General features: G+C 33.7%; 62 protein-coding genes, 1 tRNA gene and 8 pseudogenes (2 of these 71 running past the window's edge). 47 read left to right on the top strand and 24 right to left on the bottom strand.

Annotation, left to right across the window (positions count from 1 at the left end):
- The 3 genes from MHB61_RS08450 to MHB61_RS08440 form a co-directional block, all read left to right on the top strand.
- A protein-coding gene (locus MHB61_RS08450; RefSeq protein WP_003131820.1) for an IreB family regulatory phosphoprotein crosses the window boundary here: on the top strand, positions 1 to 255 show its 3' portion. Its footprint begins 12 nt before the window's first position; the window shows 255 of its 267 coding nt (coding positions 13–267); its start codon lies beyond the left edge, outside the window; its stop codon occupies positions 253 to 255.
- Positions 255 to 686 carry a Holliday junction resolvase RuvX gene (gene ruvX / locus MHB61_RS08445; RefSeq protein ID WP_003131821.1) on the top strand — a complete coding sequence of 144 codons (432 nt, stop codon included), beginning with the start codon at positions 255 to 257 and terminating at the stop codon, positions 684 to 686. Before MHB61_RS08450 ends, ruvX begins: the two co-directional genes overlap by 1 nt.
- Before the next feature lie 152 nt (positions 687 to 838).
- Positions 839 to 1,162: a DUF1292 domain-containing protein gene (locus tag MHB61_RS08440; RefSeq protein WP_003131822.1), complete on the top strand. Its 324-nt coding sequence runs from the start codon at positions 839 to 841 to the stop codon at positions 1,160 to 1,162.
- A gap of 30 nt (positions 1,163 to 1,192) precedes the next feature.
- On the opposite strand, the gene MHB61_RS08435 is transcribed toward MHB61_RS08440, so the two are convergent.
- From MHB61_RS08435 to MHB61_RS08420, 4 genes are all read right to left on the bottom strand, one after another.
- Entirely contained in the window at positions 1,193 to 1,744 is a 552-nt protein-coding gene (locus MHB61_RS08435; RefSeq protein WP_003131824.1) for a TMEM175 family protein, read from the bottom strand.
- A 93-nt stretch (positions 1,745 to 1,837) separates the two neighbouring features.
- On the bottom strand, positions 1,838 to 2,623 hold the full coding sequence (locus MHB61_RS08430) for an SDR family NAD(P)-dependent oxidoreductase (protein ID WP_003131826.1): 786 nt from the start codon (positions 2,621 to 2,623) through the stop codon (positions 1,838 to 1,840).
- A 19-nt stretch (positions 2,624 to 2,642) separates the two neighbouring features.
- Complete coding sequence (locus tag MHB61_RS08425; RefSeq protein WP_014570343.1) at positions 2,643 to 2,954, bottom strand: DUF2316 family protein; 312 nt, start codon at positions 2,952 to 2,954, stop codon at positions 2,643 to 2,645.
- A 102-nt stretch (positions 2,955 to 3,056) separates the two neighbouring features.
- The gene (locus MHB61_RS08420) at positions 3,057 to 3,749 is read right to left on the bottom strand and encodes an SDR family oxidoreductase (protein WP_003131830.1); all 693 of its coding nucleotides are present in this window, start codon (positions 3,747 to 3,749) and stop codon (positions 3,057 to 3,059) included.
- Between the two features lie 111 nt (positions 3,750 to 3,860).
- Here MHB61_RS08420 and MHB61_RS08415 point away from each other — a divergent pair, with 111 nt between their 5' ends.
- Entirely contained in the window at positions 3,861 to 4,406 is a 546-nt protein-coding gene (locus MHB61_RS08415; RefSeq protein ID WP_010905153.1) for a TetR/AcrR family transcriptional regulator, read from the top strand.
- 81 nt (positions 4,407 to 4,487) lie between these two features.
- Here the strand turns inward: MHB61_RS08415 and MHB61_RS08410 are convergent, their stop codons facing one another.
- Together MHB61_RS08410 and MHB61_RS08405 are read right to left on the bottom strand one after the other, a co-directional pair.
- The gene (locus MHB61_RS08410) at positions 4,488 to 6,434 is read right to left on the bottom strand and encodes an alpha-amylase family glycosyl hydrolase (RefSeq protein WP_137016267.1); all 1,947 of its coding nucleotides are present in this window, start codon (positions 6,432 to 6,434) and stop codon (positions 4,488 to 4,490) included.
- Between the two features lie 126 nt (positions 6,435 to 6,560).
- Complete coding sequence (locus MHB61_RS08405; protein ID WP_003131836.1) at positions 6,561 to 6,881, bottom strand: hypothetical protein; 321 nt, start codon at positions 6,879 to 6,881, stop codon at positions 6,561 to 6,563.
- A 471-nt stretch (positions 6,882 to 7,352) separates the two neighbouring features.
- Between MHB61_RS08405 and MHB61_RS08400 the strand changes: the two genes are divergently transcribed.
- The 3 genes from MHB61_RS08400 to MHB61_RS08390 all read left to right on the top strand — a co-directional run bounded on the left by MHB61_RS08400 (position 7,353) and on the right by MHB61_RS08390 (position 11,582).
- Complete coding sequence (locus tag MHB61_RS08400) at positions 7,353 to 10,301, top strand: collagen binding domain-containing protein (RefSeq protein ID WP_262652067.1); 2,949 nt, start codon at positions 7,353 to 7,355, stop codon at positions 10,299 to 10,301.
- A gap of 31 nt (positions 10,302 to 10,332) precedes the next feature.
- Complete coding sequence (locus MHB61_RS08395) at positions 10,333 to 11,013, top strand: IS6-like element ISS1S family transposase (protein ID WP_010890648.1); 681 nt, start codon at positions 10,333 to 10,335, stop codon at positions 11,011 to 11,013.
- A gap of 146 nt (positions 11,014 to 11,159) precedes the next feature.
- Entirely contained in the window at positions 11,160 to 11,582 is a 423-nt protein-coding gene (locus MHB61_RS08390) for a cupin domain-containing protein (RefSeq protein ID WP_003108064.1), read from the top strand.
- A 162-nt stretch (positions 11,583 to 11,744) separates the two neighbouring features.
- On the opposite strand, the pseudogene MHB61_RS08385 reads toward MHB61_RS08390, so the two are convergent.
- Positions 11,745 to 11,903, bottom strand: a pseudogene (locus MHB61_RS08385) (IS5/IS1182 family transposase); the annotation flags it as partial.
- A gap of 47 nt (positions 11,904 to 11,950) precedes the next feature.
- Positions 11,951 to 12,631, bottom strand: a complete 681-nt coding sequence (locus tag MHB61_RS08380; RefSeq protein WP_010890648.1) for an IS6-like element ISS1S family transposase — start codon at positions 12,629 to 12,631, stop codon at positions 11,951 to 11,953.
- A gap of 72 nt (positions 12,632 to 12,703) precedes the next feature.
- Here MHB61_RS08380 and MHB61_RS08375 point away from each other — a divergent pair.
- Together MHB61_RS08375 and MHB61_RS08370 are read left to right on the top strand one after the other, a co-directional pair.
- A pseudogene (locus MHB61_RS08375) lies at positions 12,704 to 12,886 on the top strand (IS6 family transposase); the annotation flags it as partial.
- Positions 12,887 to 12,939: 53 nt separating this feature from the next.
- Positions 12,940 to 13,113 (top strand): annotated as a pseudogene (locus MHB61_RS08370) (MerR family DNA-binding protein); the annotation flags it as partial.
- Positions 13,114 to 13,485: 372 nt separating this feature from the next.
- Here the strand turns inward: MHB61_RS08370 and MHB61_RS08365 are convergent.
- The gene (locus MHB61_RS08365; RefSeq protein ID WP_039670419.1) at positions 13,486 to 13,833 is read right to left on the bottom strand and encodes a hypothetical protein; all 348 of its coding nucleotides are present in this window, start codon (positions 13,831 to 13,833) and stop codon (positions 13,486 to 13,488) included.
- Positions 13,834 to 15,738: a heavy metal translocating P-type ATPase gene (locus MHB61_RS08360; protein ID WP_003134160.1), complete on the bottom strand. Its 1,905-nt coding sequence runs from the start codon at positions 15,736 to 15,738 to the stop codon at positions 13,834 to 13,836. It lies immediately after the preceding gene.
- 115 nt (positions 15,739 to 15,853) lie between these two features.
- Between MHB61_RS08360 and MHB61_RS08355 the strand changes: the two genes are divergently transcribed.
- Both MHB61_RS08355 and MHB61_RS08350 read left to right on the top strand, forming a co-directional pair.
- Entirely contained in the window at positions 15,854 to 16,702 is an 849-nt protein-coding gene (locus MHB61_RS08355) for an IS982 family transposase (RefSeq protein ID WP_283657082.1), read from the top strand.
- 133 nt (positions 16,703 to 16,835) lie between these two features.
- Positions 16,836 to 17,615 carry a MerR family DNA-binding transcriptional regulator gene (locus tag MHB61_RS08350; RefSeq protein WP_017369569.1) on the top strand — a complete coding sequence of 260 codons (780 nt, stop codon included), beginning with the start codon at positions 16,836 to 16,838 and terminating at the stop codon, positions 17,613 to 17,615.
- A gap of 134 nt (positions 17,616 to 17,749) precedes the next feature.
- On the opposite strand, the gene MHB61_RS08345 is transcribed toward MHB61_RS08350, so the two are convergent.
- On the bottom strand, positions 17,750 to 18,430 hold the full coding sequence (locus MHB61_RS08345) for an IS6-like element IS1216 family transposase (RefSeq protein WP_013646119.1): 681 nt from the start codon (positions 18,428 to 18,430) through the stop codon (positions 17,750 to 17,752).
- Positions 18,431 to 18,549: 119 nt separating this feature from the next.
- On the opposite strand from MHB61_RS08345, the gene MHB61_RS08340 reads away from it, so the two are divergent.
- On the top strand, positions 18,550 to 19,077 hold the full coding sequence (locus MHB61_RS08340) for a hypothetical protein (RefSeq protein WP_032944468.1): 528 nt from the start codon (positions 18,550 to 18,552) through the stop codon (positions 19,075 to 19,077).
- Positions 19,078 to 19,363: 286 nt separating this feature from the next.
- On the opposite strand, the gene MHB61_RS08335 is transcribed toward MHB61_RS08340, so the two are convergent.
- From MHB61_RS08335 to MHB61_RS08300, 8 genes and pseudogenes are all read right to left on the bottom strand, one after another.
- Positions 19,364 to 19,591 (bottom strand): hypothetical protein, encoded by a 228-nt coding sequence (locus MHB61_RS08335; protein WP_023189917.1) that lies wholly within the window; start codon positions 19,589 to 19,591, stop codon positions 19,364 to 19,366.
- A 13-nt stretch (positions 19,592 to 19,604) separates the two neighbouring features.
- On the bottom strand, positions 19,605 to 19,844 hold the full coding sequence (locus MHB61_RS08330) for a heavy-metal-associated domain-containing protein (protein WP_023189918.1): 240 nt from the start codon (positions 19,842 to 19,844) through the stop codon (positions 19,605 to 19,607).
- 160 nt (positions 19,845 to 20,004) lie between these two features.
- Positions 20,005 to 21,212, bottom strand: a pseudogene (locus tag MHB61_RS08325) (type II restriction endonuclease); the annotation flags it as partial.
- A gap of 114 nt (positions 21,213 to 21,326) precedes the next feature.
- Positions 21,327 to 21,554, bottom strand: a complete 228-nt coding sequence (locus MHB61_RS08320; protein WP_017865334.1) for a heavy-metal-associated domain-containing protein — start codon at positions 21,552 to 21,554, stop codon at positions 21,327 to 21,329.
- Between the two features lie 13 nt (positions 21,555 to 21,567).
- Positions 21,568 to 23,538, bottom strand: a complete 1,971-nt coding sequence (locus tag MHB61_RS08315) for a copper-translocating P-type ATPase (RefSeq protein ID WP_017865333.1) — start codon at positions 23,536 to 23,538, stop codon at positions 21,568 to 21,570.
- A 111-nt stretch (positions 23,539 to 23,649) separates the two neighbouring features.
- Positions 23,650 to 23,922, bottom strand: a complete 273-nt coding sequence (locus MHB61_RS08310; RefSeq protein ID WP_017865332.1) for a cupredoxin domain-containing protein — start codon at positions 23,920 to 23,922, stop codon at positions 23,650 to 23,652.
- Positions 23,923 to 23,993: 71 nt separating this feature from the next.
- On the bottom strand, positions 23,994 to 24,365 hold the full coding sequence (locus tag MHB61_RS08305) for a cupredoxin domain-containing protein (RefSeq protein ID WP_017865331.1): 372 nt from the start codon (positions 24,363 to 24,365) through the stop codon (positions 23,994 to 23,996).
- Positions 24,366 to 24,385: 20 nt separating this feature from the next.
- Positions 24,386 to 24,892, bottom strand: a complete 507-nt coding sequence (locus MHB61_RS08300; RefSeq protein WP_017865330.1) for a CopY/TcrY family copper transport repressor — start codon at positions 24,890 to 24,892, stop codon at positions 24,386 to 24,388.
- A gap of 952 nt (positions 24,893 to 25,844) precedes the next feature.
- Here MHB61_RS08300 and MHB61_RS08295 point away from each other — a divergent pair.
- From MHB61_RS08295 to MHB61_RS08245, 11 genes and pseudogenes are all read left to right on the top strand, one after another.
- Positions 25,845 to 26,513, top strand: a complete 669-nt coding sequence (locus MHB61_RS08295) for a response regulator transcription factor (protein ID WP_017865329.1) — start codon at positions 25,845 to 25,847, stop codon at positions 26,511 to 26,513.
- Positions 26,501 to 27,898 carry a sensor histidine kinase gene (locus MHB61_RS08290; protein WP_137016670.1) on the top strand — a complete coding sequence of 466 codons (1,398 nt, stop codon included), beginning with the start codon at positions 26,501 to 26,503 and terminating at the stop codon, positions 27,896 to 27,898. The genes MHB61_RS08295 and MHB61_RS08290 overlap by 13 nt, the downstream gene beginning before the upstream one ends.
- A gap of 178 nt (positions 27,899 to 28,076) precedes the next feature.
- Positions 28,077 to 28,883 (top strand): prolipoprotein diacylglyceryl transferase, encoded by an 807-nt coding sequence (gene lgt / locus MHB61_RS08285; protein WP_023189923.1) that lies wholly within the window; start codon positions 28,077 to 28,079, stop codon positions 28,881 to 28,883.
- Between the two features lie 4 nt (positions 28,884 to 28,887).
- Complete coding sequence (locus MHB61_RS08280; RefSeq protein ID WP_023189924.1) at positions 28,888 to 29,103, top strand: DUF2933 domain-containing protein; 216 nt, start codon at positions 28,888 to 28,890, stop codon at positions 29,101 to 29,103.
- Between the two features lie 248 nt (positions 29,104 to 29,351).
- On the top strand, positions 29,352 to 30,737 hold the full coding sequence (locus MHB61_RS08275; RefSeq protein WP_023189925.1) for a coiled-coil domain-containing protein: 1,386 nt from the start codon (positions 29,352 to 29,354) through the stop codon (positions 30,735 to 30,737).
- A gap of 166 nt (positions 30,738 to 30,903) precedes the next feature.
- Positions 30,904 to 32,355, top strand: coding sequence for a multicopper oxidase family protein (locus tag MHB61_RS08270; RefSeq protein WP_340817524.1), 1,452 nt, complete (start codon positions 30,904 to 30,906; stop codon positions 32,353 to 32,355).
- Positions 32,356 to 32,461: 106 nt separating this feature from the next.
- Complete coding sequence (locus tag MHB61_RS08265; protein ID WP_032944472.1) at positions 32,462 to 32,851, top strand: ArsC/Spx/MgsR family protein; 390 nt, start codon at positions 32,462 to 32,464, stop codon at positions 32,849 to 32,851.
- A gap of 162 nt (positions 32,852 to 33,013) precedes the next feature.
- Positions 33,014 to 33,157, top strand: a pseudogene (locus MHB61_RS08260) (dihydrolipoyl dehydrogenase family protein); the annotation flags it as partial.
- A gap of 125 nt (positions 33,158 to 33,282) precedes the next feature.
- Positions 33,283 to 34,200, top strand: a complete 918-nt coding sequence (locus MHB61_RS08255; RefSeq protein WP_029343664.1) for an ABC transporter ATP-binding protein — start codon at positions 33,283 to 33,285, stop codon at positions 34,198 to 34,200.
- Positions 34,197 to 35,699, top strand: a complete 1,503-nt coding sequence (locus MHB61_RS08250) for an ABC transporter permease/substrate-binding protein (RefSeq protein ID WP_137016023.1) — start codon at positions 34,197 to 34,199, stop codon at positions 35,697 to 35,699. The genes MHB61_RS08255 and MHB61_RS08250 overlap by 4 nt, the downstream gene beginning before the upstream one ends.
- A gap of 256 nt (positions 35,700 to 35,955) precedes the next feature.
- Positions 35,956 to 36,024, top strand: a pseudogene (locus MHB61_RS08245) (recombinase family protein); the annotation flags it as partial.
- Positions 36,025 to 36,328: 304 nt separating this feature from the next.
- On the opposite strand, the gene MHB61_RS08240 reads toward MHB61_RS08245, so the two are convergent.
- The 3 genes and pseudogenes from MHB61_RS08240 to MHB61_RS08230 form a co-directional block, all read right to left on the bottom strand.
- A complete protein-coding gene (locus MHB61_RS08240; RefSeq protein ID WP_011669084.1) occupies positions 36,329 to 36,529 on the bottom strand; it encodes a cold-shock protein in 201 nt (66 codons plus the stop codon).
- 276 nt (positions 36,530 to 36,805) lie between these two features.
- Positions 36,806 to 37,006: a cold-shock protein gene (locus tag MHB61_RS08235; protein ID WP_003132324.1), complete on the bottom strand. Its 201-nt coding sequence runs from the start codon at positions 37,004 to 37,006 to the stop codon at positions 36,806 to 36,808.
- Between the two features lie 130 nt (positions 37,007 to 37,136).
- Positions 37,137 to 37,223, bottom strand: a pseudogene (locus MHB61_RS08230) (bacteriocin); the annotation flags it as partial.
- Position 37,224: 1 nt separating this feature from the next.
- Here MHB61_RS08230 and MHB61_RS08225 point away from each other — a divergent pair.
- Positions 37,225 to 37,439 (top strand): annotated as a pseudogene (locus tag MHB61_RS08225) (transposase); the annotation flags it as partial.
- A gap of 37 nt (positions 37,440 to 37,476) precedes the next feature.
- A complete protein-coding gene (locus MHB61_RS08220) occupies positions 37,477 to 37,845 on the top strand; it encodes a hypothetical protein (protein ID WP_021214779.1) in 369 nt (122 codons plus the stop codon).
- Between the two features lie 29 nt (positions 37,846 to 37,874).
- Here MHB61_RS08220 and MHB61_RS08215 read toward each other — a convergent pair whose 3' ends face one another.
- Both MHB61_RS08215 and MHB61_RS08210 read right to left on the bottom strand, forming a co-directional pair.
- Positions 37,875 to 38,450 carry a hypothetical protein gene (locus MHB61_RS08215; RefSeq protein WP_021214780.1) on the bottom strand — a complete coding sequence of 192 codons (576 nt, stop codon included), beginning with the start codon at positions 38,448 to 38,450 and terminating at the stop codon, positions 37,875 to 37,877.
- Between the two features lie 3 nt (positions 38,451 to 38,453).
- Positions 38,454 to 38,798 (bottom strand): XRE family transcriptional regulator, encoded by a 345-nt coding sequence (locus MHB61_RS08210; RefSeq protein WP_017371264.1) that lies wholly within the window; start codon positions 38,796 to 38,798, stop codon positions 38,454 to 38,456.
- Between the two features lie 568 nt (positions 38,799 to 39,366).
- Between MHB61_RS08210 and MHB61_RS08205 the strand changes: the two genes are divergently transcribed.
- From MHB61_RS08205 to MHB61_RS08100, 22 genes are all read left to right on the top strand, one after another.
- A tRNA-OTHER gene (locus MHB61_RS08205) sits at positions 39,367 to 39,439 on the top strand.
- A 22-nt stretch (positions 39,440 to 39,461) separates the two neighbouring features.
- Positions 39,462 to 39,782, top strand: coding sequence for a helix-turn-helix domain-containing protein (locus tag MHB61_RS08200; RefSeq protein WP_021214781.1), 321 nt, complete (start codon positions 39,462 to 39,464; stop codon positions 39,780 to 39,782).
- Between the two features lie 111 nt (positions 39,783 to 39,893).
- Complete coding sequence (locus MHB61_RS08195) at positions 39,894 to 40,448, top strand: hypothetical protein (RefSeq protein ID WP_021214782.1); 555 nt, start codon at positions 39,894 to 39,896, stop codon at positions 40,446 to 40,448.
- Positions 40,449 to 41,116: 668 nt separating this feature from the next.
- Positions 41,117 to 41,416 (top strand): hypothetical protein, encoded by a 300-nt coding sequence (locus tag MHB61_RS08190; protein ID WP_014570437.1) that lies wholly within the window; start codon positions 41,117 to 41,119, stop codon positions 41,414 to 41,416.
- Between the two features lie 17 nt (positions 41,417 to 41,433).
- Positions 41,434 to 41,910 (top strand): DUF961 family protein, encoded by a 477-nt coding sequence (locus MHB61_RS08185; protein ID WP_127093598.1) that lies wholly within the window; start codon positions 41,434 to 41,436, stop codon positions 41,908 to 41,910.
- Positions 41,911 to 41,913: 3 nt separating this feature from the next.
- Complete coding sequence (locus tag MHB61_RS08180) at positions 41,914 to 43,590, top strand: FtsK/SpoIIIE domain-containing protein (protein WP_137016440.1); 1,677 nt, start codon at positions 41,914 to 41,916, stop codon at positions 43,588 to 43,590.
- Positions 43,591 to 43,689: 99 nt separating this feature from the next.
- On the top strand, positions 43,690 to 45,564 hold the full coding sequence (locus MHB61_RS08175) for a DEAD/DEAH box helicase (protein WP_170959158.1): 1,875 nt from the start codon (positions 43,690 to 43,692) through the stop codon (positions 45,562 to 45,564).
- A 1-nt stretch (position 45,565) separates the two neighbouring features.
- The gene (locus MHB61_RS08170; protein WP_137016435.1) at positions 45,566 to 45,883 is read left to right on the top strand and encodes a hypothetical protein; all 318 of its coding nucleotides are present in this window, start codon (positions 45,566 to 45,568) and stop codon (positions 45,881 to 45,883) included.
- A 119-nt stretch (positions 45,884 to 46,002) separates the two neighbouring features.
- Complete coding sequence (locus tag MHB61_RS08165; RefSeq protein ID WP_137016433.1) at positions 46,003 to 46,281, top strand: hypothetical protein; 279 nt, start codon at positions 46,003 to 46,005, stop codon at positions 46,279 to 46,281.
- 346 nt (positions 46,282 to 46,627) lie between these two features.
- The gene (locus MHB61_RS08160; protein ID WP_031296741.1) at positions 46,628 to 46,822 is read left to right on the top strand and encodes a helix-turn-helix transcriptional regulator; all 195 of its coding nucleotides are present in this window, start codon (positions 46,628 to 46,630) and stop codon (positions 46,820 to 46,822) included.
- Between the two features lie 29 nt (positions 46,823 to 46,851).
- Positions 46,852 to 47,295: a DUF6773 family protein gene (locus MHB61_RS08155; protein WP_223203833.1), complete on the top strand. Its 444-nt coding sequence runs from the start codon at positions 46,852 to 46,854 to the stop codon at positions 47,293 to 47,295.
- Positions 47,296 to 47,313: 18 nt separating this feature from the next.
- Positions 47,314 to 48,576, top strand: coding sequence for a replication initiation factor domain-containing protein (locus MHB61_RS08150; RefSeq protein ID WP_324187108.1), 1,263 nt, complete (start codon positions 47,314 to 47,316; stop codon positions 48,574 to 48,576).
- A gap of 136 nt (positions 48,577 to 48,712) precedes the next feature.
- Positions 48,713 to 49,042 (top strand): hypothetical protein, encoded by a 330-nt coding sequence (locus tag MHB61_RS08145; RefSeq protein ID WP_021214794.1) that lies wholly within the window; start codon positions 48,713 to 48,715, stop codon positions 49,040 to 49,042.
- Between the two features lie 86 nt (positions 49,043 to 49,128).
- A complete protein-coding gene (locus MHB61_RS08140; protein ID WP_021214795.1) occupies positions 49,129 to 49,440 on the top strand; it encodes a hypothetical protein in 312 nt (103 codons plus the stop codon).
- Between the two features lie 127 nt (positions 49,441 to 49,567).
- Entirely contained in the window at positions 49,568 to 49,828 is a 261-nt protein-coding gene (locus MHB61_RS08135) for a hypothetical protein (protein ID WP_003131790.1), read from the top strand.
- A 175-nt stretch (positions 49,829 to 50,003) separates the two neighbouring features.
- The gene (locus tag MHB61_RS08130; RefSeq protein WP_021463969.1) at positions 50,004 to 50,207 is read left to right on the top strand and encodes a hypothetical protein; all 204 of its coding nucleotides are present in this window, start codon (positions 50,004 to 50,006) and stop codon (positions 50,205 to 50,207) included.
- A 124-nt stretch (positions 50,208 to 50,331) separates the two neighbouring features.
- A complete protein-coding gene (locus MHB61_RS08125; protein WP_021214797.1) occupies positions 50,332 to 50,514 on the top strand; it encodes a hypothetical protein in 183 nt (60 codons plus the stop codon).
- Positions 50,501 to 51,751, top strand: a complete 1,251-nt coding sequence (locus MHB61_RS08120; protein ID WP_137016430.1) for a translation initiation factor IF-2 N-terminal domain-containing protein — start codon at positions 50,501 to 50,503, stop codon at positions 51,749 to 51,751. Before MHB61_RS08125 ends, MHB61_RS08120 begins: the two co-directional genes overlap by 14 nt.
- Positions 51,752 to 51,759: 8 nt before the next feature.
- On the top strand, positions 51,760 to 52,023 hold the full coding sequence (locus MHB61_RS08115; RefSeq protein WP_012897131.1) for a TcpD family membrane protein: 264 nt from the start codon (positions 51,760 to 51,762) through the stop codon (positions 52,021 to 52,023).
- A gap of 13 nt (positions 52,024 to 52,036) precedes the next feature.
- Positions 52,037 to 52,447, top strand: coding sequence for a TcpE family conjugal transfer membrane protein (locus MHB61_RS08110; RefSeq protein ID WP_021214799.1), 411 nt, complete (start codon positions 52,037 to 52,039; stop codon positions 52,445 to 52,447).
- Positions 52,448 to 52,450: 3 nt separating this feature from the next.
- The gene (locus tag MHB61_RS08105; protein ID WP_137016428.1) at positions 52,451 to 55,054 is read left to right on the top strand and encodes an ATP-binding protein; all 2,604 of its coding nucleotides are present in this window, start codon (positions 52,451 to 52,453) and stop codon (positions 55,052 to 55,054) included.
- Positions 55,054 to 56,993 carry the 5' portion of a hypothetical protein gene (locus MHB61_RS08100; protein ID WP_137016426.1) on the top strand. 223 nt of this gene lie beyond the right edge of the window, so only the first 1,940 of its 2,163 coding nucleotides appear in the window; the start codon lies at positions 55,054 to 55,056; its stop codon lies off the right edge, out of view. The genes MHB61_RS08105 and MHB61_RS08100 overlap by 1 nt, the downstream gene beginning before the upstream one ends.

Raw genomic sequence — 56,993 nt, 5'->3', positions numbered from 1 at the left:
GATGAAACAGTCCGTTTTGAATTTGGTGATTCGGACAAGAAAGAAATTGGCGAAACACTCGTTGATGTTTACAATGTGCTTGAGGCTAAGGGTTACAATCCTATCAATCAAATCGTGGGTTATGTTTTGTCGGGAGACCCTGCTTATATCCCTCGTCATGATGATGCGCGTAATAAAATTCGCCGTTTTGACCGAGATGATATTGTTGAGGAATTAATCAAGAATTATTTGAAAGATAATGGTGTCAATTTATAGTGTTTGCACGAATTTTAGGGCTTGATGTCGGAACAAAAACTGTGGGAGTTTCTGTCAGTGATTTACTTGGGATGACCGCTCAACCTGTTGAAACCATTAAGATTGACAGTGAAGCCGGTGAGCTTGGCTTTGAACGTTTGGGCGTTTTGATTAAAGAATACAAACCTGAAAAGGTAGTTCTTGGTCTTCCAAAACATATGAACGGTGATGAAGGGATTCGTGCCGAAGCATCACGGGATTATGGCACAAAGTTGGCCAATGAATTCGGTTTGGAAGTCGCTTATCAAGATGAACGATTGACAACTGCGCAAGCTGAAAAAGTATTGATTGATGGTGGAGTGCGTCGTAAAGATCGCAAAAAATCGATTGATAAATTGGCTGCTGTTTTGATTTTACAAAATTATTTGGATGCTCATGCATTAAAATTATAATTTTTGGTTTACTGATGAAAGCTTTAGTTTATTTGTAAGTATAAAAATACTGACAAGTATTCGTAGGATTTTCTGTCAGTAAAAGTTGTCTATTTATTTTATTATGAATAGCAGAAAATTCCTCTAATTAAGGATGAAGAAAAGGAAATAAAATGACTCATACACATGATCACGAACATGACCATAATCATGAACCTGACTATATTACTTTGGTTGATGAAAATGGAAACGAAAGCTTGTTCCAAATTTTGATTACCATTGATGGACAAGAAGAATTTGGCAAAAACTATGTTGTTTTACAACCTACTGAGTTTGAAGAAGATGAACAAGGTCTTATCGATGTTTTGGCTTACTCATTTACTGAGAATGCTGACGGTACTGAGGGTGATTTGCAACCAATCCCTGAAGATGCTGAAGATGAATGGGATATGATTGAAGAAGTCTTCAATAGCTTTATGGATGAACAAGAAGATTAAAATAAAAAGCTGTCATTAACTGACGGCTTTTTATTTCTTTAAGAAACTTATGAGGGATATTGTAGCAAGCATAGCAACGCAAACTAAGCCGATAGGAGGCCAAAACCAAACGATAACAATAGAAAGAAAGTTGATGAGAAAAAGATTTCTACCTGAAAGACTGTGTGTGAGTTCTTTGTATTCTTTATCAGGATTTTCTTTGAGCAGCTCATGGTCCATAAGATGAAAAACAGCCGCCCAGAGAAAAATAACAATCAAGTAGAAAAATTCAGGGAGAAACTCACTTGCATGTTTTCCGACCCAACCCGTGGTGAAGGGGAAAAATGACATAATGAATAGCCAGAGCGTATTCAATAAGAATATTCGAGGAGTAATATTTTTAATATCACGATAAAGTTGATGATGATTATACCATACGGTCATAATCATAAAAAAGCTCAAAGCATAAGCTAAAAGTGGGATGGTTAATTCTGCCAGAGCAGGCCAGCCACTTTTATCAGGGGTTTTAAATTCTAAAACCATAATCGTTGCAATGATGGCAATAATAGCATCTGTAAAAGCCAAAAATCTTTCTTTTTCCATGGAATTATTTTATCATAAATGTTAAGATTTGCTTACGCTTTTTTCAAAAAACAATAAAAAAGTTACTGACAGATTAGTCAGCAACTTTTTTATTTATTTTTTAAATTTACGCTTTAAACCATTTTTAGCGACATCTTTAATGACTTTGTTACGTAAGCCTGGTTCATAGTTATCATAAATTGTTCCGTCAAAATTAATAATTTGAGCATTATGATTTTTGTCATCAAAAATAAATTTACTAATCATTTGAGCTGTTTCTTCAGGAGATTTTACAAACGGACTATCCCCAACTTTTGCACCGTTCAAATCTGTTGCAACTGCACCAGGCATAACAGCAAAGATTTGTTTTTTAGATTTATCTTTTTTGAATTGATGACCAAAAGCAAAGGTCATGGCATTTTGTGCAGCTTTTGAAGTGACATAAGCAAGTGGCATCCAATATTCTTGAGAAACGGGTACGGTGATGTTAATAATTTTAGCATTTTCTGTCAGTGAATGTGGAAGAAGTTCTTTGATCACAGCATGTGTTCCCAAAAAATTGGTTTTAATTGCTTCTTCTAAATCAGTTGTTGAATAATCAAAAGCTGATTTTTCCATATCAAGGTGCCCTTTATCTGAATGAATATTCCCAGAAATTCCAGCATTATTAATAAGTAAATCAATATGTGTTAGTGCTGACAGACTCGTCAATTGATTTAAGTCATCTAAATCTACTTTGACAAATTTGGCAGTAATTCCTTCGGCTTTCAGCTTTTCAACGGCTTCTTGTCCACGCGTTTCATTACGGGCTCCGACCAAGACTTCATAGCCGCGATGACCAAGGTTTTGAGCAAGTGCAAAACCAATTCCTTTATTTGCGCCAGTGATAAGTGTTTTCATGATTTTTCTCCTTTGAGTTTTAGTTGTCGCCTTTAGACATTTGTTGTTGGTCAATTAGATTGGAATTTAAAAACCAGTGACGGTGCCAATCTCCAGATAAAGCGGTAAAGGGAACAGGTTGTTGACCTGTTTTTTCTACTTTTTCTAGTAAATAATTTCGTAAAATCCAAGTGTCTTCGAGTGTTCTTTGTTTAAGATTAAATATTTTTTCAAGTTTTACTTCGCTAATTTTTAAATCAGTAGCAACTTCAGATTTGCTAAGTCTTGTGAGTTCAAAATTTTTACGGAGTTCTTTTTTGGTATTATGCATTTGAAGGGGATTAAGTGACATTTTTCTTCTCTAATCTTTCATTTTGGGAAAATAATTGCTGAGCATTTGTTGAGAAAGTAGTTTGGTGTTTTCGTCACTATTTACTTTGCCCATTTGGTGAAGTTATTTAGCAAAACCAGCGTCAATCCGTTCTAAGCCATTTTCAAGCCCGGCTAAAGTTTCACTAATTAAGTCTGAAAGTGCCATGTTATTGGGTGCGTCAGTATTTGTATGGCTTTCGAGATTTGTTTCAGCAACTAATGGTGGAACTAATTCGATGACTTTTAAAGTCTTTTCAAAATATTTAGCTTGTTCTCGAAGCGCATCAGAGTAAAAATGAATCCCAGCTTTGGTCAAATTGTAAATAGGGTGTGCACCGTCAGCCAGATTTGATAATCCTGATGAAACATTAATGACTAGTCCATTATTTGCGACAAGGATTTTCAAAAATGCTTGTGTCACAGCAATTGTTCCTAATAAATTAATATGAATTTCTTCTGTCAGTACTTCCAGAGAATTGTCAGATTGTTCAAATAAATTAATCGCACGCATAATTCCGGCACAGTTCATAATGACATCAAGTTGAGGGAAATTTTCTTTGATGAATTTGACTAATTGGGGGAGGGAGTCTTTGTCAGCAACATCACTGACAAATCCTGTAAAAGTTGGATTTTCATTTAAAATTTGATTAAGACGTTTTTCATTTCGGGCGGTAATGATGACTTTATTTCCTAATTCGGAAAACTTTTTAGCAAAACCAAGTCCGATTCCGCTTGTACCACCTGTGATTAAAATCGTATGTCCTGTAAATGTCATGATTTCTCCTTTTTATGAGGTTATTTTTTTTAACTTTTATAACCAACAAAATGAATTATAAACCAGAAAGTTATATTTGTCAAGAATTATAACTTGTGTTACAATTAATTTATGAATACACGTGAAAAGATTTTAGGAAAAACAGAAGAATTTATCTTAGAGAATGGAATAGAGAAACTCACCATTTCAAAAATTGCTAAGGAACTCAATATTAGTCAACCAGCTATTTATAAGCACTTTAAAAGTAAAGATGAACTTTTAACGATACTTGCCCTTCGTTGGCTCAATGGTCAGACACTTGTAAAAATATTTCCTTTTGACACAAGCAAGTATGAACATCAAAAAGAGATTGTTCATGATTGGCTCTGGTCAGTCGCCATTGCCAAATATGAAGCACATCGAAAAACTCCAGAAATGTTTGCCTTATACACAACCTACATTGGAGAAAATTTAGAATTGGGACGTAAACATATTTTAGAAATGGTTGAGAGTCTAAAGACAGCTGCTAAATTTGAAAGTGAAGAGGAAGCTGCTGCTTATATTCAAGCTTTTGTTTATTTTCATCACCCAAAAATTGCCCCACAGTGGGATGACCAATTTCAAAATCAATTTGAAAATCTCTGGACTTTGCTTGAACCGAATTTAAATGCCTTTTAAAGTTACTGACAGACTTTTTGGATTTCTGTCAGTAACTTTTACGATTTTGTCAGTAAAAAAAACCTGTCAATTGACAGGTTTTTATTCTTTAATTCGGAAAACCATGGCAGTTCTAGGTTCAAGGATTAGATTTAAATGCCCTTTTGACCAACCAAAACTACTTCTTGGACCAAAACCACCAAATTTTTGGTCATCACTATCGAAGATAAGTTCTGGTTTTTCAGGAAATTGGAGTTGAAGCTCTTGTTCATAACTAGGATGGAAATTAAAGACGAAAAGAAGTTGCCCTTTTTGGTAAGCTAGTAATTTATCCGAATTTTTTATCCAAAGTTGTTGGACAGGTTCTGGGCTTTCTAAAAACTTGTAATGTCGCTCTAGATTAATCATCGCTTGGTCAAATGCCAATAAATATTGGAAACGCAAATCTTTATTATCAGCTAAAGACCATTGTCTTCTAGCATGTTGGAAATCATCATGATTTTCTTGACGCGGAAAATCAAGCCATTCGGGGTGGCCAAATTCATTACCCATGAAATTTAAATAACCCTCACCAGCCAAACTAAAAGTAATTAGGCGAATTAATTTATGAAGTGCTATGGCACGGTCAATTTTTAGAGATTGATTATTAAGGTCCATTTTCCAATAAATCTCTTCATCAGCTAACCACATCATAATCGTTTTATCACCAACTAAAGCTTGGTCATGACTTTCAGAATAACCAATATTTTTTTCACCGGGACGTCGCGTCGTTAATTCCCACCAAAGACTCAATAAGTCAAGACTATTATCCGTTTTTTCTTTCAATTGTTTAATCCAAAAATCAGGAATTCCCATTGATAAACGGTAATCGAAACCAATTCCTCCACTTGAAATAGGTAGGGCCATTCCCGGCATGGCTGACATATCTTCAGCGATTGTTGTTGCTGATGGATTGAATAAATGTGTTAATTCATTTGCCAACATCAAATAAGTCACCGCTTCGATATCTGTATTGAGCGAAAAATATTTGCTGTAATCAGTAAATACAGTCCCTAAACCATGATCATGATAAAGCATTGAAGTCACACCGTCAAAACGAAAACCGTCAAAATGATAGGTATCCAACCAAAATTTAAGATTTGAAAGTAGAAAATGAATCACTTCATCTTTGCCATAATTAAAAAGTTTTGTCTTCCAAGCTGGATGATTTCCTCGTTCACCTTCATGAAAATACTGATTTTCTGTCCCATCAAAATAGTTGAGACCATCTTCGATATTTTTTACAGCATGTGAATGAACCACATCTAAAAGCACTCGCAAACCTATACCATGAGCTTGATCAATCAATTCCATCAAATCTTCTGGCTGACCAAAGCGACTAGAAATTGCAAAGAAATTGGAAACTTGATAACCAAAACTAGCATAGAGCGGATGTTCCATAATTGCCATCAGTTGAATAGTATTGTAACCAGCCTTTTTAATTCTTGGTAAGACATCGCGCGTGAATTCTTTATAAGAATTAATTTTATATTCTTCAGTTGAAATACCAATATGTGCTTCATAAATCAAAGGAGCTTCTTTTAACTGAGGGGCTTTATTCTTCCAATCATATTTTGGTTGAACAATCACTCCATCCAATTCATGGCGCTCATTGGGGATAGCAAACATAATATAAGAGGGAACACGATAAACTGTTTCACCAGACGGTAAAAGCAGCTTAACCTTCACCTTAGAACCCACAGGTAGCATACCCGGAATTGAAATTTCCCAAGTCCCACCATAGGCCTGTTTCAACTCAAAATTGTTTTCCCAATTATTGAAATCTCCAACCAACCAAGCTCTTTTAGCATTTGGTGCCCATTCGCGAAAAGTCCAGTGTTTACTTTCTTGTTGAAAGCCAAAATACTTATAACCATTAGCAAAATCAACAAGCGAACCATCAGTTCCTAAAAGCCGTTTTTTGGTTCGAGCAAATTCAAAAAGCCGCAAAGACAAATCTTCTTTGAAAGGTTCCAAATAAGGGTCGTAATCCAAAATATTTAGAGGCATAAGCTATTCTCCTTTTTACTGAAAATCATTTCTAGCTCTATTTTATCACTTTTGCAAAGGTTTTCACAATGAAATTCCCATATAAAATAAAAAATATTTACTGACAGAATGGGTCAGTAAATATTTTTATTCATCATTAAAACCAAACCAAGGGTCTTCCTCACCTCCGAGTGCTTCTTGACCAAAAGAAACTGTTTCTGGAATTTTGGGAGCATTAAAAATTTGCGAAGGAGTTGCTACATTTTCTGTCAGTAAATTTTTTTGGTCAGCAACTTTTTCGTCATTAAAAAGATGAGCTTCTAGGCTTTGAATATAATCATAAAACTCTGTCAGTAAATCATGATAAGCCTTTAATTCACTTGTTTTATTTAAATTTTTATAATTAGCCTGAAACTCTCCCCAACGTTCAGCAATGTGCTTACTTTTCATAAAATCATTATAATCCATATTTGTTCCTCGTTCCTTTCTCTTTATTATACATTATTATCCTTAATGCTTAAGCGGTAATATTTATTATTTAAAATAAGACTCAATTTAGAGGTGTAATGTAAAAATAATAAAACGAAAGTGAAACTTTCCCCTTTTAAAAAAGTATTATCTTATTTTTTTGTTATAAAAGTCGATTTAGAATCAAATTTTTATTTTTTATCGGTCTTTTTTTATTAATCATTTAAATATTTATGAAATATTAAAAAAGGGGCTAATGGCTTTATGGAGCCATTATGTTGCAGAAAGGCTATATTAGGAACCAACAAAAATATAAATAAAAGTAAGATAATAGAACTTAATGTACGAAATTTATTACACATTTGTATTGTATTATGCTATAATGTCCTAGAATCAGCAATTTTTATAAGAAAATGTAATTAATAAAATACATCGCTTACAAAACTGATTTAAAATCAAAAGGAGGACATTATGAAAAGTAGAAAAAAAGTTATTTCTATAATTTTAGGTTTAATGCTGCTTTTACAATATGTTATTACCCCAGTTGGAGCAATTGCAGGAGCAATAAATGAAGAAACAAATGATTCGGATATAATATTAAGTCAATTTAAAATAGATGAATCCGAAAGTAATGCTGATTTAATGACATTTGATTTAAGTCTCAAGATTAATCAGTCAATATTGAAAAGTAAAACAACTATTATTGAATTAGATAAATCAATTAAAATTAATGAACCAAATGAGGCTAACAGACAAAAGTCAACAGCATCTTATACTGCTGACGAAAATAGATTGACAATAGACCTTAATTCACTAAATACAAGCGAAGTGAAAGTCAATTTCTCAATCTCTAAAGAACTTTTGAAAAACTTTGAGCGATTAACAGCCAAATTAAATGATAGCCAGGTTGATGTATTGTTGCCAAAAACGAGTTCAACTTCAGAAACTCCAAGTCAGTCAACTTCCACTGTGACTCAAAATACTGTTATACCTGAAATCAAAGAAAAAGAAAGTAGTACGACTAAACATTCAGAGCAAGCTATAAAAACTGTGGAAAGTCAAGATATTCGTAAACTTCTAGAAGACTCAGGAATTTCACCAGCGACTATTATCGACTCAGCTAAGGTCATATATCTTGATAAAGAAGGAAAACCTTATCCAGATCAAACAGATGTTCCGATAGATGCAGAAGTTCAAATCGATTATACCTGGAGTATTCCAGAAGATATTTTACCATTGAAATCAGGAGATTACTTTGATTTTAAACTTCCTGATGGTGTAACAATTGAGCAAGCGACATCGTCACTGGGAGATTATGGAACCTATACAATTAATGCAGATGGAACCGTTCGTTTCGTCTTCAATGAAAAAGTTGAAACCTATCATGATATTAAGGGTACCTTTCATTATGATGCACATTTCGATAAGACAATTGTTCCAGGAGAAGTTGTAGTTGATACACCAACGGAGGAAAATTTTCCCCCTTCAGAAATTCATGTTCGGCCAACCTATGACCAAGCAATTGATAAATCAGGACATTTTGATAAAACTCCAAATCCTAGTAAAGTTATTTGGGAAATAAATATTAACCGTCCATTAAATACAATGGAAAATGCTACACTTACCGATCCAATGCCAGAAGGAACAACTTATGGATCCGTCGAAATTTACCCTGAGACAGTTGGAAAAAATGGAGAAATCATTTCCATTGATAAAGAACATCCTTTAGTAAAAGGTACAGATTATACTGTTGATTCAAATGGAAAAATTACTTTTATTGGTAAATATGCTACTACCGATCAAGCGTTCAATGTTGTCTATACAACAACTATCGATGAAAGTAGTTTTCCGGAAAAAGAGGGATCTGTAAGTTTTAAAAATACAGCGACATTAAATGATGGAAAAACAGATACCAATGCAAGTGCCTCTGTTACTGCGCAATATAAAGGGCCAATTAAAAAAAATGGACCATTTACAACAGGGAACGATCAAATTTATAATTGGAATATAGAATACAATTATAATGAAAAAAATCATAAAGCAGGGTCATTTATTGAAGATACCATGAGTGATGCCATCGAGCTGGTGAACGGAAGTGTTAAACTTTATAAAATTACTTTTGATAGTAATGGAAAAGAAATTAAAGGTGCTCAATTAAAAGAAGGGGAAGATTATAAACTTGTACAAGACCCTGATAATCCTCAAAAATTTAAAATTGAGTTTATTACTGATATTGATTATGCAGTAAAAGTTGAATATCAAACGAAGGTTAAAGATATCGTAGATGGAAATGCTACCATTGATAACTCAGTAACAACTGATACGGGAGATAACAGCGAGTCAGGTGGTAATGCAACTCAACAAGGAATCGTTAAAAATATTGATGGAGATATTGATTACGAGAATAGAGAAATTCCATGGAAAATAGATATTAATAGTGCAGGCTATTGGATGGAAAACTGGTCACTTGAAGACAAAATGTCTGAAGGTTTGACTTTCCTTGAAAATACTTTCCAAATTATTGATAAAACTGCTGGAAATAAAGTACTCTCCCCAACAGAATATACACTGATAAAAACAACAGCAGGCTTTTCAGTTTCCTTTAATTCCCCACTTAAGGAAGGGACAGATCATAAATATCAAATTAAATACAAAACAAAATTTGATACTAGTGTAATTGATAATGGGTCTGGTCATGAAGGAGATATCAAATTTGTAAATGATGCTTCAATGACTTGGAAGGATAAAAATGGAGGAGATCATACTAATAATGATCATAAAGAATTTAAACCAATACCTCCGTTCCAATATAATGGACAAAAATCTGGTTCATATAATGCAACCAGCAAAAAAATTACCTGGACAATTGCAGCAAATTTCAATCAACAAGAATTAAGCAATGCCTCAATAACTGATCCAATCTCTGATGATCAAAACTATGTTTCTGGAAGTGCTAAAGTATATGAAGCTACGATTAATAAAAATGGTACTTATACTTTAGGTGCTGAAGTTACTTCAGATATGGGAATAAAAATAGTAGAAAGCAAAGGAAGTGTTAAGGTAGAACTACCAGATGGAAGCACAAAAGCCTATGTTCTAATATTTGAAACAAGTCTAGAAGGTAACCTCATCAATCAGAAGGAGTACAAAAACAAAGCGACATTTACAAATAAGGACATTTCACATGATTTAAGTGCTAGTGTTACTCCAGCACATCAAGGAGAATTCGTAACGAAAGATGGTTCACAGTCAAGTACAGATTCTAATTATGTAAATTGGAAACTTACAGTAAACGCCTCGCAATCTACCTTAAAAAATGTTGAAGTCACTGATAATCCTTCCTCAAATCAGTATATTGTAGCAAAAGATATTCTTATTGGTTCTGTTGCAAAGTTTTCTGATAAGTCTATTTTAGTGTAAAATGAATAAAAATGACAGCGAGGATATATCAATGAACTATTTTAAAGGTAAACAATTTCAAAAAGATGTGATTATTGTCGCTGTTGGTTATTATCTACGTTACAATCTAAGCTATCGTGAAATTCAAGAACTCCTTTATGATCGTGGGATTAACGTTTGTCACACAACTATTTATCGTTGGGTACAAGAATACAGTAAAGTCCTCTATCATCTCTGGAAAAAGAAAAATAGACAGTCCTTCTATTCGTGGAAAATGGATGAAACTTATATCAAAATCAAAGGTCGTTGGCATTATCTCTATCGTGCAATTGATGCGGATGGATTGACTTTAGACATCTGGCTACGCAAGAAACGGGATACTCAAGCTGCTTATGCGTTCTTGAAACGACTCCATAAACAGTTTGGTCAACCAAGAGTAATTGTCACGGATAAAGCGCCCTCTATTGGTTCTGCATTTAGAAAGTTACAGAGTAACGGTTTATATACTAAGACAGAGCATCGAACCGTGAAGTATCTCAATAACCTCATTGAGCAAGACCATCGACCAATCAAACGACGCAATAAATTTTATCGAAGTCTACGAACTGCCTCAACCACGATTAAGGGCATGGAAACAATTCGAGGAATATACAAAAAGAACCGAAGAAATGGAACGCTCTTCGGATTTTCGGTATCTACTGAGATTAAGGTCTTAATGGGAATATTAGCTTAAGAACAAGAAGGATTATAAACCTTGTATTTGATTTTTAAACTTTGCAACAGAACCTTTTTCTTTGCTTTGTAAACGGTTTTATGTTATTACTATAGTATAGATTAATTATTAGAATTAGTCTAATTAAGAACAAGGAGGACTTTCTAATGACATTCGATTATAAAGATCATGGCAAAGAAAAATTTATCGTTAACATTGAGGATTATACCAAAGAAAACGAGAATTACCGTACAACAATTTGGACTGGTGAAAAACTTCAGGTTACATTAATGGCTATTGAACCCGGTGACGATATTGGTTTAGAAGTACACATGGGTATCGATCAATTCCTCCGTATCGAAGAAGGTAAAGGTTTATGCCAAATGGGAGATGCCGAAGATAATCTTACATTTGAACAAGAAGTTTCAGATGATGATGTAATTTTAGTACCTGCTGATACTTGGCATAATGTAACCAATATTGGTGACAAACCTCTGAAAATTTACTCAATTTATGCAGGTCCTGATCATGTCCCTGGTACAGTACATAAAACGCATGAGGAAGCTAAAAATGATCCTAATGAAGACTAATTTTAGTTATATGATTTGTCAAATTAAGGGCACCTCTAATAACTACCAATTAATTCACCTCTAAATGAAATTAGAAAAAAACACAGAAAACTAAGCATAGTCTACTGTGTTTTTCTTTATGTTACAGACGCCACTTGACTGTTTATTCTTATTTTAGACAGATTACCGCCATGTTTTGAGATTTAAACGTTTAACTTGTTCGTACCTCAATAAGTTATAAGTCAGATTTGTAAGGTCAGTATTTAAAACAGCTCGATCGAATCCAATAGAACGTAAACTAGAACCATGCATTGAATTTTCAACAAAGCCAAATAGGTTCTGTTGCAAAGTTTAAAAATCAAATACAAGGTTTATAATCCTTCTTGTTCTTAAGCTAATATTCCCATTAAGACCTTAATCTCAGTAGATACCGAAAATCCGAAGAGCGTTCCATTTCTTCGGTTCTTTTTGTATATTCCTCGAATTGTTTCCATGCCCTTAATCGTGGTTGAGGCAGTTCGTAGACTTCGATAAAATTTATTGCGTCGTTTGATTGGTCGATGGTCTTGCTCAATGAGGTTATTGAGATACTTCACGGTTCGATGCTCTGTCTTAGTATATAAACCGTTACTCTGTAACTTTCTAAATGCAGAACCAATAGAGGGCGCTTTATCCGTGACAATTACTCTTGGTTGACCAAACTGTTTATGGAGTCGTTTCAAGAACGCATAAGCAGCTTGAGTATCCCGTTTCTTGCGTAGCCAGATGTCTAAAGTCAATCCATCCGCATCAATTGCACGATAGAGATAATGCCAACGACCTTTGATTTTGATATAAGTTTCATCCATTTTCCACGAATAGAAGGACTGTCTATTTTTCTTTTTCCAGAGATGATAGAGGACTTTACTGTATTCTTGTACCCAACGATAAATAGTTGTGTGACAAACGTTAATCCCACGATCATAAAGGAGTTCTTGAATTTCACGATAGCTTAGATTGTAACGTAGATAATAACCAACAGCGACAATAATCACATCTTTTTGAAATTGTTTACCTTTAAAATAGTTCATTGATATATCCTCGCTGTCATTTTTATTCATTTTACACTAAAATAGACTTATCAGAAAACTTTGCAACAGAACCAACAAGACCATCGTCCAGTAAAGAGGCGCAATAAATTCTATCGAAGTTTACGCACTGCCTCACCCACGATTAAAGGCATGGAAGCCATCCGAGGATTATATAAGAAAACCCGAAAAGAAGGCACTCTCTTCAGGTTTTCGGTCTGTACTGAAATCAAGGTATTATTGGGAATCCCAGCTTAAATCATAGATACCGTAAGGGATTTTATTCTTTATTTAAAACCTTGCAACAGAACCAGCGTGTTGGGTTTATTAAACGAATACAGGAACTTGGTTTTTCTTTAAGCGAGATTTATAAATTACTTGGTGTTGTAGATAAAGATGAAGTTCGTTGTCAAGATATGTTCGAATTTATTTCTAAAAAACAAAAGGAAGCGCAAAAACAAATAGAGGATTTAAAACGAATTGAAATGATATACATCTTTCCGAAAAAGTTTGCTTTTTCTCAAAGCATGGCTATAAATAATTGTTAGTCCATTCTTAAGGTCGATAACACTTTTCAATACCGACCCTAATACCGACCTCAATACTGACCTTGATACCGACCTTGATACCGACCTCAATACTGAACAAAAAAAGCCACCTGATTTCAGTGGCCCAATTAATATATTTAAAATCTTTATAAAGGAGGATTCCTCAGATGTATCTGGTTGAGCGAATATCAAGCTTTCTGATTGGCTCGTGGTATATAACGAGTTGGTCATTGAGTTTCAACCTAGTTTGATACATTTGATTGGAGCATAATTTAATTTCATATTCTCAAAAGATGAGAAAAATTTATATTATCCCAAAAATTTCGTAATACTATCTGCAACATTTTGAATTTGTTCAGGAATGTTTTCGGTTATACCTCCTGCAACATTTTGAATCTGTTCGGGAATGTTTTCGGTTATACCTCCTGCAACATTTTGAATCTGTTCGGGAATGTTTTCGGTTATACCTCCTGCAACATTTTGAATTTGTTCAGGAATATTTTCGGTTATACCTCCTGCAACATTTTGAATTTGTTCGGGAATGTTTTCGGTTATACCTCCTGCAACATTTTGAATTTGTTCAGGAATATTTTCGGTTATATTCCCCAAAATTTCTTGTGCTTGTTCAGTTAAGTTTTGAAATATATTTTTAAACATTTATAGCTCTCCTTCTATATCTTTTTTATTTGGCAATAATAATCTCAATGAATTTAGCAGAACAACCAGCGTACTTCCCTCATGCAATGTTATGCTTAGTACCACCGAGGTATTTTTCCATAGACTAATATACACTAAAAATAGAACAACTAATAAAGCAAATATTATATTTTGAGTTACAATATTTTTTAATCTTTTAGAAGTTTTATGTGCACTCACAAAATTACCAAGGTCATTATTCATTAATACTACATCTGCAGTTTCTATAGCTACATCCGTGCCATCTCCCATCGCAATACCTACATCTGCTACAGCAAGTGCTGGTGCATCATTCACACCATCTCCGATCATCGCGGTTGGACCATATTTTTCTTTATTTTCATTTATTATTTTTGCCTTTTCATCAGGCATTACATTTGCCTGCACATCTCTTACGCCTAACTGTTTCCCAATTGCCTTTCCCGTTAATACTGCATCACCAGTTATCATAATAGTCTTTATTTGATTCTTATTTAAATATTGAATTGCCGAAATTGCAGTCTTTTGAGGAGTATCTTGAATTGCTATTAAGCCTTCGACTTTATCGTTAACAGCAATAAATACCACCGTTTTTCCTTCATTTTCAAAGTTTTCCTGTTTTTCAATCCATTCTTGACTTACGATTTTAAAAGCACTTGGTTTAGCAATTCGATAGCTTTCTCCTTGGTAGGTTGCGCTCAACCCTGTCCCAAGTTCATTTTCTACTTTGATATCGTAGTCAACTTTTTGAATTTCAAATTTATTAACTATAGCATTTGCTAATGGGTGATTACTTTGCTTTTCCATTGCTACTAATGTATTTCTAAAGGATTCACCATCAAGTTCGGGATTAAAATAGAAATCTACTACTTTTGGTTTTCCTTCTGTCAATGTTCCTGTTTTATCAAAAGCGACAGCTTTTAAATTAATTAAATTTGAAAGAAAATTACCACCTTTAAATAGTATTCCTTGTTTTGCTAAAGATGATATTCCAGCTAATGTTGCAGGAATTGCAGCAACAGCTAATGCACATGGTGAAGCAGAGACTAGAAAGACTAAACTTCTTGAAATTGTTTCCGTTAATGTCCAGCCTAAAAACATTGGAGAAAATATAATTAAAGCTAAAAATATTACTAATACTCCGTTGACATAGTGTGGTTCAAAACGTTTTATGAAATCGGCAGTTGGTGAAAGGTTATTTTGTGACTCTTCAACCATAGTTAATATTTTAGAAAATACTGTATCCTTGCTATCCTTGGATACTCTCATAGTGAATGTACCTGTACCATTAATGGTTGAACCAAAAACAATATCACCAACATTTTTTTCTCGAGGAATACTTTCACCATTTATGGTTGACTCATCAATGCTTGTTGAACCATTAAGTATGATACCATCAGTTGGAACTTGCGCTCCATTCAAAACTTGAAGTCTATCACCTATTTTTAATTTATCAATCGAAACTACTTCTATATTTCCCTCATTATTAATTAAACGAGCTTCCGTAGGATTTAGTTCTATTAGTTTAGTAATTTCCCGTTTACTTTTTCCCTCAACATATTCTTCAAGAAAGTGTGCCCCTGCGAATATAAAGATTAGTAGAGCAGCTTCAACGGCTTCTCCTAAGAAAATTGCACCTATTGCGGCAAGTGTCATTAAAATATGCGTATTAGGAGTAAATCTTTTCTTTTTGACTGTCTCTTTTATGGTATCATCTATCCCTTCAAGCATTACATGATATCCCGATAAAATAGTTGCTATTATGCTAATTAAAACTCTGACTGTACTTGATATTGGGAGTAATAATCCGATGATAAAAATTATTATTCCGATAAAATATAAGCGTAATGCTCTCTTTTCTTTTAAAGCTGTAATTAAGCTTTTCATATTAGATACCTCTTCTAAATGATATACCCGAATTGCTAGTTAATTTCATTGGAAAATAAATAAGTCGTGCTATCCTAATCTTAAACCACTAAGCATTAGAAAGCGCACGACTTATATGACTTATAATAGCACACTTCCAAAAGTTTTTGTTTATTTACTGACAACCATTGAGACGCTTTATCAAACGAGTGTTCCCCTTGAGGTTCAAAACCGAAAGAACGTCCATCTCGCAACATCAGATTGCTTAGTTATCGCTTGTTACCTATGGGGCGTACTGCATTTTAGTGAAACGCTTAAAGCTAAGCACCAATTGGCTCAAAGTTTATTTCCTAATTTCCTAGAATATTCTCGCTTTGTCCGCCGTTGTAATGCCCTCTTACCGAGTATCCAAGTCATTCGCCAAGCACTCGTCTTTAAAGAGGTTGAAGGAATGAGTGTATCCATTATTGACAGCTTCCCCCTTCCTTTGTGTCAGCCTATTCGTAATTTCAGAAGCAAAGTTCTTGGAGATTATGCAAATGTTGGCTACAATGCTACAAAGGGACAGTACTTCTATGGATGTAAATGTCATGCTTTAGTCAGTGAATCAGGCTATGTCATAGACTACACAATTACTCCTGCTTCAATAGCTGACAGTACAATGGCCAAGGAAGTGTTGAGTCAATTTGGGACACCAACAGTCCTTGGAGATATGGGATATTTAGGTCAGTCACTGCATGATAGGCTGGAATTAAAAGGAATTGATCTAATTACACCTGTCAGGAAGAACATGAAGCAAAAGAAAATCCTTTTCCCTAATTTTTCAAAACGTAGAAAAGTGATTGAGCGAGTTTTCTCTTTTTTGACAAATCTAGGAGCTGAGCGTTGTAAAAGTCGTTCGCCTCAAGGTTTACAATTGAAATTAGAGATGATACTTTTAGCGTATTCTTTACTGTTAAAATCAGCTAAATCACTGGAACCATAGACTTTAAGATATTCTATCGGGTATCAAGTCATGGCTAAATAATCAACTAGCAATTCGGGTAATGATATAAATATTTTTATATGTTATACTGATATTATAAACTATACCTTTACGGTAAGGTCAAGGAGAAAGAATGGAAAATAAAAATTATTTGACTATAGGAAAACTTAGCAGCTATTCTGGTATACATATCAAGGCTTTAAGATATTATGAGTCTATCGGCATTTTACATCCAGCATTAATTGATGCTAATAATGGTTACCGCTATTACTCTCATGCACATATTCCATATGTGAAAATTATAAAATTATGTGCTGATTATGGAATTCCTCTAGGGACTTTTAACGACTTTATTAAGTCCGAAACTGAGATCAATTTGATCGAAATCATTAGAAAAGCTAGTAACATATTAGAATTAAAAGAAAAGCAATTAAAAGAGGATAAGCAATTTTTAGAATATATACAAAATGAAATAAGCTTATCTCAAAAACTAGACTCATCAATTAATGTTGATTTAGAGCAAACTCATGAGGATTTTATCTTGATACCTTTCGATGATGTATTTTTTTCAAATAAGTACTATGATACAATTAATAAAACTATCTCTATGTTGAAGGATTTAGAAATAGAATTTTTTAACCGAATTGGGTGTTATTATTCACTCCAGTATGGTAACTACGATAAATTTCTTGCCTTAAAAGTTCGGGGCCACTCATCAAAGTTAAAAAACATAAAAATTTTGCATATTGATCATGTCTGTGTTCAAGCACAACATATTGAACCTGATAAGATAACGGATGAATTAATTAGACTTAAAAAACTTAAGCAAAATTCTATATTAATTCTGGAAACTTACGAAAATCCGTACAACTTTTCAACGCCACATCTGGAATTAAGGATATTATTAAATTAATTGGCAGTTATCTAAAAATACAATACTAGATATGTATCTAGTATTGTATTTTTTAATTTGGGAGTAGGAATACTACATTTGGTTCTGTTGCAAAGTTTTAAATAAAGAAAAAAATCCCTTACGGTATCTATGATTTAAGCTGGGATTCCCAATAATACCTTGATTTCAGTACAGACCGAAAACCCGAAGAGAGTGCCTTCTTTTCGGGTTTTCTTATATAATCCTCGGATGGCTTCCATGCCTTTAATCGTGGGTGAGGCAGTGCGTAAACTTCGATAGAATTTATTGCGTCTCTTTACTGGACGATGGTCTTGTTCAATCAAATTATTCAGGTATTTAATGGTACGATGTTCTGTCCCTTGATAAAAGCCGTATTCTTTTAGTTTCTTAAAGGCACTTGTAATAGAGGGGGCTTTATCTGTGACTACAACCTTCGGTTCATCAAACTGCTTCACTAACCGCTTAAGAAAAGCATAGGCTGCTTGTGTGTCCCGTTTTTTACGTAACCAAATATCCAAGGTTAAACCATCTGCATCGATGGCTCGATACAAATAATGCCATTTTCCTTTAATTTTGATGTACGTTTCATCCATTTTCCATGAATAAAAGGATTTTTTATTTTTCTTTTTCCAAATTTGATAGAGTAGTTTGCCATATTCTTGCACCCAACGATAAATCGTCGTATGAGAAACGTTAATGCCACGATCATATAAGATTTCTTGAACTTCACGATAGCTAAGGTTATAACGAAGATAGTAGCCCACGGCTACAATAATCACATCCTGCTGAAATTGCTTTCCTTTAAAATGATTCATCGTCATTCCTCCTGCTATCTTTTTCTATTATTCTACCTTATTTGATAGTAGATTTAAAACTTTGCAACAGAACCCTTATGATTATTCTTGGCTATATCCTTTTTCTTAGGCTGATATCTATGAATAGTGGCTGGACATATTTTACTGCCATATTAGCTTTCTTTTTAGTTTTCTTTGACCCTGTTGTTTTCGCTACTTTTTTTAGTAAATCAAAAATACAAAGTAAAATAAAATTTAGTACCCAGAAAAAAATATATAAAATTAAAATTTGGATTGCCGCTATACCAGTTTTTGCCGCCATTGTTCAAATGTTACTACCAATTGGAAAAATCACTTATTCCATATTTGATAGTAACAGTAACTCCACAACACCAATATTTGGAAGTAAGGCTTTAAAAGAAGCCTTTCAAGAGGTAGGATATGTCACTTGGACGGTTTTTTCAGTAGCCTATATTATTTTTATAATCATGCTAATTTTTATTTTATTTAGCGGGATTAAAAGCAAATTTAATAACAAGAAAAACGTCGGTTATGAGAATAATAAAATTAGTTTGGGTGAACGAATAATATTTTTAAAATTATTTACTGAACTATTGAATGAGTTAAAGTCGGATGACATTGAAAAAAATAAAAAAGCTGGAATTTGAAGAAGAAAGGCTAAGATTTCTAATCAGTAGTAATCTAAAGTATACGATACGAAAGAGTCAGCAACATAAAATAGTTATAGTTAATAGGGAAAAATTAAGCTAATAACCGATTGACAATTAATGAATACATGATATGTTAATACTAACGAAGATTCTTGCTAGTGCAACTCATAAAATCGAGGAATTCCGAAAATCTCTCGGTTTTTGGTATAAAAAAGCCCACCTCTCCGAAAGGTGCGCCTTTAAAATTATTATCTTTATATTCATATATAGTTCTTGCCATCAATTATGATATCTGAACATAGTATGAGTAGCATGAAATTTGATATTGCGCTCGCTCTAGTGCTTGAATAATGTCTGATAGTTGAGATGGAGTACGAGCTTTGATAATGGCCCAACCATCTAAAAAAACATGAGCAAAAATGGCTTCTTGTGTATTTTCAATGACTACTCTAACTGCATCTACGCTCACTTTATCATGGATTCCATAAATCTTTACACGGATATTTTTCATTTATCCTCTCCCCTCATTTTATTACTTTGTTATCAAAATAGTATGAAATTTTGAAACCTGCAAGTTTGACGGCATTGTTAATATCACGATAGGATAGTATAGAGCTATCATAAGTAATTTGAGTAACATCGATTTGTGAATCAGTTCTGACAGCAACCACTCCAGTTACCTCGGAAATCGCTTGCTTAATAGATTCTTGGCATTTTTTACAATGCATTTCTTCAATTTTGGCAGATATTTTTGTTAGTACCATGGAATTAACCTTCTTTTTAGAAAAATTTTTTAGTTGTATATGTAGACAATATGCTTTTATTAATATAATTATTATAAAAAAAGAATTTGCAGAACTTGTGATGATAGTGTGTTTTCATGATAGTACAAAAAGTGAGGTGCATCCATTTTATTTTTCTAAACTGTACCAATTTACCATTTGTATAATGAGAAATTGGGGCTAATATCATAAAAACCTTACCAAATCGTTTCATAAAGGATACATTGTTCTACAAATCTTCAAACAGAATATATCGCAAATTGTCATGAAAGTTTTGGTTATACATGTAATGCTGCGGACGATTGAACTGTGCCAGAATCTCATCCTCACGCGATTCGGGCGAGACAATATACATCATTATATTTTCCTAATCGATAGAGGACAAGTCATCCATGCGATTCATGCCTGACATAATAGAAGTTGATTTTTCAATTTCAAAAGCACATACAGATTTTCCCACTTTAGCAAACTAAATGACATCAATCCAATTGTTTTACGCAGGTGATCCGGTAAATCTTGAATTTTTTGCGGCAAACTAGGCAGTGAAAAATCGCCGAGTCGCTTTCCATCAACCATGCGACTGTGGTCATTCGAAGCAATCCAAGCCTGATAACCAATTGCGTTATCTGAGGTTGCTAATTGATATTGAATTTTCTGGTGTAAATTTTTTGTTTCATCTTTTCTTAGCTTATTTTGCACAATTTCCAGTGTTTTGTTCTCTGATACCTGGATAGTGATGGTTTCATTTTCACGAATGACATAATTGAGCTTACCAGTGTCATACATAAAAGTGGAAATTGCACCTAAATCTTTTGAAAATAAACCGCCCAGTAGATTAAGTTCGATGATACCGTCACGTAGTTTGAAATAATCTTCCTACTTGCCCAGTCGAATTTTTGATTTTGTCAAATAATTGTAATCATCGACAATTGCGGTGTTAAAAGGGGGAAAAATACTTGGTTCAAGAAAATAAAGAATGTTGGCAACTGCAGCCCCAAGCCCCCTGATTTTCTTCTCAGCCATTATATTAACGACCGTCAACATTTTGATTTCTTGACTACTTCTGAGCACTTGGTTGAGACTATCAGCAAGAGTTAATTGATTTTCACGATTTTCATAAATACCAGGAGCCCTTAGTTTGGATTTCCACATAAAAGCGTGTTGTGCGCCTTTGAAAATCTCAGACTGACTTGCAATTACATCCATAACTTTTTCAAGAGTAGACCCTTTGATGTCGGGTGGAAATTTGACATTGTTAATGCTATCAATAAGCTCTTGCTTATATTTTCTAACTTGTTTAAAGGCCCTCAAGCGTTTTTCACTTCTGATAAACCAGTGGTGATAGAGCAAACTATCACACTTTTTGTAATGATTAAATAAATCTTATCCATATTACCTATATTTTCTAAATGTATTATATGATAAATTTAAAAAAAGTCCGTCAGTTATGACAGACTTTTTTATTTATAAGTCAGCAAGCCTATAAAATCGGACGTCGTAGCCCACGTCCGCAATAGCGTCACTGATTTTTGACAGCTGAATTTCACTTTCATCAAATTTGATAACAGCTTCATCGTTTTTCAGAACCACATTAGCAAATTTAACGCCATTTATTTTGCTAATAGCATTTTCGACGACATGTTTACAATGCTCACAGTGCATATCTTCAATCTTTGCAATCACTTTTTTCATGGATGAAAGCTCCTTACTGACTGCCTTGACCTGTTGCCAAAACTTTACTGCCTTTAGGTAAATGTACGTTATTCAATAAAAGAGAGCTAATGACTACGGTGATTGAGCTTAATGCCATGGCGAGTCCAGCAAGCTCTGGAGAAAGGGTTAGTCCCAAAGTACTAAACAGGCCCGCGGCGATTGGAATACCGACGATATTGTATATAAACGCCCAGAAAAGATTGAGTAAAATACGATTGTAAGTTTTACGTGCCAAGACGAGTGATATTACCACATCCATCAAATCATTCTTGACCAGTACAATACCACCTGACTCAATGGCAATATCGCTTCCAGAACCCATGGCCACTCCTATGGTAGCTGTTGATAATGCGGGCGCATCGTTGATTCCATCGCCAACAAAAGCAACTGGGCCATTTTCTTGTAACTCTTTGATTTTCTGAGCTTTGTCCCCTGGCATTACGTCAGCAATGATCTCATCAATACCGATTTCGTCCGCAATGGCTTGTGCAACCAAGTGATTGTCTCCAGTCAACATGACTGTGCGGAATCCTGCTTCTTGCATAGCCCGTATGGCGGCCTTAGAGCTAGCCTTTGGCGCATCTTGAATGCCGATGAGAGCAATGATTTGATTGTCATAGCCGACTAAGACAACGGTTTTAGCTTGTGCTTGGAGCTCCGTCATCTGTGTTTTCAGTTCTGATGTCATGTTGAAATCTTCGGCTAGACGGTCATTTCCAATAAAAGCTTGCTTGCCGTCAATTAAGGCTTTCACACCTTTTCCAGAAATGGCTTCAAAATGCTCAATCGTTGCAGGGAGAACCTGCTTGTCTTTGGCTTCATTGAGCACAGCCAAGGCCAGTGGGTGCTCCGATGAGCCTTCAAGTCCTGCAGCAATTCGTAAAATATCATTTTCCGCAAAATTCCCTGTTGAAACAAGATCAGTCACTTGTGGTTTACCAATAGTGATGGTTCCTGTCTTATCCATGACGACAGTTTTAATGGTGTGAGTAGCTTCTAACACTTCACCATTTTTGATGAGAATACCAAGTTTGGCCGAGCGGGCCGTCCCCACCATAAGAGCGGTTGGTGTGGCAATTCCCAGTGCACATGGACAAGCAATAATCATAACCGACACTGCAAAAATAAGCGCAGTGACAGGACTTGCACCTAGGAAAACATACCAAACGATGTAAGTCAAAATCGAAATCATTAAAACGATGGGCACAAAGATATTGGAGATTGTATCGACCGTTTTTTGAATTGGTGCACGCGAATTTTGTGCTTGCCGTACCATCTCAGCAATGTTTGACAGCATGGTGTCGCTACCGACTTTAGTGGCTTTGAAAGTGAAAGCACCCGTGTTATTGAGCGTGGCTCCAATGACGGCATCGCCAGGGCCTTTTTCAACGGGCATAGACTCGCCTGTTACCATGGATTCGTCCAAAGTTGACGTTCCTTCAACGATTTCGCCATCAACTGCGACTTTTTCGCCTGGCTTGATGCGAATGAGGTCACCTTCGATGACTTCCTCAATCGGTAATTTGACAAATTCGCCATCTCGCAGAACTTCTGCTTCCTTAGCCTGCAAGTCCATCAACTTGTCAACGGCTGAGGAAGCAGAGGCTTTCATCCGTTCTTCAAAGACCGAACCTAAGAGTATTAGGGTGATGACGACAGCAACCGCCTCAAAGTAAGTTCCCATAGGACGTGTGAACATTGCGTAAAGGCTATAAAAATATGCTATCGTAGTACCTAATCCCACCAGAGTATCCATGTTGGCATGATGATTTTTGAAAGAGGCAATGGCTGTGCGCAAAAATGGTAGCCCCGAAAACCAGTAAACCAGAGAACCAAATACAAACAGAATCCAGACTCCATATTTTTCGCCACCTAACATGTGACCGCCAAAGCCCATGAACATATTGATGAGTAAAGGCACTGAGCCGATGACACCAATGATAAAACGTTTTGTAACTGACATCAATTTCTCCTTTTGAACTGCGATTGCGCAGGCGCTCGATTTTTGTTAGCGTCAAAATATTTAACACTTATTTTTGTTTTCTTATAAACCGAGCTAATATTCTGTAAATAATTATTTGACAGTGTAATGACCTTTTGCCATTTTCATTCCACAAGTCCATTCGTGATCACCTTTTTCAGTTGGTTTGAAGACGAAAGTGACAGGTTTATTGAGTGGCAAGTCACGCAATTCGCCGTTGAAGATAATTTGCTGTGTGCAGCCATTATCAGTTGTGCGGGTAAAGGTGACTTCAGCAGGTTCGCCCGCTTTGAGTTTGAATTTTGCGGGGGAATACCCGCCATCGACTGTAACCGCAACTTTGTTGTTAATTTTTGATCCGAACATTTTAGTTTCTCCTTTTAAATAGATGTTGAGTGATATATGATTTTTAAATTTTCTAAGTGTAATTTCTTCTGTTATTTGATGATGATTTTGCCGTGAAACATGTGCATACCACAGGAATACTCATACTCTCCAGCTTTCGAGGTGTCAATGGTTATCACAACATCCTGCCCAACTGGCAAGTCCGCATCCACACCAAAATCTGGAAAAACTACTTTTTCAAGACAAGTCGTAGGGTCTTTGCGGTTGAAGGTCAATTTGACAGGAACGCCCTGCTTTAGTTTCAGGACAGCAGGATTATAGCCACCATTGACCACTACTGTTGCACTTTGCCCATCAGCGCTTATAGTAGCAGATTCTTGACTTACTTCGTGTTTTCCAAAGAACCACCAGGCGATAAAGACGATTAGGACGAGTCCAACGATGAGAACAATAATTTGAGACATAGGAACTCCTTTCTATAACATTAGCAGCTGCAATATTGCAGATTATCAAGACAATCGCAGGCGACTTCAGTGACTGAAGGTTTCTCTGCTATTTTATCATCAATAGCTACTTTATCATCCTCAGTGAAGTTGCTCGCATCAATCATTTCCAGAATGACATTCGTATGTTTTCGGGCACAAATTTTGTGCATAAAATCCTGAGCCATCTGAGCAATAGCCTCGTCCTCCGTACATGTTGCCTGATAAACGTATTTTCGACTGACGCGTTGGTTAGTAAGTAATCCTTTTTTTACCAATCTTGCCAGGAATGTTTTGATGGTGGATGGTGCCCACTGATAGGTTTTGTCCAACTTACTGTAAATCTGATCAGCCGTTGTTGCTCCTAGAGACCAAACAATCCGCATGACTACCAGTTCGCTATCAGAAATATTGAAGTCATTAGTATTGATATTATTTGTTGTCGTGCTTGTCAGTCCTGTAAGTTTTAGAGATGTTGCATGGTGACAGTTGTGATTTTTGATGTCCATTACTATGCCTTTCTTTTTTATTAATTAAAGTTTACACTTGTAGATTTGATTTGTCAAATAAAACTACGTATGTAGTTTTATCGTTTTGATTATTTAGCAGTGTATACAAAGAGAATTAGCATAAGGTAAAACCGTCTACAATATGTTTTTAATACAAAAATTCACTTCTCAAAAAATTGAGCTTACCGAAACAATATTCTTTGATCCAAGTTTTTTGGATTAGGGAAATTCAAAAAATCTAACTACTCATACCATCCATTAAGCCATTTTAGTATGGTCTACATTTTAACTTTTGTTATAATTAAAAACTTTTATCGTAAGGCATCTTCTGGTTTTTGAATTGGACATATTATTCACTTAGTTACAATAGATTTTTCTATTTTGTGTTTGGAATAGATTGTATCACCATGTGCTTTATGTTGTATCAGATGCTTTCTAGCCAATTTTTGAAATGGTTATTAATCTTTTAGCTATAGTGAATTAATGAATTTGTCGATAGCCTATGCGACTACGCAATGGTGCTGCGATTTGATAAAACTAGAAAATAAAAATTATAAGAAGGTGAAGGGGGTATACTGCATGAAAAACAAGAGAGTGTTCCACCAGAAATATGACACATGGTATCAATAAGGGTGAAAAACTAAACTTAAGAAATAAAATATAATGAAATAATATATCAAATTGTGAGAATGTCTTGTAAATTTTGTGAGGATTATGTGAAAATGGCTCATCAAACTGTTAAAACAACAAATAGCTTAGATATTTGTTGATAGAGGAGGGTAGAAATTCCTGCTGAAACTCCTTTAGATAAAAAATATTTGTAGTAGCAGTAGCTAATGCATGATAAGGATTGAGTTATTCGTATAAAGCTAAATTTTTTAAAATCTATAAATATTGGCTGAGCATTTTTATTTAAAATATGTATAATAGAATGTGAAAGGCGATTGAAATAATGAAAAATATTTTATTGGTAGATGATGAACAACGGATGCTAGACCTGCTAGGGTTATATCTAGAAGGAGATATTTACCACTGTGAAAAGGAAATTTCAGGTGTTCAAGCGATTAAACGAGTTGCTAAAGGGAATTTTGATTTAATCTTACTTGATGTGATGATGCCTGATTTAGATGGCTGGACTGTCTGCAAAAATATAAGAGAATTTAGTGAGATCCCTATTATAATGCTTACTGCTAGAGGACAAAATACAGATGTTTCCTTCGGGTTAAAAAATGGAGCCGATGACTATATCACCAAACCTTTTGATGAAACAATTTTATTGGCTCGAATTGAAGCTATTTTAAGACGAACAAGCCTTTCTGATAAAATTGATTTTAAAAACTTATCCTTGGATAAAGAAAGGTTTCAAATTTGGATTAATCAAAAATTGCTGGAAGTTACACCAATTGAATTCAACTTATTGGACATGTTTTTGACGCATCAAAATCATGTCTTTAGTAGAGAACAAATAATCGAACACATTTGGGGACTGACTGCGGATGTTGATAATCGTACAGTGGACTCTCATATAAGAAATTTACGTGAAAAAATGCGTAAAGAAAGTTTTGATGTAGATAGTTTTCTGCTTACAGTTTATGGAGTAGGCTATAAATGGCAAAAATAAAGGAAAAACGAAAAAGAAAAATTTCTGTTAAAATAGGCGGGTCTTTTTTGGCAGTAGTAGTAGCAATTGAGTTAGGTCTATTTATTAGTCTCTATCTTCTCATTGTTAATACATGGGTACGTGAGGAAGTTGATTCAGTCGTAGCTCAGGGACAGAATCATGCTTTGGTTCTTTCTGGAGATTTTAGTGCTGAAACGATAGAACATGTAGTACTGATGGAAGAAGGAAGCAGCCAAACAGCTATTGTAGTCCAAGACCCTTATGGGAAAACATTAAGATCATCTCAAACAATAAATAGTCAAATGAAGAAACATATTTCTGCGCTTCAAAATGAAAAAAAGAACAAGAAAGAGTCTCTCCACTTTCATTGGTTAGGAGATAAATACATTGTCTCAAAATCGCGCATTCAAAGTAATGGAAAGATCGTAGGATCTGTTTATATGTTTTTATCAACGAGACCGATTCAGAAGATGGTTTTCAATTTCACAGGAATTTTTGCAGTTTTAGCGGTGATTACTTTAATTGTAACAGCATTTTCCATCTTCTATATCACCCGTACAGTGACACGACCTCTTCTAAAAATTAAACTAGGGACAGATAAAATTGCACAGGGAGATCTATCAATTCAATTAAATGTAAACACAGAGGATGAGTTAGGAGAACTAGCAAAATCGATTGAAGATTTAGCAGAAAAACTTGACTTTATGAAAAGAGAGCGTAATGAGTTTCTTTCCTCTGTGGCCCATGAACTGAGAACACCATTAACCTTTATTAAAGGTTATGCGGATATTGCTAATCGCTCTACAACAAGTCTAGAGGATAAAACTCAATATCTACGCATCATCCGAGAAGAAAGCCGACATCTTACGCAACTCATGGAAGATTTAATGAATCTTGCACAATTGGAGGAAAATGGATTTAAAGTTGAAAAACATCAGGTTTTAATTCAAGAGCTTATTAATGAGGTGGTCAGTAAAGTTTCAGGAGTATTTAGTGAAAAGAGAATTAACTTTTTAATCTCTGGAGAAGGAAACTTTTATGCAAATATTGATTTCATGCGTATAGAACAAGTATTGGTCAATCTTTTGATGAATGCTTACAAATATTCTGCTGAGGGATCTGATATTAAACTTGCTTTTATTCCAGAAAAAGAAAATTTTAAAATCGTTATTTCGGATAAAGGAGAGGGAATTCCTGAGCAAGATCTTCCATACATTTTTGAACGATTTTATCGTGTAGATAAGTCGAGAACTCGGACAACTGGCGGAGTTGGATTAGGTTTAGCAATTGTTCAGGACATTGTCAAGAAACATAATGGAAAAATAATTGTAGAGAGTATCCAAAATCAAGGGACTACATTCATTATTGAACTCCCATATAGTTAAAACACTAATTTATTTTCAGTGTTTTTTTATTTTCTGCACAAGTTCTGCAAATTCGTTAGATATAATAATCTCATTAAAATAAAATTTGCCAATGAAGCATGAGAGTGATAATAACGTCAACAACTCCTCTATTGTGGTTCATTGGCACATTTTATTTGAGAAGTAAGAGGAATAAATAGTGATATCATTGACAATAAATAAAATTGCTTTTGAACTCGGCCCTTTAATGATTAGATGGTATGCGGTTCTTATTGTTGGAGGTGCAGGTATTGGTGTCTGGTTAGCTTATAAGGAAGCGCCTTATCGTCATCTAACAGGCGAAGATATAATTGACTTTGTTATTTGGGCTGTGCCTTCAGGTTTAGTTGGAGCTAGACTCTATTATGTCATCTTTAACTGGAGTTACTATAGCAAATATCCCAATGAAATTATCGCTCTTTGGGACGGAGGAGGTGCAATTTATGGAAGCTTAATTGCAGGATCAATCGTTCTTTTTATCTTTAGCTATTATCGTATGGTCAATCCAATGGATATTCTTGATGTAGCTGTACCTGCAGTTTTTCTGGGTCAGTCCATCGGTAGATGGGGGAATTTTGTAAATCAAGAAGCCTATGGAAAAGCGGTTGAAAATCTTGATTGGCTGCCTTCGTTTATTCAAAAACAGATGTATATTGATGGCAGTTATCGAATTCCTACATTTCTTTTTGAAAGCTTAGGAACTCTAATCGGTTTTATACTCGTTATTTTTTTACGTCATCGCCTAAAAAGCATACTCAGAGGAGAAGTTTTTGGTTTTTACCTTATTTGGTATGGTTCTCTTCGATTAATTATAGAAGGAATGCGAACAGATAGTTTGATGTTTGGAATGCTTCGAGTTTCTCAAGTTTTGTCGCTTATTTTTGTGTTAATCGGAACCTATCTTATTTTTTACAGACGCTTTAAAATAAGAAATATCGAATTCTATAATTTATCTAAAGGAGAATAAAAAAATGATACAATTCATAACCTCTATCGCTCCCTATGCTTTTATTTTAGTTTGTCCTCTCATGATGCTCTTTATGATGAGGGGAATGCATGGTAAACATTCTGAATCAAGTTCTAATCATGAAGCAAATGAATTTCATCAAGCTGAGATTGAAGAGTTAAAATCTCAGAATGAAAAAATGTCAAGAGAATTAGAAGATTTGAAGAGACATATCTACTAAGCAAGCTACTTTTAGTAGCAAGAAGCCTATACAAAATATTTTGGACAAGCAATCAGTATAGGTTTCTCCCTGCTAAAATGCGGAATAATTCTAGATAAGGAGAAAAGTGAAAGAATACAAAATCAATATCAACGGAGTTCAAACGTTTCTCCATATTCAAGCTCTTTACTTTAAAGGAATAGTTTAGTAAGAAATTGAATTTAAAAATATAAGGTTTCTTTAGAAACAAAGGAATGATAAAAACTAATATGAAGAAAAAAATTATTTCTAGTCTAGTAATGTCAACAGTTACTTTGTCTGCACTGTCTCCTATTTTTGAGGTTATCGCAGATACAACTACTGATATTGCTAAACAGGAAGCGACTATTGCAAGCGCTCAATCAGAAAAAGATAAAGCACAATCTCAAGTTGATACCATCCAGTTAAAAGTAGATAATTTATTAAAACAACAGGAAAATACTAAGAAAAAAATTGAGGATGCTAAGAATCAGGCGAGAGCTCTTAATGAACAGATAGAAAAACTATCTCAAAGTATAGCTGAGCGTACAGATGCCCTTGAAGCTCAAGCTCGTAGTGCTCAGCTCAACAATACATCAAATAGTTCTCTCAACGCAGTGATTAACTCAAAATCATTAACGGAAGCCATTCAGAGAATTACTGCAATTGCTACTGTATCAAGCGCTAATAAACAAATGATTGATGAGCAAATTAAGGAGCAGAAAGCTCTTAATAAAACATCTGATACGGTTAAACAAAATTATAATCAATATGAAAATCTTAAAAAGAATCTTGATGCCCAAGCTAATGATTTGAGCACACAACAAGCAAATCTTAGGGTTGCAACTTTAAATTACCAAGCAATAATTGAAACGGCTCAAGATAAGAAAGCTAGTCTAATTAAACAAAGAGCGGCCGCAGAAGCAGTTGCAAAGAAAGAAGCAGAAAAAGCCAAAAAGATTGCGGAAATTCAGGCAGTTGCAGAAGAAACTTATAAGAATCAAACGCGTTTTTTAAATGATAGTACTAAGGGAACTTCAAATAATAAAGCTAGCAGTACTTCAACGACACCTTCTGGTGGCAAACCTTCAAATAGTTCAACTACCACCTCAAGTGAAGCATCTGAAAATACTCCTTCAAACGATTCATATAACTCCTCAAATACTGTTGCTGGCAGTAAAGCTTCGAGTGATTCAAATACATCCATTACAAATAATTCGAGCGGAAATGACTCAATAACTCCACCTAAAACAGGAACCCCAGGTTATAATCCATATGCCGGAGGAGGTTGTACAGATTTTGTTTGGCAATATTTTGCAGCAAAAGGAATTTATATTGCAAACATTGTAAATGGGAATGGTGGTTTTTGGGGAACCAATGGAGTCAGTCAAGGAGTCCTTCGTCGTACTTCGTTAGCACCTGGTGTAATTGCCTCAGGATTCACTGATCAATTCACTGGCTATGGCACCTCAACAACTAGTGGTAGTTCTCCTTATGGTCACGTTGCAGTTGTTACGGCAGTTCACCCTGATGGTACCTTTGATGTACAAGAAGCAGGATATGGTGGTACATTCCCTTGGGGAAATGTACGTAAAAATTTAAGTCCTCAAAATGTAGTTTTCTTACTTCCAAATTAGGAAGACTTTAGATTATAAAATGATAAAAAAAGAAGTGCTTCTAGTTTTATAATTCAATAAAATTTATATACCTATTAGCATTAGTTGGACAAATTTTCCGCTTAAGTTAAACGTTCCCTTCCTCCATAATATTGGTGTAAAGATTAATGTAATATTTCCATCAAGAATGATAAAACCTATTTTAGTTTACGTTGAACAAAAAAATGAAATTAAGGGAGAAAAGATGAAATTAAAGAAAAAAGTTTATATGGGAGTTTTTGTTCTAGCAACTACATCATTACTTGCTTCTTGTTCGTCGGGAAGTAGCTCTATTGATAATCAGCAGCAATTAAAAGACGATTCCTATAATATAACCTCAAAAAAAAGTTCTACAAATGTGAAGGTTAATATAATTTCTACTATCTCAGAAATTGCAGGAAAGAAAGAAACACATTACCAGTATACTGATGGATCAAAGAACAGCTATCTAGCTGGTGTGCCTATCGTACTTGATAAGGGAAAAGAAGCAACAATAAAGGTTTCAAATAACAGCAGTACAACCACCAATATTCATTGGCATGGTCTGAGTATCCCTAATAATCAAGACGGCCCAGATATTACATTAAAGAAAAAAGAGAAAAATACATTTAAATTCACACCAAAAGAGTCTGGGACTTTCTGGGTTCACTCTCATTATCGACCAGTGGAAAATCAGGTAACGAAAGGGATGTATGCTCCTGTAATTGTACGAACAGAGGCAGATAAAAGTTATGATCTAGATGAAATTATGATGCTAGGAGATACACTAGAAAACAATGATCAGAACTCCAAGATGTCTGGAATGAATATGGACGATATGGATATGAGTGAAAGTGATTCAATTAGTGATACGATAAATGGTAAGAAAGTAGCTCCAAACCTTGAACTTGGAGGAGGACAAATTGGGAAGTTGCGATTTGTTAATGCCTCTGCCAATAATTTTAAAACGGTTAAATTTCCTTTCAAGGTTAGAGTTATTGCGAAGGATGGTTATAACTTAGAAGAACCCTATGAAGTACGGAATTTCAAGATAGCACCTGGACAACGTTTAGATGTTGAGGTTGCGCTTATAGGAAAAGATAATAAAACTTACACAATCAAGGATGGAAATGCTAAGGTAAAAATAAAATACAAAGGTAACAACAAAACTAAGGCAATATCTCCATTCGTTCCTCTAAAAACAGATAATTTAGCAAAATATGTCTTAGATAAATCTCCTGATATTAGTATGAGACTGACCGAAGAAATGGAGATGAATACGTCAGGAATGAAAATGAAAGAAATGATTAATGGTGAGGTATTCCCAGATACAGGAACCTTTAATGTGAAAGTGGGGCAAGTTTATAAAGTTCAATTTGAAAATGCTGATAAAATGGCTGGAATGTCACACCCTATGCATATTCATGGAGCACATTTTCAGATTATTTCAAAGAACGGTCATCCAACAAACGATACAACATGGTATGATACTTATCCTATGGATCAAGGAATAAAAACAGATATCGCCATCAAGTTTGATGAACCAGGAGTCTGGATGGTACATTGTCATATTCTAAACCATGAGGATAATGGAATGATGACAAGTTTTACAGCAAAATAAGAAAAATGAATTAATTTGCTACTATAAATAATAAAAACAGGAATAAAAAGGTACTATCCCCCAAAAGTGGACTAATGTCAAATATTTAGAATTGAAAGGGAAATAAATGATTCAAGTTTATACAACAACCTCCCACTCTTCTTCACGCAAAGCAATAAAATGGCTGAAGAGCCATCACTTAGAATTTGAAGAACATCACATAGATCAACTAGAGACTGTAGATTTTTACAAAATACTGTCTCTTACCGAAAGAGGGTTAGATGATGTTCTGTCCATTCCTGGTCAAAATTATCAAAAATTCAAAATCTCTCATTCAAACTTTAAGTTAACAGAAATTTTGAAAATAATAAAAAAGGCCCCAAATCTATTAGAGATGCCAATACTTTTTAATGATTCGTATTTACTAGTGGGATATAATGAGGATGAACTTAGAACTTTTTTGCCCTCCAGTTATAGGAAAATAGAACGTCATGAAGTCACGAGGCTAAGAAGATAGTGATAATCGGATAAAATAAAATAGAAATATCTTAATTTTCTTGTTTTAATATCAATATTTTTCGATTAAATTTTTGAAGTAAAATGTTCATAAAAAATAGAAAATGCTTACCAATTTTATTGGTGGAGGTTATTATTGTTATCTGTGTTTTATGGTTAAAAGGGGGCATCAACGGTAAGTTCAGTGGCTGATGAAGTGATTAATTTAATTAATATTTTAATTCAACAAAAAATGATTTTGGCGGATGTTGAAAAAATGATTTTCACTTATCCAACAGTGGCTAGTGACTTAGAATATTTTTACTGACAGAAAATAAATTACTACCGACATTATAATAGTAGAAACAATAAGTTACGGCAGAATAAATTTTTTACTGACAGACTTTATTTTCAATCTGTCAGTAAATTTTATTGATAGAAATGAGGACATTCATGATTGAATTCCAGAATGTGTCCAAGGCTTTTGCTAACAAAAAAATTCTTGATCATGCTAATTTTACAATTAAAGACCAAGAGTTTTTTGTGTTAGTGGGGCCGAGTGGAAGTGGGAAAACGACCACTTTAAAAATGATTAATCAATTAGTCACTCACAGTGAGGGAAAAATATTAATCAATAATGAAGAAATATCAACGGCAAATTTACGAAAATTGCGCTTATCTGTGGGCTATGTGCTGCAGCAAATCGCTCTCTTTCCTAATTTGACTGTCTCAGAAAATATTGCTTTAATTCCTGAAATGAAGGGGTGGGATAAAGCAAAAATTGCTGATAGAACCAATGAGCTACTTGATTTAGTTGGTTTGAATCCTAAAGATTACGCTCAACGCCAACCTAGTGAATTATCAGGGGGTGAGCAACAGAGGGTAGGAATTTTACGGGCCATTGCCGCAAATCCCAAAATTGTCTTAATGGATGAACCTTTTTCAGCACTTGACCCAATTTCACGACGTCAGTTACAAATATTTATCAAAGACTTACAGAAAAAAATGAATTTAACAGTGGTCTTTGTGACACATGACTTAGATGAAGCACTCTATTTAGCTGACAGAGTCGCTGTAATGAATGATGGATTAATCCAACAAATTTCTGAACCAGCAGATATCTATCAACATCCGGCAAATGATTTCGTTAAAACATTTTTTAAAGAATACCGTCAGAATTTATCAACGGTTTCTGTTGAAAATTTATTACTGACAGAGCTGTCAGTAAATCCAGAAGCGCAAGAAGTCGCTGATAATACAGCTATTTCGGAAATAATTAATCGTCTTTCTGATAAGGAAGTTTTAAAATACAAGGGCAAGTCAATTTCCTCAGATGATATTATATGCTATATCGCAGGAGGTGACAAATGAATCAGCTAATTTCAACTTTTCAAAGCCAGCAAGGCCAATTTTGGCAGGCGCTTTTAGAACATATCCAGATTTCATTAATTTCAATTTTTATTGCAATTCTGATTTCGATTCCTTTAGCTTTATTGTTACGACGTCTTCCCAAAATTGCTGAACCAGTTTTGCAAGTCACCGGAATTTTTCAAACTATACCTAGTTTGGCACTGCTAGGACTCTTGATTCCATTCATCGGAATCGGAAGTTTACCAGCAATCGTCGCTCTTGTTGTTTATGCGATTTTCCCTATTGTTCAAACTACTTATACTGGTTTAGAGCAAATTGAACCTTCTTTAATCGAAGCTGCAACAGCATTTGGGATGAATCGAAGAGAACGATTGATGAAATTTGAGCTCTCATTAGCGATGCCCTTTATCATGGCAGGAATTCGGACGAGTACAGTTATGGTCATTGGTACCGCAACACTAGCTGCTTTGATTGGTGCTGGAGGCTTAGGGAACTTTATTCTGCTCGGAATCAATATGAATGATGTTTCATTGATTTTAATTGGAGCAATTTCATCAGCACTTTTAGCGATTATTTTCAGTAGTCTTGTAAAATTTTTAGAAAAAGCCAAGATAAAAACAATTCTCATCAGTTTTTTCATTGGCTTACTCGTTCTTGGAGGCTCTTATTATCGACCTCAAACTTCTAATCATCCACAAATTACAATTGCTGGTAAATTGGGAGCAGAACCTGATGTTTTGATTAACATGTATAAACTAATGATTGAAAAAGATAGTAATATTCGCGTGAACTTAAAATCTAATTTTGGTGATACCACTTTCTTATATAATGCTTTGAAAGCTGGAAAAATTGATTTATATCCTGAATTCACAGGAACCATTACTTCAACATTTTTGAAAGATCCAGTGAGTTCAACTGATCCTAATGTCGTTTGGCAAAAGGCAGAAGAAGGAATAAAAAAACTTAATCAATTTACATATCTGTCCCCAATGAAATTTCAAGATACATATGCAATTGCCGTCAAATCTGATTTTGCTAAAGAGCATCAGCTCACCAAAATTTCTGATTTAGCGAATGTTTCAGGTTTAACTGCAGGCTTTGACGTTGAGTTTGCTAATCGTTCAGATGGAAATATTGGTTTGAGAAAGCTTTATGGTCTTGATTTAAATGTCAAAACCATGCAAAATAGTTTAATTTATAAAGCACTAAATTCTGGTGCTGTGAATGTCGCTGAGGTTTATTCTACTGATAGTCAAATCAAGCAATATAATCTGACTGTCCTGAAAGATGATAAAAATCTTTTCCCACCTTACCAAGCAGCACCATTGATGAAAGAAAGTTTATTAAAAAAATATCCTGAACTCAAAAAGATTCTCAATAAACTGTCAGGAAAAATTACTGACCAAGAGATGATTGAGATGAATTATGATGTTAATGTCAAACAAGAAGATGCTGCGAAAGTAGCAGAAAGATATTTGAAAGCTAAAGGATTGATTTAAAAGAAAAAGTCATTTTATAATGGCTTTTTTGCTTGGACTAATGTCAAATATTTAGACACAAAATGAGATACATCTTCTTAGCCCAATGTTCTTTGATATTTTAGTGTTCAGAAAATGGTCATTTTCTGGACACTCTTCTTTTGTTATAAAAACTCTCAAGATCATTTACATTTCTTGTTCATTAACCCGTAATTTATTCTATGTTCATTTATATAAGTGCTTTCAGGTTATGGTACAATAGTATCAATGGAGGAATAAAGACGTAAAGCTTCTTAAGACATTGGTAGAAAGTGGAACACCAATTAAATCGATTGCGGATTCTTGAGGAGTTTCTAGAACAACAATTTATAGATATATTAATAAACCCGAATTGCTAGTTGATTATTTAGCCATGACTTGATAATTAACTAGCAATTCGGGTATATGGTATTATTAATTTGTATGTTTTAAATATTAATTTTAATTAATAAACATTAAAAAAACCACTCTATATTAGAGTGGCCCTAATTTATGCATGGGAAGTGTGAGTTTCCTCTTGCTGGCTAAGTATTCATACTCTCTCATCATTGCAACTGAATATAAAAAAACTGAAGTCATGACTCCAGCTTTTGCACGATTTTCAGATACAATTATGCTTTTGTGATATTAACTGCTTGAGGTCCACGTTGACCTTCTTCAACATCAAATTCAACTTTTTGACCTTCATCAAGTGTTTTGAATCCATCAGATTGGATTGCTGAGAAGTGAGCGAACAAATCTTTGCCTTCTTCTGAAGTGATAAAGCCAAATCCTTTATCTGCGTTAAACCATTTTACTGTTCCATTTGCCATAATATTTATTTCCTTTCGACAAAATTGTAAATCTCATTTTGCGAAAAGTGAATCTATAAAACATTTTACTCATGACAAAATTTACTTCTTCATAATAACACTAATTATAGTCAATGTCAAACTACTCTCCATTAATAAAATCCATATCGTAATGACATGGATTTTATGAACTGTAGGGAAAGCAACTAATCTTTCCCTCACTTAGTATAACATTTTAATTCGTTTTTGCAATAACAATAAATAAAAAAGCAAAGGACACCCCATGCTTTAACTCATTTATCTTTTATGTACGTTTGAAGCATAACGACCACGAGACGTCATTTTGATATCAAAAGTAACCTTTTGACCTTCATCGTATTTTTTAAAATCATTTCCCTGAATAGATAAGAGATAAGCAAACACATCTTGCATATCATCTGCCATAATAAAACCATAGCCTTTGTCAGCGTTAAACCAATTTATTGTTCCTTTATTCATGTAATACATCCTTTCGCATCATCTGTAAATCCCATTTTGCGAAAAAGTGCATTCCTAAAACATTTAAACTCGAGACAAAACCTACCTCTTAATAGTAACACCTATTCTTACCAAAGTCAAATTGGTCTATTTAAAACTTATTGATTTTCTTGTGATTCCCCAGATTTTCATGAGGATTTGCTTTAGCAAGTGTCAGGGTTTCTCTATCAACCACCCTGTTCCCTAATTTTTCAAAACGTAGAAAAGTGATGAGCGAGTTTTCTCTTTTTTTACAAATCTAGGAGCTGAGCGTTGTAAAAGTCGTTCGCCTCAAGGTTTTCAATTGAAATTAGAGATGATACTTTTAGCGTATTCTTTATTGTTAAAATCAGCTAAATCACTGGAACCAGAGACTTTAAGCTATTCTATCGGGTATCAAGTCATGGCTAAATAATCAACTAGCAATTCGGGTATTTATAGTAGTTTTACTAGTGATTGTAGCTGTTTTTATTTTAATGGTAATGGGGGGGCTTGAAAATTATGACCCAAAATCAGATAATATTATACCTATAAGGAGTAATAATTCAGATTCAACAACTAAAGATGAACTTCAAAAAAACAAAAAAATTGAATTTGAACAAAAATATTCTAAAATAAAGTGGCGAGTAATTAGATATGCAACAAATTATTTTGATTATGAAGAAAGAGATTTTGATAATGAGTATGAAGCGAGGGACTTAGAAAGATACTTAATATCTGGTATGAGAGATACAAAAGATTATTTTAAACCTGCTCGAGTGGAAGTGAAAATGGTTCAAAGAATCGGAAATGAAAATAGTTCATATATTTATTATAAATAAAAAACTTGTAGGAAATCTTACAAGTTTTTTTAATAGGCTAAATTTTGTTGGTCTAAAAGTTGCTGAAATTCTTTAACTGCTTCATCATATAAATCATAAGATAAATTATATAATTCAAGAAAATCATATACTTTGATTGAATTTAATACATCAAAGCCAGAAATATAATGAATAGCACATTCTCTTAGATTTCCTTCAAAACATGGAGTAATCTCTTCAATATTTTCATCATTCATTTCTATTTCTCTTAGAATAGTGATAGATTCTTCAAAAGGGCAACCAGCTATTTCAATAAAATTTGAAAAATAAGATGCATTACCACCTTGTTCTTTGTATATTTCCCACAAAAGAATAATTGCTTCTTTATTTGCTCTCTTTTCTTCACAACTTAAAATATCATTATCGCAATGGCGCAGTTTATCACCATACTTGGCATGTATCAATTCATGAGCAAGAATAAAAGGGGTCACGCTTGAAGGGTCATAAACTCCAATAAATTTTTCACAGTTTATAATAGCAAACTGTTCTAATTTTGTCGGTGCCATGACAATTCCTAATCTTTCTATATTAAGTAAGATTAGTTCAATAAGTTCATCTTTATTCATAAATTAATCTTTCAAGCGATCTCCAAAAATTTCCTTGATTTTATTTTTATCATGTTCAGAAATTGGTTTACCGCCAAAAGAAAGCCATTCGTCCCAGTTGATACCGTCATCAGAAGTTAATTCTTCAAGGTCAACTGGTTCTTTTTTGGGTTCTCTTAAATCTGTATTGCCCAAAAGATAATCAGAGCTTACGCCAAAATATTCGGCTAATTTAGATAATTTATCACTACTTGGTTTAACTTTTTTATAGTGATACATAGAATTTTTTGAATATCCTAGTTCAGATTCAATTTCATTGAAAGATTTTTTCTTTTCTTTAGCAAGCAATTTCAAGCGTTCGTAGAACATATTTGTATCATCTCCAAAAAAAATCGAAAAAAATGCATTTAATAGTTGACATTTTTAACGTAATAGGTTAAAATCATATATGTAGTTAACGTAGAACGTTAAAAACTACAAGAAAAATAAGCGGAAGCGCGCTTTGGCAACTCCCACAGAAATGTTATATAAATAACGTAGCAATTATTATTATAGCATTTCAGAAGGAGATTTTCAATGCAAGCACAAAGCTTAAAACAAACTTTGAAATAACAAGCGTGCCTGAGGGGGAAGATACATACCGCAGAGCAGGAGGATTTTGAGTAAGGGCGCTATATAAATCAAGACCAAAGCGAGAGGAAGAGGGTTCTGGTCTAAAAGGTTACTGCCTGCGTAAAGACAATAACAAATTATTGAAAATATAAATTTTAAAAAATCGTCCGAAATGACAAAAAACTAGTCGTTTAAACTGTCCGAAATGGCAGTTTTTTATTTTAGAAAAATAATGGTTTTAGTAAAAATCTATCTTATGAAATAAGTATCTATCAGATGTGTTGATACTATCTGTCAGACTTAATTTGAGGATAGATTTTTTTATGGGAATATAGCTTAATAGGCTAGAGTAACCACTTTTATAAGTGGTGATATTGGTTCGATTCCAGTTGTTCCCTTATAAAAAGAATGGAGTTTTTTATGGAAAGTTTTTCAGAACGTTTGATTCATTTAAGACACAGTCACAATTTAACACAAAAAGAAGTAAGTGATGCTTTAGGGCTTGTGCGCTCAAATTATAATCGCTACGAAAGAGGAGCAAGGACACCTAGTAATGAAACTATAGTAAAGTTTGCTAATTTCTTCAAAGTTTCTCCAATGTATATGCTTGGAATCAGTCACCTTATGAATGGAGATGAATTTTTATTAGATGTTTTAGAAAATATTGAGTTGACTGGTGACCCTGAAGGAACTAAAGTAAAATATGCTTTAGAAGAATATAGAAAAGAATTCACAGCGTAATAAATATGTTACTAAAAAAAGTGAATCAAGAAACAATGTTAATTAACTTTAATAAACCAAATGGTTTGTGATATAATAAACTTAAATTAGAGTAAAGATAGGAATGTATTTATGAATAAGAATTTAAACCCTTTGAATTGGACTAAAAAACAGCAAATTATCGGTGGAGCAGTTACGATTGTTTTAATCGGTGGTGTTACTACTGGAGTAGTCGCTAATGCTAATCATCAAGCAAAAGAAAGAAAAATTGAAGCTTTAAAAAATAAAAAAATTAAACTTTGTAAGGCTAGAGCCGAAAAAGTAAAACAGCTTGAAAAATCTAATGAAGCAGACAGTAAGAAATTACTTGATATTGCTGAAAAAACTCCTACTGACAAAAATATTAAACTAGCTGAAGATTCAATTCTTAAAGTTAAAAATGCTGAAGTAAAAAAAGCGTTTGATAATCAAGTAGTTGGTATTAAAAATCGTGTGAAGTCAGAAAATGAAGCAAAGACAGCCATTAGTAACTATCAAAAAGATGCTATGAATCAAAATAAATATAAAACGGCTCAACAAGCAATATCTAAGCTCACAAGCTCTTATTCAAAAGGTTTGAAAGATAGCTTGAATAAACAACTTGCGACTTCTAAGAAACAAGCTGATGACGCTACAAAGGCACAATAATCTAAGAGTGCGAGTGATTCAAAAGCAAAAACTGCTGACACTAATAAACAAGAATCAAATTCAACTAATAATAGTAACAATTCTAATACAGGTGCTGATTCACATAGCACAGTAAATAATGATGTTGCTAGTGGTTCTAATTCTTACGGTGGAGGAAGTCAAAATAACTATTCACAAGGTAGTTCAAATACTTCTCAAAACAATACTATTTCAGGTTCAAGTAATCAAGGTCAAGGTAATAGTGGACAAAATAATTCTAATTCTAATTCAAACACAGGTGGGAATGGTTCTAATACAAATAATAATGGTTCTAATGGGGGGGGAACTCAGGTCAACCAACACATACTACAAAATATTTAGGTTGGGTATCTGTAGATGGTGTACGAAAATATACAAAAATGTGTGATACGGTTGCTGAAGCTCAAAGTTATGTAGATTCTATAGTAAATTCTGCTGAAGTAATTAATTTAGGGTTTGACCATAGTATTGGTTATGGTCTTGATACGGTTGAAGTTTAAAAAATAAAATTAGATATAAAAAATCACTTTCTTAAATGAGGGTGGTTTTTTCTTTTAGCGAACGAAGTTACACGGTTGAATGGGGTTCAAGTCCCTGCGTTCGCATTAATTGACCGAGATGTCATTAAACTAATAAAGAAAGGTGGAAATATGATTAAAATTCCAATTAATGCAACGAAACTCTTAGGTTCAAAAGTTACTGTCGATAAGACCATTGAACCAGTCGCAAAAACATCTACTGAATCAGGTTATACAAAATATCGAGCTACAAGTCCGTTACAACCTCAAGGTTTTGAACTGCGTGTACCAAATGGTAAAGGGGCTAAACCTACTCGCCGCCAAGAAGTTGTTTTGACAGATGTCACGGTTGCTTATGTTCGTAATCGCACGCCAAAGGGCAAATATTCACAAGAATATGTTGTTTATGCTGAAGCGCTCAAATTAGCGTAATTATAGGGGGAAATTAAATGTCGTTAAAATTAAGTAAAGTTTTTGAAAAAGAAAACAAGTTGACTGAAGAAATCGGTGATTTTGACAAAGCATTAGGTAAAGTTTTGTTCTTGCATGCTGAATCAGTAATGGTCTTTGAGGACGGAGAACCAAATGAAGAAACTGGTGAAATTAAACGTTATCCAACGGATAAAGTTGATTATTATGAGGTCAATATTTATTCTGACGCACAAGACAAGCAAATTGTTGTAAAAATGCCTGCTGAAGCTGATTTTTCAGGGCTTGAATATGAAGATGAAATTAAATTGACGAATCGCTCAATTAATTTTTGGTCTGATAAAGAAATCGTACCTACTGGAAACGGTCAATTCCGAACGAATTACTTTTCAGGTGAAAAATGGAATGCTGAAGGGATTGAAAAAGTGGGTAAATCTAATTCAAAACCTGAACAAAGTCCAAAGCCTGAAGCTAAAAACAATGAACCGAAAAAATGATAAATGGCAAAACGTACAATAAATAAAGGCTCTCGTTTAAAGCTTAGAGATAAGTATGACCGTGAATTTTTTGTATTGATTACTGGTTTACTTGTTGCTAGTCCTGTAGGGCTCTTTTATAAAAAATTTGAAACTTTGCCACCAAAAGTGCTAGCAATTTATGCTGTAGGTATTTTGCTCATTGCATTTTCGGTGGCTTTTGGTTTATTGATTTTGCTTTATCACAAGTTTCTTTTCTTTTCAAAAAACAATTATAAAAGATTGTTGCTGAACTATGTTGTGAAGCATGGTTTAGTTGAAAAAGAAACGGTTAAAGATGAAAAAGGAAGTCATGAAAAGTTAAAGCTAGCACCTATTTATCTGAAGCAACCTAATACTTATGAACTTCATACTTATTTTCCGATTGACGGTGGAGTTCATCAAGAAAAATTTCTTGATTTAGCTGACGGTTTAGAAACAACTTTTTTTGCGGATTATCAAGAACAAAATTTTATTAATGAAAGTAAAATTCTTTCTAAAAAAGCATTTGTTGAGTATGTTTTTGCAATTGACGGAGAACGTAATCGTATTTCAGTTAATGATGTCATAGTCGATAAAAAGCTAGGTTTAAAATTAATGAATGGGGTTTACTGGAATTATGAAGCTGACCCACATCTGCTTATTGCAGGTGGTACTGGGGGCGGGAAAACCGTTCTTTTGATGTCAATTTTATCAGCCCTTGCTAAAGTAGGACATGTTGATATATGTGACCCTAAAAGGTCTGATTTTGTTGGAATGAGAGATGTTCCAGTTTTTGAAAATCGTGTGTTCTTTGATAAAGAGTCTATGATTGAGTGTTTACGTTCAAAAATGCAATTTATGGACGAACGCTATGATTATATGACAAATCACCCTGATTATAAGGCAGGAAAACGGTATTCTGATTATGGTTTGACACCTGAATTTGTACTTTTTGATGAATGGGCTGCTTTTATTTCTAGTTTAGATTTTAGAGAATTTGATGAAGTAATTCAAATTTTAACTCAAATTGTTCTAAAGGGTCGTCAGTCAGGCGTTTTCTTAATTCTTGCCATGCAACGTCCAGACGCTGAATATCTCAAATCAGCTTTACGTGATAACTTTATGAAACGGTTGGCGGTTGGTCGTTTGACTGGTTCAGGTTATCGTATGGTCTTTGGAGATGAAAATGAGAAAAAAGTTTTCAAATACATCAAGGGTAAAATTGGTCGTGGTTATGTCGCTAATAATGGTGAACTTGCACGTGAATTTTATAGTCCGTCTGTGCCATTTGATAAAGGCTATGATTTTCATGAGGAACTTTCAAAATTACCAGTTTTAGCTGATACTACAGAAGTTCAGCTTGAAGCTCCACCAATTTCTAACGTTGAACAGGAACGAGCAGAAAGTGGAGTTTTGGATGATAAAACTTACACGATTACTTCTTTATCTCGCAAGTTGGGTCAACCGTCAAAAACTGTCAAAACAGCTATGGAACGCTTAATAAGTGGGGGTTATTCAATAAGTGAAAAGTCACCTTACAATGAAGATGATTTTTTTGCTTTACAAACTGTTTTCTTAACCAAAGAAACAGAAGAATGTACTTTGAATGAAGCCATTGATACTGTCTTAGCTGATGAAGCAGAGTTTGAAAAAGAATTTATCACGTTCAATAAAAAATAATTAATAATTTTTTAAGATTCTATTTCAATTTGTTGTTGTTAAAAATATAGAAAAATGGTAAAATCATATCAAAATACTAGTGATTAGGATGTGAGTCTTTTGGGAAAAGAATATTTCATTAAAACTGAAACAAATATTGTAGAAAATCCATTATTGAGAGAGCCACAAATAGAAGCATATGTTGAAGCTTATGATCATTTCATTAAAAAATCTAAAACTAAACAACATGCTATTATTATACTTCCCACTGGAAGTGGTAAAACTGGTTTAATATCAATGCTACCCTTCAATATTTCCAATGGTCGAGTTTTAATCATAGCTCCCCAATTAACAATATTAGATTCATTGGAGAGTAGTTTAAATAGTGGTGATTCACATAATTTTTGGACGGAAGCTGGAATTATTACTAATCCAAATCATTTGCCTGTTGTAGTTAAATATGAAGGTAGAAGTTCTAGGAGAGAGCATTTAGAGAAAGCAGATATTGTGATTGCGAATATTCAAAAATTACAATCTCGTAATGAAATGGCGCTATTGAATCAATATGATTCAGATTTTTTTGATATGATTATTATTGATGAAGCTCATCATTCTGAAGCGAAAACTTGGCTTGAAAATTTAGAACATTTTTCGAATGCTAAAGTAATAAAATTGACCGCAACGGCATACCGATCTGATAATAAGCCACTTGTAGGGGAGCTTATTTATAAATATAAACTTAGTCAAGCCATGAGTAAAGGCTATGTTAAGTCACTAGAGAAATTTAACTACCTACCCGAACAATTATATTTTACTATGGATAATGATTTGAGTAATCACTATACTTATCAAGAAATAATTGACCTTGATTTGAAAGATGAAGACTGGATAGCTAGATCAGTTTGTTTTTCAGATGAATGTAAACTTAGTGTTGTAAAGAAAAGTATAGAAATTTTAAATCAGAAGAGAGAGAATTCAAGTGTTCCTCATAAAATAATTGCTGCCGCTACTAATATTAATGAAGCAAAGAAGATTGCATCTATGTATTCTGAAGAAGGTATGAAAGCAGTAGCAATTTATAATGAGCTTTCCTCATCGGAAAAAGAAAAAATATTCCTAGATATAGAAAATCATCGTGTTGATGTTATTGTAAATGTTTCAATGATGGGAGAAGGATACGATCATAAATATTTATCTGTGGCGGCTATATTCAAGGTGTTTAAAAGTGCATTACCTTATGAACAATTTATTGGAAGAATTTTGCGGTCTATTCCTCAAGAAGAAGTTAATAAACCAGAAGATAATATCGGAAGTGTTGTTGCTCATAAACTTTTATTTTTAGATGAATTATGGGACTATTACAAGTCACAGCTTCAAGAAAGTAATTTTATAAAAGAGCTAAACGATAGTGATATTGTTGATTCAGAAGATAGAGATTCCGGACGTGAAGGCAATATCCTTAATGTAGATTTTGGTAAAGTTGATGAACAAGGTCAAGGTAAATTAGAACATTCCTTTTATATGGAAACTGAATATATCAGAAAAGCAAATGAGGAGGCGCAAGAGAGAAAAACCAAAATTTTAGAACTTTCAAAACTTCTAAATATTACTCCAGCTAAAGCTTCTGATATAATTAATGAAAGTAATTCCGAATCTAGTGAGTTGAAGAGACCAGATATTATTTTCAATAGGAGAAAAAAATTTACTGATATAAATATAAAACAAGTTATTGTTCCAGAAATTTTAATAAAAGCGAATGTAAACATTAAAGGGACAGAATTAGAAAGTCTCCCAATATTTTCTGGAAAATATGCTTGGATTCCTAAGAATATACCAAATAATGGAGGAATGTTAGCAACTTATTTTAATACTTTCTTAAAAAATTCTATTGGTTACAAAAGAGAAGAATGGGATGATGATGACTATGAACGTGCTTCTGATCTCTTAGAACAACAAGCGGAATACATAAAAAACTTTTTTGAAGGGGAAAATTAATATGTTTAACTACATAGATGAAATATACAAGTTAACAAACTTTGCTATATTAACTCCATCTAATCTGCTAAATAATATAAAGCTAGAAAATTATGAAGAAATAAGATATTATAAAGATAATGGTGATTTAATATGTGAAATGGTCTCTATAGAAGACAAAGAAGTTGTTAGGTATATTTATACATTTGATTTATCTGATAAATTAAACAAAGCTATCATATATTTTGGAACAGAAACAATGGAAATTTTCAATCGAGATAAAAAATTAAAAAAATGTTTATCACAATATGATAATTTAAAATCGAGAAATGCAATATAAAAATGATGGACCAAAAAAGACTTACTATATTTTATCGAGATTTGAATAAAGGGAAAGGCAATTAAATATTGCTTTTTTTTATATACGCACGCAATCGGTGGTGAGTAAATGATAGGAAGTTGTTTCCGTTTGTCTTTGGACAACTTGCCGTAGGCAAGTCATTTTCCACGGTCGAATTGCTCTCGCAAACGGTAGTGCGCGACAGCGGTTTATTCTTGAAAGAATTGGAGGAAAAACTTTTGGGTTTTGTTTTAAGGCTATTCCGTTTTAAACGTGATGCTTTTTTTGAAAAAGTGCAAGAACGTAAGCATAGCTCCGAGCGTAGCGTAAGGAGTGAGCGTGTGATTGCACGGCTGACGGCTTGCCGTCAGCTTGGACTTGACCCCCCCAAATGCTAATGAGGGGGGGTACAAGTGACACAAGTCTAACTATCCTAGTCATACCAACAGTATAGCTTGTGTCACCTCTTTTACATTTTACAAAGTAAGGAACGCTCAATTGATTTTAAAGGGGACACTTCAGGACTAATGTTATTCAAGAGTTTAAGCGTGTTCTCTTATGAAAAAATGAAATACGTAAATTTCTAGTACCTATAAAAATAAATATTCAATTGTTCTTCTATTTAGGAGTATTTTATCTCATGGCATTTTTAAATTGTTAATATTAAAGCAATATATATATTGCTTTTTGCAAAATATATGGTATACTATAACTAAGGAAGGAGGAACGGTGAAAAACAAGAAAATGAAAATGGCTCGAATTGAGGCTGAAATGAGTCAAGCAGATTTAGCTGATGAAGTAGGTGTGACTCGACAAACAATTGGACTTATTGAATCTGGAAAGTTTAATCCGTCCTTAAGGCTATGCATAGATATTTGTAGAGTTTTAAAAAAAACATTGAACGATATTTTTTGGGAGGAACATGATGAAAAAGAATAAAATAATACGTGATGAGAGTTATTACTCAGATGAATCGCATTCAGGGAGAAGCCTATATTATAATTAGTGTTGTCCTATTTTCATCGGTAATCGTTCAACAAATATTTTTTGATGCACCATTTAAGCAGTATGCAGTAGAACTTTTTTGTGTTGTTGGAATAGCTATTTACACTATAATTAGAAGTATTATTGCAGGAATCAATTTGGAAGGAACACAAGGAAAAATAAATACTTTTACGGTAATGTTTTTTGTGGGAATGCTTGTAACGATTATTCAAGGCACTAAAAATTATATTGCTTATTCTGAAATGTATCAAAGAGATGGTATGGGATATTTTATTGCAGTTTTAGTAGTTTTATTTATTAGCTCTTCTATTTTGGGAGGACTTGTAATTATGGTATTAAATTACATCAACAAAATAAGACAACAAAGTATTCAGAGAGCTCTAGATGAGGAAGAAACAAAAGATTAAAGATGCTTAAACTTAAGTATCTTTTTTATTTTAAAAACAAATATTGTAGTTTTTAATTTAGAAAGTGAGGAACGACCGATTGATTTAAAGGATATACGCTCTAGTGCGAATGTTACTCAACAGTTTATGTGTGACCTCTTAGGGATATCTTTGAGCTATTACCGAAAAATGGAAAAAGGCGAACGTGCTGTTACTTCTGAAATGGAAGAAAAAATAAGACACTCCTTTTTCAAAAAAAGAGAGAGTTCAACGGTTTTTGTTGGTACAAATGACTATACAAATATTCGCTTTCAGACTTTAAATGTTCGTGAAGTTGTTTCTAAGATTTTAGGTTTAAACGTTGAGAATTTTCAACTCAATGAGTATAACCGTTATCAATACCCTTTTTTTATTAGTTACGGTCACATCAATGTTTATTATCATGATAAAGATATAAAAGCCGGTGTGCTGATTGAAATGAGCGGTCAAGCGTGCCGTGAAATGGAATATGAGTTTGAATATCATCAAAAACAGCGTACTTGGTACGATTTTTTTAATGATTGTTTTCTTTATGCCAATAAAAAAGCACCAGAAAATGATGATTTTGTAAAAATCACACGTTTTGATTTAGCACTTGATGAACAATATAACCCGCAAGAAGGAAATTTTGACTTGTTCAAACTTTTAACTTCTGCCCGTGAGGGTCGGTGGAATGGTCGTAAACAAAACTATTCTGCGGTTCTTGGTGGAAGAAGGACAAAAGAAGGAATGATTAATGACGGTCTAACCGTTTATTTTGGATCTAAACAAACTCATTTATTTTTTCGGTTTTACGAAAAAGATTATGAGCGAGCAAGTCAAGAAATGACTTCGGTTGAAGCGATACGTGAAATGTATGGTCTGCGAAATCGTTATGAAATTTCCATGCGAAAAGAAATATCAACCGACTTTATAAAGAGATATATTGAGCAAGATTTTGATTTAGCTGATGAAGGGGTCAAAATTATTAATGATAATCTGACATTTTATGATAAGGAGGGAAACTTAGATACTGAATGGTACGATATGATGGGTCGAATGGATGCCTATCATTTTACTGTTCGTCCTGAAGTGCCTGATTTGAACCGAAAATATACATGGTTTGAACGTGGTGGTCCTGTATCAACTTATCTATTGTTAAAAAAAGCTGAAGAACTGACAGGTGAAAGTCGTTTGGAAGAAATTTTTAATGAAGCAGAACTTACAGAAAGACAAGAAAAATTCTTGAAGGAATTTAGAATGATAAGGGGTGCAAATGGATAGCTTATTCAAATTGGCAGGTTTTCCAGTTGATGAAATAGTAACTAAAGTTATCGTAGCTATTATTGTATTTGTGGTTGTTATTGCAATACTTGCGGATATATTTGATTGATAATTAGTTAAAGGAGGAAAGGAAGAGGTGATTATACCTAATGTAGAACATTTTCAAAAAAGAATGTTGAGAGTTCCAAACAACGTCCGAATGCTCCAGTATAAAATGAGTGGATATGAATTTAATTTGAAAAAATTTGAGCAAGGAGTTTATGACCAGCTTTTTTTTTATATTCCAAATGAAACTGAAGCATTAGGATTGCTTAATGAAATAGGCTTGATGTTTCCGCCTGATTCAATGACACGTAAAAAATATTATTCACTCTATCAAGAAAAAAGAATGGCGGATTTGCCTGAAGGCTATAAAATGGCAATTTACTTTTTAATTGATAATGATTTAGCACAAGCAACTTTATGAATTTTCATAAATAAAAACAAAGTTATTTTTCAGATAAGGGAAGGCAAATTTAGTGGAGGGAAAATAAAGAAGAAAAGAGATGAAATATGCCAACTTTAAAAACAGAACTTAACCAAATTGCAACTGATTTAAATGAAATTGAAGCCGTAATTAATGTAGGAAATGCCTTTCAAGATGCTGCTCAAAAGCTCAAAGGAAAAGGGAAAGCACTTCGTACTGTAGAAAATGATACTTCTATTTCAGATGATACAGTCGAAGTTATTGCAAACCGTACAAATGACTTGATTAAAAATCTTGTCAAGGCTTCATCATCATACAATTTCACAAAGAAATCATTTAATGAATTAAAAGGAAAACTGGAAGAAGCACAAGAGCAAGCACGTAGTGGCGCTAAATAAATAGTCCACGAAATCTTTGAAATAAGGGTAGGGTTTGCCTTTCCTTATCTGAAAAATAACAATGTTAAAAGCCTCACTCATGGTAAGGCAAGAGAAAGGATACTCACCATGAGTGAGAAATAAAAATATGACAGTAACAAATATGAGCAAAGCACAACCACAGATTGATTTTTCACTTCATAAAGCACCATATAAAGATTTGTATGATATACAAATTCTTTTTCCTGACGGTACAAATCAATTTTGGTCTGGAATTAATGAAAACAAAGTCATGTGGCTGTGTGAGAAATATAATCCTATTTCAACTCCGCTGTCAATAGCGATTGCTCCTCGATTTTTACCAAAATCAAATATTCAAAAGCCTAATTGGGAAATTAGAAAGGGTTAGAAAATGGATAGAAACAAATATTTAAAATTGCTATTTATTTTGATATTTTCTTAGCAATTTTTGGACTAACTTATTTATTAATGAAATTCTTTGGAGGTTGAATTATGAGTGTATTTGCTGAAAGATTAAAAGAGTTGCGAAAAGAAAAAATCAGCTAAAGAAGAAGGTGAATAAATTGACTTATGAAAAAGCGTGGCGAATACTTGAAAGACAGGCTCGTCAATTCTTTCTGAAATTACAAGAAAGACAAACAGGCGAAACAAATGAAGTTAAACTCCATGATTTTATTAGAGAAAACTTTGAGATTGTGGAATTTGATGAAGATGTGATTATTTTTTGTGATGAAAATGAGCAAACTTATGAACATGATATTGTTTAGAAAATAGCAGATTTAATTGTCTGCTTTTTATTTTAGGCGAAAATGAAAAAAACAAAATATAAATCAAGAACTCCGCCAAATTATTTTGGTGAGATATTATTTTAAATTGAAAAAAGAGGTGAAAATGTACGTTGTAAAAACGCGTGGTAGCTATCTTTGTGCCAATGGTGGAGCGACTAAACACTTAAAATTTGCTTCTACTTTTGATACTAAAAAGAAAGCTGAAGAAGTGGCTGAAAAATGGTTAAGAAGTGATGTATCTTTTAAAGCTGTTGAACAAGAAAGTGAGGAATATGAGCAAAATTAAAATTTATGAATTAGCTGACAAGTTAGGGGTTGAGCGAAATGAGTTACTCTCTAAGGCTCAAGAATTTGGAATTTCAGCTAAATCAACATCAAAATCTTTGAGTGACGCTGAAGTATTAAAACTAGAAAATATCTATAAAAAATCAGATATTTCAGAAGTTATTGAAAAAGAAGAATGTGAATCTGAAATGAAAGTTTCAGAAACAACTAAAATTCCTGAAAAAAAGGAATCGAAATTTTCCCTTCTTTCAAGTCGAAAACCTGAAAAGAATAAACCCAAAATGTTAAAGAAGCAGCCGAATGAAAAACCACCAAAACTAAAAAAGATGTCTGCTAAACAGGCAGGGGCTTTGGTCGTGGGAGGGGTTGTTTTTTTATTTATTGCAAATGTTACTTTAGTTAGTCTAGTGGCAAGTGGATATAAACCCACTCATAAAATCATTCGTGAAGAAGTGAGTGCTACGCAAAAAGCATCAGGTAATGGGCTTGATTTGCAAGCGAAAAATTATCTTGACGGCTTTGTTCAAACTTATTTCACATTCCCTGAAGATGAAAAAGAACAAGAAACAGCAGTTAAAGATATTAATGCTTACTTTGTTCAAAATCTGCCAGTGATTAGTCAAGGTATTCAACGTACACCTTCCAAATTTGAGGGTGCGGTCATGATAAGTTTGACGGATAATGAAGCGACTTATAAAGTGACTTATAGTGCTGGTGAAGTCACAACAAAAGAAGTCAAAAAGGGAAAAGATACAACGAAACAAAATGTGGTGAAATATCATGATGAAACAACTTTGTTTACGATTCCTTACCAAAAAGTAGGTTCAGCTTACTATATTTCAGATGAACCTTATTTTTCAAGTGTTCCTGATTTACAAGCAACTGAAAATCAAGTGCCCACTAAAACGTGGTCTGATTCAGGAAAAACGAGTGATTTTGTAAGAAAAGATTTGGATAAGTTCACAAAATCATTGTTTACCGCTTATACAACTGACGGTGATACGTTGAAATTGATTTCAAAAGGGTTATCTCTTAATAAGGGTCAAGAATTTAAATCTTTAGACCAAGCGACCTATGAAGCAAAAGGGGGAGATAAATATCATGCGGTAGTTCAAATCACAATGAAAAATGCACTCGGTACACATGTAGAAAATTATCAATTTACGATTGAAAAACAAAAGCAGTCATATTTTGCGACTGACTTTAAACACACTTTACCTGAAGGTAAAAAAGAATAGGAGAAAAAATGTTACGAAATATATTAATTAACAATGTTATCTTTGGCGATATTGGGTTGACTGGAGGTTGGTCTTGGTTTCAACAACAAGGACAAATCGTAGTTTGGATAGCTCTTGGTTATCTTGCAGGAAAAGAATTTTTCGGTCGAAAGTATGGAAAAATGATAGTTGTTATTGTTTTTGGTTCATTATTGGCTCTACTCGTCAATAATCCAGGTGGTTTGCTTACACCAGTTGGTAATTTAGTGAAAAAAGTTCTCGGTTTAGGCTAGAAAGGAAGGCGGAATGTCTGAAAAAGCAAAAAAAGAAGAAGTGCCTAAGTTTTCCTATAAATTGTCATTAGACCAACCTTTTTGGATACAGCAACTGACAGATAATTTTGCGTTGAGAAAGGCAGTCCGTCTTTCCTTATTTGCTTATTTTTTCTTAGTATTCATTTTGCTATATTTTACAGTTGGAAAATTGATTCCATATTTTCAATGGCAAGTGAAAGTAGCGCTTACGCTTTTTGCTTCATGGCAAATTTCGGTTAAAGTATCTGATTTGCGCCCAGATGATAAATTACCACCAGTATTTTTGTGGGACTTTATCGTTTATCAATTTGGGTATGGTTTGAAAGCAATTGAAATATATAAGGGTCAAAAATATGAAAAAGTAAAATTGCGAAGTGTAGAAGAATTTATGGAGGAAGAATAAAAAGTGAATAAAGTCGATTTTGAGAATAGAGTTATTTCTGTTCATGATAACTTAGCACTAAGAGATGACGGTTCAGTCATTGCAATGTATGAAGTGCCTGCGTCTATTATTTCAAGTATGGACGTAGAAGGAAAGATAAAATTTAAAAAAAGAACTGAAGCGGTATTTGCTAGTTTAGCACCTAATTTATCGTTTGATATTGGAATGTTACCAGTTCCGATTAATTTAGAAGAACGCTTTGGGGCGCTGTTGGAGGATTGCGCAGATGATACTTATGATATGGCGCTTTATTTCTTGGAAAAAACAAATGAAGATTTATATGGTTCAATTGGTCAACTGATTAACTATAAGTTCTTTATGACTATCCCTTTAAAATCGTTTGAAGTTTCAGGTGATATTAAACAAATGTTAAAAGATGCGTGGGGGCGCTTTAAAGAAAAAGCAGTTGCTGTCGTTCGTCAAACACTTGAATTTGAGATGAACTGGTATGAAGCCTATGACAAGGCGAATGGAGATTTAGAGTTAAATCTTTCATTAATTCAAGGTCGAAAAACAACAAAAAAAGAAACAGGCTTTTATCAACGAGTAGATTATTTACGAGGTCTTAATTATAATCGTGATGAAGAAATAGCATCAATTGAAAGTAGCGTACAAAATATTGATGATACAGTTATTGAACCATTATCAAATGGTGTAATTGGATTGAAAAATAGCTACGGAAAAAGTTTAGTAAAAGCGTTACCTATTGCTAATATGCCAAACGTTGTAAATAATATTCATTTAGTAGAACATGCTCAAAAATTACCGTTTCCTATTGAATTACATTGGAAGTTCCATTTTTCTAAAATGAAAGGGGCTTTTTCTTTAGCATCAAAAGGGGAACGTGCATCAGACCGAATCAAGGAGAACCAAATTGAAGCCTATGAAAATGGTTCAAATCAAAAAGGGTCACTTGCAACTGCTCGTATTATTCTTGATGAAATGACTGACGGTGTAGATAATCGTGAACTCTTTGTCAATTACCTAGCGACTTTTGTAGTTGCAGGTCAAAGTATGAGAGAGGTTAATTATTATAAAAAAATTATTCAATCTGATATGAAAGATATTGGAGTTCAAGTTGTTTCTGGCATGTCAGACCAACTTTATTTCTTCTATAAAAATCGATTTATCGAACAATTGGAAGAAAAAGACAAATATTGTATTCAAGCTATGAAACTTTCATCAGCCTGTGAAAATCTGTTTTTTACTAGTCAAAAAATTGGTTCAGATATCGGTTTTCCTATTGGGCGAATCGACCATGCAGTCGAATCTTGGGCAGGTGACTATAAAAAAGCACTTGCTAGTTCTACCAATGCTGTATTTCTTAACCTGTTTCAAGCTAATAAGCAAGGGATTGCAGGAAAAATTACAGACAATCCAGCTTTTGCCATTGTAGGACAAACTGGTGAAGGTAAATCATTCCTAACTAAAGGACTATTCCTTTGCCACTCACTTCTTAAAGCTCTGACGCTTTATATTGACCCTAAAAATGAAATGAAGGCTCAATATATGAAAATCAAAGCAAAATATGAAGCCGATTTTCCAAAAATGGAGTTTGAAATTGAACAAGCACGTGAAGCAATTGAAGATGAAGAACAGCTTTACTGGGTAATTCGAGGGATTGAATATAAGTATTATAAACCAGTTGTTGATTATATTAATAACATTCACTTTGTCAGCTTAGATGCAAAAGAAGAAAACAATCATGGAGCATTAGACCCTCTAGTATTTTTACATGGTGATGCTTGTAAGAAAATTTCTGTTAAAGTTACTGAAGAATTGCTTGGTGAAAAATATACAAAAGAAGATAAGTTTGAAATTGCCTTTCTTGAATCTTTAGATGCAGTAATGAGTGAACGAGAAAAAGGAAAAAAAGTTGGTTTATTAAATGTTTTTGAAAGATTATTAGATTCAACAGATGAAATGATTTCTACACGTGCTAATTTGGCTTTAAGAAAAATTAAAAATTCTCAAATGGAACTTGTCTTTTCTCATGGTAAAAATTCAGCCGTTGATATGGACGCACGCATTACAGTATTGGGTGTTACTGGTTTAAATCTTCCTAAAGCAGATGAAAAAATCACAAGCGACCATAAAGAGTCATTAATTATTATGTATGCTTTAGGCGAATTTTGTCGTGAATTTGGGGAACGTGACCGAACACAAGAAACCATAATATTTGTTGATGAAGCGTGGTTCTTTAATAAGACAGAAATCGGAGCATCTATTTTAATGTCAATGAAACGTGTCGGACGTTCTCAAAACAATTTCTTAGGATTGATTACACAATCTATTTCAGATGTGGAAACAGAAGATGATTCAACGGCTTTTGGTACAATTTTTGCTTTTCGTGAACCGACTGAAACAGATAAAGTCCTTAAATACTTTAAACTTCCAGTTGAGGAAACAACGCAGGCATGGTATGACAATATGACTAAAGGACAATGTATCATGCGTGATCCATTTGGACGGACAGCTAGAATTACGGTTGATTTCCAATTACCAGAAGTCACAGTTTTATTTGATACTGTAGAAACTAAAATGAAAAATACAAAGGCGGTGGCATAGTGAAAAAGAAAATGTTGTTATTTGTGGGGCTATTCGCATTTTTAAGTGTTTTAGCCCTACATACTTATGCAGATAGTTCAGGCTTTACTCCTCCGTCAACCCCTGATTTTTCTGTTTCAGACAATAAAAATAATTCAAAAGATGATTCAAAGAATAGCTCAAATGATACATCTAATAAAAAAGTTTCCTCTAATACAGGGAATAGTGGTTTAATCAATCCACCAATTGCTGATAATATGAATGACTATGGAGATGCTAATTCTCCGAGTACAGTAGTAGATGAAGCCAAAAATGAGGAAGCTAGAAAAGATTTAGATAACTATACCTCTTATATGTATGCAAGTGATAAAGTCGTGATACTTCCTTCATTTACCGCAGGTATTCAAATGGTGTTTATACGGTCACAATTTTTCGTGACAAAAACCATTTATCAGTTTGTAAATTTTGTCAATCAAGGATTAAATGGTAATTCAATACTTAGTGATTGGAGGACATCTGTTTTCCAAACTGCTCAAACTATTTACGGTAAGTTTATGAGTCCAGAGTTACTTCCGATAGTCGCTATGGGGCTGTTTTTGACACTTCTATATTATTTTTTACATAAGCAAATGATGCAGGGAATTAGAAAAGTTCTTTTAATCATTGCTTTAAGTACGTTTTTTGTTTATGGGGGAAATAGCCTAGTGACTAAAGTTCATGATGCAATGAATGATGTTACAACAAGTGTTGTTAAAACCATTTCGGTAGCAGGTGTTTCAGGAACTGATAAAAACGACTTATTTACCACAATGGTTAAAATTCCTTTCCTTTACCTTAATTTTGATAATGTCAAGATTGATAAGGACGGAAAAATAAATATTAAGCAGAGTGATATTGACCGTTTGCTTACTTCAGATGATGATAACGATTCGATTAAGAAAATACAAGAAGATTTAAAAGATAAACATTTAACCTTTAAAAAACTAGGGGATAAATTTTTAACAGCACTAGCAAGTATATTTAATGCTTTGTTGCTTGGTGCAATTTATTTATTCTTTTCTATTTTCTCATTCTTTATGGATTTCTTTTTCATCATTTTAGTGTTTATATTACCATTTGCAGCGATTGCATCATTTTTCCCTCGCTTTGAACAAACAATAATCAAATGGGGTAAAACAAGTTTTGGTGTGCTGATTTTATCAGGTTTAGGGGTATTTGGAACAGCTCTCATTGGTCTATTTGACGGAATTGTTAGTCTAGCACTAAGTTCTCTTTTAGGAAGTAACTATTTTTTCATAACACTAGTAAAGATTGGACTTTATATTTTTGTTTATATTAAACGTAAACAAATTATACGTATTTTCTCATCTCATCACATGGGGCAAGGAAAATTCACTGGTCGTATGGATAACATGTTATCAAATGCAAAATCTAAAGCAATGGGAACGTTGAAAGCTCCTGTTTTAGCAGGGTTAACTGGTGGAGTAACCGCAGGTATGCTTGCAGGTAAATTTGCGAAAGATAAAGTTACAGCAGGTACTGGTTCGGTTAGACATGGTTGGGATAACCAACGCTACAATAAAACCTTAGATAAATTGCAAAAAAAGGGTTCTGATTCTGAAAAGGGTCAAAAACTTAATCAACGTGAACAAAAGTTGAGAGAAAAAATGAATAAACGTCAAGGTAAATTCAATCAGTCAGAAAATACAAAGCGTTCTAAATTCCGTGAAGCGTTTGATAAACAACGTTTTCGTAAAAATACTGAAGCATATAATAATCTTCAAAATAAACGCAATGGTAAACGTGAAGGAATAAAAAATATGTATGATGCAACTAATGCTAGAGCAGAGGAATTTCTTAAAAATAAACCTAATTCAACCAATGATAAAAAATCAAAAAGTGAAACATTGGATAAAGTTGACCCAATGATGAAAAATAAATCAAAATCAGCTGACACCAT

Origin of the sequence: Lactococcus sp. FSL K6-0773, from assembly GCF_038006485.1 — a bacterium.
Classification (GTDB): domain Bacteria; phylum Bacillota; class Bacilli; order Lactobacillales; family Streptococcaceae; genus Lactococcus; species Lactococcus lactis.
This window is presented reverse-complemented; position numbering and strand designations above follow the sequence as displayed.

Coding starts and splice junctions, on each gene's coding strand:
- MHB61_RS08440 (WP_003131822.1), top strand. CDS start 839: ATGACTCATACACATGATCACGAACATGACCATAATCATGAACCTGAC.
- MHB61_RS08435 (WP_003131824.1), bottom strand. CDS start 1,744: ATGGAAAAAGAAAGATTTTTGGCTTTTACAGATGCTATTATTGCCATC.
- MHB61_RS08430 (WP_003131826.1), bottom strand. CDS start 2,623: ATGAAAACACTTATCACTGGCGCAAATAAAGGAATTGGTTTTGCACTT.
- MHB61_RS08425 (WP_014570343.1), bottom strand. CDS start 2,954: ATGTCACTTAATCCCCTTCAAATGCATAATACCAAAAAAGAACTCCGT.
- MHB61_RS08420 (WP_003131830.1), bottom strand. CDS start 3,749: ATGACATTTACAGGACATACGATTTTAATCACAGGTGGTACAAGCGGA.
- MHB61_RS08415 (WP_010905153.1), top strand. CDS start 3,861: ATGAATACACGTGAAAAGATTTTAGGAAAAACAGAAGAATTTATCTTA.
- MHB61_RS08410 (WP_137016267.1), bottom strand. CDS start 6,434: ATGCCTCTAAATATTTTGGATTACGACCCTTATTTGGAACCTTTCAAA.
- MHB61_RS08405 (WP_003131836.1), bottom strand. CDS start 6,881: ATGGATTATAATGATTTTATGAAAAGTAAGCACATTGCTGAACGTTGG.
- MHB61_RS08400 (WP_262652067.1), top strand. CDS start 7,353: ATGAAAAGTAGAAAAAAAGTTATTTCTATAATTTTAGGTTTAATGCTG.
- MHB61_RS08395 (WP_010890648.1), top strand. CDS start 10,333: ATGAACTATTTTAAAGGTAAACAATTTCAAAAAGATGTGATTATTGTC.
- MHB61_RS08390 (WP_003108064.1), top strand. CDS start 11,160: ATGACATTCGATTATAAAGATCATGGCAAAGAAAAATTTATCGTTAAC.
- MHB61_RS08380 (WP_010890648.1), bottom strand. CDS start 12,631: ATGAACTATTTTAAAGGTAAACAATTTCAAAAAGATGTGATTATTGTC.
- MHB61_RS08365 (WP_039670419.1), bottom strand. CDS start 13,833: ATGTTTAAAAATATATTTCAAAACTTAACTGAACAAGCACAAGAAATT.
- MHB61_RS08360 (WP_003134160.1), bottom strand. CDS start 15,738: ATGAAAAGCTTAATTACAGCTTTAAAAGAAAAGAGAGCATTACGCTTA.
- MHB61_RS08355 (WP_283657082.1), top strand. CDS start 15,854: ATGACTTATAATAGCACACTTCCAAAAGTTTTTGTTTATTTACTGACA.
- MHB61_RS08350 (WP_017369569.1), top strand. CDS start 16,836: ATGGAAAATAAAAATTATTTGACTATAGGAAAACTTAGCAGCTATTCT.
- MHB61_RS08345 (WP_013646119.1), bottom strand. CDS start 18,430: ATGAATCATTTTAAAGGAAAGCAATTTCAGCAGGATGTGATTATTGTA.
- MHB61_RS08340 (WP_032944468.1), top strand. CDS start 18,550: ATGAATAGTGGCTGGACATATTTTACTGCCATATTAGCTTTCTTTTTA.
- MHB61_RS08335 (WP_023189917.1), bottom strand. CDS start 19,591: ATGAAAAATATCCGTGTAAAGATTTATGGAATCCATGATAAAGTGAGC.
- MHB61_RS08330 (WP_023189918.1), bottom strand. CDS start 19,844: ATGGTACTAACAAAAATATCTGCCAAAATTGAAGAAATGCATTGTAAA.
- MHB61_RS08320 (WP_017865334.1), bottom strand. CDS start 21,554: ATGAAAAAAGTGATTGCAAAGATTGAAGATATGCACTGTGAGCATTGT.
- MHB61_RS08315 (WP_017865333.1), bottom strand. CDS start 23,538: ATGTCAGTTACAAAACGTTTTATCATTGGTGTCATCGGCTCAGTGCCT.
- MHB61_RS08310 (WP_017865332.1), bottom strand. CDS start 23,922: ATGTTCGGATCAAAAATTAACAACAAAGTTGCGGTTACAGTCGATGGC.
- MHB61_RS08305 (WP_017865331.1), bottom strand. CDS start 24,365: ATGTCTCAAATTATTGTTCTCATCGTTGGACTCGTCCTAATCGTCTTT.
- MHB61_RS08300 (WP_017865330.1), bottom strand. CDS start 24,892: ATGGACATCAAAAATCACAACTGTCACCATGCAACATCTCTAAAACTT.
- MHB61_RS08295 (WP_017865329.1), top strand. CDS start 25,845: ATGAAAAATATTTTATTGGTAGATGATGAACAACGGATGCTAGACCTG.
- MHB61_RS08290 (WP_137016670.1), top strand. CDS start 26,501: ATGGCAAAAATAAAGGAAAAACGAAAAAGAAAAATTTCTGTTAAAATA.
- MHB61_RS08280 (WP_023189924.1), top strand. CDS start 28,888: ATGATACAATTCATAACCTCTATCGCTCCCTATGCTTTTATTTTAGTT.
- MHB61_RS08275 (WP_023189925.1), top strand. CDS start 29,352: ATGAAGAAAAAAATTATTTCTAGTCTAGTAATGTCAACAGTTACTTTG.
- MHB61_RS08270 (WP_340817524.1), top strand. CDS start 30,904: ATGATAAAACCTATTTTAGTTTACGTTGAACAAAAAAATGAAATTAAG.
- MHB61_RS08265 (WP_032944472.1), top strand. CDS start 32,462: ATGATTCAAGTTTATACAACAACCTCCCACTCTTCTTCACGCAAAGCA.
- MHB61_RS08255 (WP_029343664.1), top strand. CDS start 33,283: ATGATTGAATTCCAGAATGTGTCCAAGGCTTTTGCTAACAAAAAAATT.
- MHB61_RS08250 (WP_137016023.1), top strand. CDS start 34,197: ATGAATCAGCTAATTTCAACTTTTCAAAGCCAGCAAGGCCAATTTTGG.
- MHB61_RS08240 (WP_011669084.1), bottom strand. CDS start 36,529: ATGGCAAATGGAACAGTAAAATGGTTTAACGCAGATAAAGGATTTGGC.
- MHB61_RS08235 (WP_003132324.1), bottom strand. CDS start 37,006: ATGAATAAAGGAACAATAAATTGGTTTAACGCTGACAAAGGCTATGGT.
- MHB61_RS08215 (WP_021214780.1), bottom strand. CDS start 38,450: ATGAATAAAGATGAACTTATTGAACTAATCTTACTTAATATAGAAAGA.
- MHB61_RS08210 (WP_017371264.1), bottom strand. CDS start 38,798: ATGTTCTACGAACGCTTGAAATTGCTTGCTAAAGAAAAGAAAAAATCT.
- MHB61_RS08200 (WP_021214781.1), top strand. CDS start 39,462: ATGGAAAGTTTTTCAGAACGTTTGATTCATTTAAGACACAGTCACAAT.
- MHB61_RS08195 (WP_021214782.1), top strand. CDS start 39,894: ATGAATAAGAATTTAAACCCTTTGAATTGGACTAAAAAACAGCAAATT.
- MHB61_RS08190 (WP_014570437.1), top strand. CDS start 41,117: ATGATTAAAATTCCAATTAATGCAACGAAACTCTTAGGTTCAAAAGTT.
- MHB61_RS08185 (WP_127093598.1), top strand. CDS start 41,434: ATGTCGTTAAAATTAAGTAAAGTTTTTGAAAAAGAAAACAAGTTGACT.
- MHB61_RS08180 (WP_137016440.1), top strand. CDS start 41,914: ATGGCAAAACGTACAATAAATAAAGGCTCTCGTTTAAAGCTTAGAGAT.
- MHB61_RS08170 (WP_137016435.1), top strand. CDS start 45,566: ATGTTTAACTACATAGATGAAATATACAAGTTAACAAACTTTGCTATA.
- MHB61_RS08160 (WP_031296741.1), top strand. CDS start 46,628: ATGAAAATGGCTCGAATTGAGGCTGAAATGAGTCAAGCAGATTTAGCT.
- MHB61_RS08155 (WP_223203833.1), top strand. CDS start 46,852: ATGAATCGCATTCAGGGAGAAGCCTATATTATAATTAGTGTTGTCCTA.
- MHB61_RS08140 (WP_021214795.1), top strand. CDS start 49,129: ATGCCAACTTTAAAAACAGAACTTAACCAAATTGCAACTGATTTAAAT.
- MHB61_RS08135 (WP_003131790.1), top strand. CDS start 49,568: ATGACAGTAACAAATATGAGCAAAGCACAACCACAGATTGATTTTTCA.
- MHB61_RS08125 (WP_021214797.1), top strand. CDS start 50,332: ATGTACGTTGTAAAAACGCGTGGTAGCTATCTTTGTGCCAATGGTGGA.
- MHB61_RS08120 (WP_137016430.1), top strand. CDS start 50,501: ATGAGCAAAATTAAAATTTATGAATTAGCTGACAAGTTAGGGGTTGAG.
- MHB61_RS08115 (WP_012897131.1), top strand. CDS start 51,760: ATGTTACGAAATATATTAATTAACAATGTTATCTTTGGCGATATTGGG.
- MHB61_RS08110 (WP_021214799.1), top strand. CDS start 52,037: ATGTCTGAAAAAGCAAAAAAAGAAGAAGTGCCTAAGTTTTCCTATAAA.